The sequence below is a fragment of the Ectopseudomonas khazarica genome, assembly GCF_017915135.1.
GTDB lineage: Bacteria > Pseudomonadota > Gammaproteobacteria > Pseudomonadales > Pseudomonadaceae > Aquipseudomonas > Aquipseudomonas khazarica.
Genome location: NZ_CP068551.1, coordinates 2,763,860 through 2,820,974, shown reverse-complemented (window position 1 = coordinate 2,820,974; position 57,115 = coordinate 2,763,860). Strand labels below are relative to the sequence as shown.

Here is a 57,115-nt window from a genome sequence, read left to right as displayed (position 1 = left end):
CCAATACTGCAGGCCATTGGCAAGTTGCCATCGTGGCAATTATGAAAACTCTGCAATAACCAGCGGGAACAACCCATATAGAGAAATGATCCATGGAGCGTCAAAGTTCTTGCTAGCGTTACAGTTGTGAGCGCCAAATCGTTGTTTTTTATGGGATTACAAAATAATGGCGCCAAGGATGGAGTATGTTGGAGGCTGTTTCCGGCACATCCCGGCAATTACTGGTGCTTGAGCCGATCGGTGCATGCGAAGCACTGCTTCCGCTGTTGCAGGATGCTGGTTGGTCGTTGCGCCGCTGCACAACGGAAACGCTCGTCACCGCGACTAGCCATGTGCTGCTGCTCGATCTGCATGAACAGCCGTTACCCAGCTTGCTTGCACACTTGCGGCGAACGGGGCTCTGCTGCGTCGCGCTCGCGGCCAGCCAGCCGGCAGCTTCCAGCGAGCTGGATGAGCTGGCCCATGAATGGCTGTTCGCGGTGCTGTCGTTGCCGGTGGACGTGCCAGGCCTGCTCGAGACCCTGCAGCAGGCCCAGGCAGGCGCTCGCTTGCTGCGCTCGAAAAGCAAGAAACCACGGCAGTTCCTGGGCAACAGCGGCCAGGCCCGTAGCCTGCGCAAGCAGCTGGATGAACAGGGCAGGAGAGACGGGCCACTGCTGATTCGAGGTCCGCGTGGCAGTGGCAAGCACCTTCTGGCGCAACTGCTGCACGAGCGCACCGCCTCTGCGCAGCGGCGGATGCTGCAGGTCGATGTCACGCAGTTGCCTGGAGGGCTGTTCGATCAGGCCGGACACTCAGCGACTCTGGCTGCGGCAGCCAGCACGACGATTCTGCTCGAAGGCATCACGACCCTTTCGAGCGCTGACCAGCAGCACCTGCTGCACCACCTGCAGGGCCACCCCGGCCTGCGTTTACTGGTCATCAGTGGCGATGAACTGGAGGTGGCGCTGCAGGCGAAGCACTTTCGCGAGGACCTCTATCGGCTGCTGAGCGCCCGGCAACTGCATACGCCGGCCCTGAGCGAACATCCCGGCGATCTGCTGATGCTCGCAGAGCACTTCGCCAGGCGTCACGGCGTGGCTATCGGGCGCCACCATCGGCGTTTCAGCGAGGAGGCGATCGAAGCCATGATGGCGCATGCCTGGCCGGGTAACGTGCGCGAACTGCGCAACCGCCTGCTGCGCGCCCTGGTCCTGTCACAAGGGCGCCAGATACTCGCCTCGGACCTTGGCTTGGAGGCACCGCAGGCAACGGATGATGACCCGGTGACCCTGGAGGACTACATCCTGCGCGCCGAGCGTCAGGCGTTGAACGATGTGCTGGGGCGCTACACCCACAACATGAGCCAGGCAGCCCGCACGCTCGGGGTTTCCCGGCCAACCTTCTATCGGTTGCTGCACAAACATCGACTGCGCTGAGGGGGCGTTACTGTTTCGCCGGGGAAACACTGCTAAGGTGCACGGCAAACGTATCGCGGGAGATCTTCATGCATCCGTTCGACGCCGAAAAGCCGCCGCAGCTGGCCGTCCTGCTGGGCTATGCCGGGCTGCTGCCCTTCGTCAGCGGCGCCGCCGGGATCTGGGTGATTCCGCTGGGCTGGCGGCCTTACGTACTGGACGCGCTGCTGGATTTCGCCGCAGTGATCCTGGCCTTCATGGGCGCGATCCACTGGGGCCTGGCGATGCGTGCCGAAGAGACCGACGAGAATGCCAAGCTGCAACTGGGCCTGTCGGTGGTTCCACCGCTGCTCGGCTGGGCGGCATTGGCCAGCGGCCTGCCCATCGCACTGACGCTGCCGATCTTCCTGTTGTCGTTCATCGGCCTGTACCTGGCCGACATGCATGCGGTACGCGTCGGCCTCGCACCGCAGTGGTATCCCGCATTGCGCACCCCCCTGACCCTGGTGGTGTGCACCAGCCTGCTACTGGCCTGGGCCAGCGTACTGATCCGCTGACCCAAGTAGTGTCGCCACCTGGGTCATTGCGGCTTCGCGGCGCTCGGCCCAGTCGCCGGACAGGGCGACGTAGCGCTGCCCGTTGTCCTGCAGCCAGTCGTGGCAGGCGCGGTGGAATGCCTGACGCTCGGCCAGCAATGGCTGGCAGCGTTGCCCGTCTTCGATCCAGGGCACGCCTGCGGGGTCGAGCAGCAGGTGCAGATCGTAGTGACGGGCCCGCAGCTCGGTTTCCAGCCAGCCCGGACAATCAGCGAACAGACAGCGACTCCAGAGCAGGTTGCTCAGCAGGTGCGTGTCGAGAATCAGCAGTGCAGGTCGCGCGGCACGCGCAGCATCTTCCCAGGCCAGCTGGCCACGGGCGATATCGTCGATGTCGGCATAGCAGGTGTCGCGCTGATGCAGGTCGATGAAGTGACGCACGTACTCGCCCACCACCACGCCGCCGAAGCGCGCCTGAATTTCCGCCGCCAGCCAGCTCTTGCCGCTGGACTCCGGCCCGGTCAGTACCAGGACCTTCATGGCGCGTAGCGCAGCGCGGGGTCACGCCGCCAGCTCAGCCAGCCGCTCATGGCCAGCGCGGTGAAGGCAGCATAGAGCCCGGCAGTGAGGTACAGCTGGCTATGGACGAAGAACGCCACGTAGCAGAGGTCGACGACCACCCAGAGGGCCCAGCACTGCAGGCGTTTCTGGGCCATCCACAGCTGGGCGACCAGGCTGAATGATGTCAGCGCGGCGTCGAGCCAGGGTGCGCTGGCATCCGTGTGATTGGCCATGAGATAGCCAAGCAGCCAGGCTCCGAGCGCCCCCATCGACAGGCCCGCTGCCAGGCTGGCGAGGCTCAGTCGACTGACCTTGCGCCCGTCGTGCTGGTCTCCGCCGCGTGTCCACTGCCACCAGCCGTAGAGCTGCGAGCCCGCGAACAGCAGCTGCAGAAGCAGGTTGGAGTACAGCCGCCAGTCATAGAACAGCCACGCGTACAGCAGCACCATCAGCAGGCCGATGGGCCAGCACCAGGGGTTCTGCCTGACCGTCAGCCATACCGCGACGATGCCGAGCCCGGCAGCAATGAGTTCAAGCCAGGACATCCGGCATCCTCGGAGCGATGAAAGGGTAGCGATTGTACTGGTCTGGCCGGCCTCAGCACACCAGGCTGTCGGCCTGCCGATAGAGCGTCAGCAGTTTGCGGGTGATGGTCTGCTGGATGTCGTCGCGCTCGAAGCTCGACAGGCGCTCCAGACGCGCCAGCTGCAGACGGTGCAGGTGGATGTAGGGCATCTGCTGGTCGAACTCGCGCAAGTCGCCCTTCATCAGTACCGGCAGGAACAGGTCGCCCACCTTCTTCTGGTTGCTGATGATCTGTGCCAGCGCCGGTTTGAAGGCCATGGTCTTGGGTGTCGGGCCGCCGTCGACGATCTGCGTGCTGAGCAGCAGCCCCGGCTTGCCGAGGACCTTGCCGGGCAGCACGCAGAGCCCGGTCTTGCGGATGGCGTGGCTGTCGATGCCATGCAGGGTGTCGTGAAAGGCGTAGGGGTTGGGCAGCACCACCATCTTGCGCCCGAGGTCGGTGGGGAAGTGCAGGCTGTAGTTGGTATACAGCTGCCCCACCGATTCGGAGTACACGCACAGGCGATTCTCGAACAGCTTGATGAAGCGCTCGGCCAGCTCGCGCCGGGCCATGCTGTCCAGGTCCCAGATCAGGTCCTGGTTCTGTGGCCGACTGAAGTCGACCTCCTGATGTTGCATGTTGCTCATGAACGTCTCATACGCGGAACTGCCCCAGCAGGCGATTGAGCTGGTCAGCCAGTTGTTTCAGGTGCTGGCTGGCAGCACTCGACTGTTCGGCGGCCTCGGCCGTGTTGTGGGCCAGTGCCGCCGTCTGGGTGACGTTCTGGTTGATGTCTTCAACCACATGCGATTGTTGCAAGGTGGCGCTGGCGATGGAAGCGTTGAGTCCGGCCAGATTGCGCAGCGACTGCGCAATCTGGGCAAGGCTTTCGCCGGCCTGGCTGGCCTGTTCCACGGTCAGCTGAGAGGCACGGCTGCTGTCGTTGATCACCTTGACGGCAGCTTCCGAGTTGCCCTGCAGGCGCTCGATCATGCCCTGGATCTCGGCAGTGGACTGCTGGGTGCGCTGCGCGAGCAGACGCACTTCGTCCGCGACCACGGCGAAGCCACGCCCCTGTTCGCCGGCACGGGCCGCCTCGATGGCGGCATTGAGGGCGAGCAGGTTGGTCTGCTCGGCAATCGAGCGGATCACTTCCAGGACACTGCCGATCTGCGTGCTTTCGCTGGCCAGCGACTGGATCACCTCGACGGCCTTGTCGATGGTGCCGGACAGCTGGTCGATCTGGCGCAGGCTGGCGTCGATGTTCTGCTGGCCCTGGCCGGCCTGGTCCTCGGCGTTCTGCATCTCGCTGGAGGCATGCTCGGCGTTCTTCGCCACGTCCTGCACACCGTAAGTCACCTGGTTCACGGCGGTTGCCACCAGTTCCATCTGCTGCGCCTGCTGCTGGCTGTGGCGCTGCGCCTCGCTGGAAATGTCGCCAAGCGAGGCGGCGGCCCGATCCAGCGAGCCGGCCGAGTCGAGCATCTGCCGGATGACCTGGCGCAGCTTTTCGGTGAAGGCGTTGAAATAGGTGGCCAGCGCGGTCAGTTCGTCGCGTCCGTGGCTGTCGAGGTTACGCGTCAGGTCGCCTTCGCCGCTGGCAATGCTGGCCATCGCGTCCACGGCGGCCTGCAGCGGCTGGACGATGCTGCGGGTGATGAGCACCACCAGCACCACCAGCAGCACGGCAATCAGCAGGCCGATGCTCATCGCGCTCAGCGCCTGGGTCCTGAACTCGGCCTGTACGTCGTCGACATAGACGCCGGAGCCGATGATCCAGCCCCAGGGTTCGAACAGCTCGACGTAGGAAATCTTCGGCACCGGGTCACTGGCACCCGGCTTGGGCCAGCGGTAGTCGACCTGGCCGGCCCCCTTGCTGCGGCTGATGGCGACCATTTCGTTGAACAGTTCCTTGCCATCCGGGTCCTTGAACGCGGAGAGGTTCTGGCCTTCGAGCTTGGGGTTGGTCGGGTGCATGATCATGACCGGGGTCTGGTCATTGATCCAGAAGTACTCCTGGCCGTCGTAGCGCAGGCCGCGCACGACTTCCATGGCCTGCTTCTGCGCCTCCTCGCGACTCAGGGTGCCGGCGCTCTCCAGGCCATGGAAGTACTTGAGGATGCCGGCGGCGCTCTGTACCACATGCTGGGTCTTTTCCGACTTGCCGAGATACAGATCGGTATGGATCTGCCGCAGCATGTAGGCGCCCTGCAGGATCAGCGTCAGGATGGCCAGCACCAGGATCAGCCATAGACGCCGGCTGATGGGAAGACTACGTAAGCTGTTCATGGACGTATTCCTGATTGTTGTAATTGTCGGGATCAGGGCCACCTCGATGGAGGGCAAGGCAATACTGTCACATCAAGGCATTATTCACTCTAGTTGTCTGATAGCATTTCGGCCGCCCTTCGCCAAACCTGAGTGCTGGCCGGGCCAAGCCGCGTCAGGGAACTTCCGCGATCGATTTGTGTCCCAGGGCCGGGGCCGTGCTCCACGTTTAGTCTTGCGCATAAGGCACCTGCCGCGTTTTGGGAGATTCAATGGATATCTGGATGGCTTTTCAGGCCCTGATGCTGGGCGTTGTCGAAGGGCTGACCGAGTTTTTGCCTATCTCCAGCACGGGGCACCTGATCGTGGTCGGTGACCTGCTGGGTTTCAACGGCGAAAAGGCCACCGCCTTCAAGATCATCATCCAGCTGGGCGCGATTCTGGCGGTGATGTGGGAGTTCCGTGCGAAGGTCGTCGGCGTCCTCGTCGGCTTGCCCAGCGATCCGAAAGCCAGGCGTTTCAGCTTCAACCTGTTTCTCGCATTCATTCCGGCGGTGATCTTCGGGCTGGCCTTCGCGGACCTGATCGAACACTGGCTGTTCAACCCCATCACAGTGGCCACGGCGCTCATCCTGGGTGGCATCGTCATGCTCTGGGCGGAGCGCCGGGAGCACCCGATCCAGGCGGAGTCGGTGGACGACATGACCTGGCAGCTCGCGCTCAAGGTCGGATTCGCGCAGTGCCTGGCGCTGATCCCGGGGACGTCCCGTTCCGGGGCCACGATCATCGGTGGCCTGGTCTGCGGCCTGTCGCGCAAGGCCGCGACCGAGTTTTCCTTCTTCCTGGCCATGCCGACCATGGTGGCGGCCACGGTCTATTCCCTGGTCAAGTACCGTGACATCCTGCAGACGAGTGATCTGCCGATCTTCGCCATTGGCTTCGTCAGTACCTTCATCGTCGCCATGATCACCGTGCGTGCGCTGCTCAGATTCATCACCAACCACAGCTATGCGGTGTTCGCCTGGTACCGGATCGCCTTTGGCCTGCTCATTCTCGCGACCTGGCAACTGCACCTGATCGACTGGAGCACGGCGCAACCGTGAGTGGCGCCGAACGCAGGGGGCGCCTGAGAAGCTGGAACGACGACAAGGGCTTCGGTTTCATCCAGCCCGAAGGCGGCGGGGCGGACGTCTTCGCCCATATATCGGCGATGCGCGGTGACCGTCGCCCGCAGAGCGGTGACCAGGTGCTGTATGTCGAGGGGCGAGACGAGCGCGGGCGCCTGCGCGCCGACCATCTGCGCCTGGCTGGGGAGCTGAGTCTCGATCGCCAGGCAATCCGGCGCAAACCGCAGAACCCCGCTGCGAAAGGATCAGCGCCGCGTACGGCGCGCAAGGCCGTGGGCCAGGGCTCCATCCGCCATCTTCCGGCCAAGGTCACGGTCTTCCTTCTGCTCTGTGCCTTGCCCCTGATCGCCGCGCTGAAACTCTTCGACCAGGGCCTGTGGTGGCTGTTGCCGCTCTACCTGTCAGCCAGCCTGCTGAGCGTCCTGCAGTATTGGCTGGACAAGCGCAGCGCACAGGACGGCAGCCGGCGCATCGCCGAGAAGACCCTGCATCTGGTCGAGCTGCTGGGCGGCTGGCCAGGGGCGCTGATCGCCCAGCAACTGCTGCGCCACAAGACGCGCAAAGTCTCCTACCAGATAGTGTTCTGGATGATCGTCGCTGCGCATCAGGTGCTCTGGCTCGACCTGCTCTGGCTCGACGGCACTCATATTGCCCGCTACGTCCCGTTACTCGTCCAGTAACAAACCGGGCTGCAGCCGCTTGGGTAGCCGGCGCACCACCAGCTGATGCGAGCGCGTGAGCAGCTGGGTCAGTTCCTGACCGGCAAGCGGCAATTGCCTGGCGCTCATGCTGATCCAGTGAGCGCGGGCGAGGTACGGGGCAGGGCGGATGCCCGGCCGGTCGACGTAACCGAGGAACAGGTCGCTGTCGACCTTGAACGCCAGGTCTTCGCCGAGAAAGTCGAGAATGGCGAACATCTTGTTGCCGGCGACGGAGAACACCCGGTTGCTGCCCCACTTGAAGTCCTCGCGAGCACCGGGCAGGTTCAGGCAGAAAGTGGCAATCTGTTCGGGTGTCATGGTGGGTTCCGCTGGATTGTCCGAGAACAGTCTAACGAGCGCAGCTACGCCTGCGTATCCCGATTTACCTAGCAGCAGCCGTTGCCACTGATCGATGCTCCTGGCGAACGTCAGCCTCAGGGGAACGATCAGCCCTGGTTATTTTGGTGGCGCTTTACCGGCCCCTGAGCTTGTCTTGTAGACTTTCGCCAACCAAGCCCCTGAGCGAACTTTGTCTCGTTCGAGTTCAAACCGATACTTTTCATGACCGTTGATCACCATTTTCGGCTCTTCTTCCTATTGCTAGGCCTGTTGCTGCATGCGCTGCCAACCTGGGCCGGGGCGCGTGTCGTGGATGCCGTCGAGATGGCGCAGGAGCCGCTGTCGCTCACGGCGCAGGTTGGCGTGCTGCAAGACCCTTCGCGGGCCTTGACGGTGCAGGCGGTCAGCACCGCCGAAATGGCGCGGCAGTTCCAGCACGGCCTGGCCAGTGGTGCATCCTTCGCGCTGGGGTTTACCCGCTCGGCCTACTGGTTTCGTCTCGATATCGGCAACAGCGGCGATGAGCCCGTGCAGCGACTGCTGGTGGTCAGCAATCCGCGCATTTCCCTGGTGGATGCCTATGTGCCGGACGGGCAGGGTGGCTATGCCGTCTGGCGCACCGGGGCCGATCGTCCGCAGACCAGCAAGGCCTATGACAACCGCAACTTCGTCTTCCCGCTGCAACTGGCGGCGCATTCGCAGCAGGCGGTCTATCTGCGGGTCGAATCGAGCATCGGCTTGCTGGTACCGTTGCAGCTCTGGTCGGTCGAGGCATTCCACGCTCACGAGCGCAACGACTACATGGCGCGCAGCGTCTACGTGGGCATCGCGGTGGCGATGATCCTGTTCAACCTCATGCTGTTCATCGCGTTGCGGGAGCGGATCTACCTGCTCTACGTCTGCTTCGTGCTCGGTGCGGTGGGCTGCGTGACCATCAAGAACGGCATGGCGCCGGACTGGCTGCTGTTCGGCCTGCCGCTCAACTCCAACGTCGCCTATTACGCCAGTGCGTCCCTGGCCCTGAGTGCGCTGATGCTGTTCATGCGGCGCATGTTGCAGACCGAGGTGACGCTGCCCTGGGGCGACCGCCTGTTGCGCGGCATGATCCTGTTCTTTCTGGCCAGTCCTGTCGTGTTCGCCCTGGCGCTGCCCCAGGTGTCGCGCTATGCCATCCTGCTGTTCCTGCTCGCCGCCGTGGTGATGATCGGCGTGGGCGTGGCCTGTGCGTTGCAGCGTCAGCGCAGCGCCTATTTCTTTCTGGCCGCCTTCGGCCTGCTGATTCTCGGTGGTGCGAGTACCACCCTGCGTGCCCTTGGCGTGTTGCCGACCAATGTGTTCACCGAGGATGGCCTGCAGCTCGGTTCATCGCTGGAGATGTTGCTGCTGGCATTCGCCCTGGCCGATCGCATCAACGTGATGCGCCAGGAGAAGCTCCAGGCCCAGGCGCAGCTGTTGCAGGCGCAGAACCAGCTGGTGGAGAGCCTGCAGCGCTCCGAGCGCGAGCTGGAGCGACGTGTCGCCCAGCGTACCGAGGAGCTGCAGGTACTCAATCAGCGCCTGGAAACCCTGAGCATGACCGATGCCCTGACCGGCATCGCCAACCGCCGCCAGTTCGACGAGCTGCTGGCTCTGGAGTGCAAGCGTGCCGCGCGCCATGCAGCGCCTCTGGGCCTGGCGATCATGGACGTGGACTGGTTCAAAGCCTACAACGACCGCTACGGCCATCCTGCAGGCGATGCCTGCCTGCGGCAGATCGCCCAGGCGCTCGCCACGGCCCTGGGCAGGCCCACCGATGTCATCGCCCGCTACGGTGGCGAGGAATTCGTCCTGCTTGCACCGATGAGCGATCTGGATGGCACCAGCGCGATTGCGCAGCGCCTGCTCGAAGCCGTCAGGTCATTGCAGCTGGCGCATGCCGACTCACCCTTCGGCGAGGTCACGCTCAGCATCGGGGTCGCCGCGTTGCTCGCAGGCGAGCAGCAGGCGCAGGCGCTCATGCAGCGCGCGGATGCGGCGCTCTACCGGGCCAAGCAGTCAGGGCGCAACCGCGTCGAGGGATAAAAAAAGCCCCAGGGCATCATCCCTGGGGCTGAGGAGGATCGGCAGGGCAGCCGATCCGGGGGAGAGCGGGTTCAGGCCTGAGGTTGCCAGCCGCCACCGAGCGCCTTGTAGATCGCGACGATGCCGCTGTACAGCTCGACCTCGGCCGAAGCCTGGGCGTCTTCGGCAGCCAGGCGTTCACGCTCGGCATCCAGCAACACCAGGAAGTCCACCGTACCTTCGCGGTAACGGATCGCCGCCTGCTCGGCGGCTGCACGGCTGGCTTCCGCCTGACGCACCAGCGAGATCAGGCGCTGCTGACGCTTGGCGTAGTCACTGAAGGCGTTCTCCGATTCTTCCAGCGCCAGCAGCACCTGTTGCTCGTACTGCGACAGCGCGCCGTCCGCTTCGGCCTCGGCGCCGCGCAGGCGGGCACGCACGCTGCCAAGGTCGAACGCCGCCCAGGTGATGCTGGGCGCCACGCCCCAGGCGCGTGCTGCAGATGCACCGAGTTGCGAGCCACGGCCAGCGGTGAAACCGAGGAAGCCTGACAGGCTGACCCGTGGGAACAGGTCCGCAGTGGCCACGCCGACCTCGGCGGTAGCCGCCGCCAACTGGCGCTCGGCCGCACGGATGTCCGGGCGGCGACGCAGCAGATCGGCCGGGTTGCCAATCGGCAGGGCCTTGGCGATCACCGGCAAGGGTTTCGCCGTCAGGTCGATTTCCAACTGCTCCGGCCGCTGGCCGAGCAGGGTGGCGATACGGTTCTGCGCACGCACCTGTTGGGCCTGTAACTGCGGCAGGCTGGCCTCGGTCGCGGCCAGTCGTGCATCGGCGCGCAGCACGTCCAGTTCGTTGCCGACGCCGGCGTCGCGCAGCTGCTCGGTGATGGCGCGCGAGTCCTGCTGGTTCTTCAGGTTCTTGCGGGCGATGCTCTCGCGCAGTTGCGCGCCGCGCAGCGTGCCGTAGGCATCGACCAGTTCGGCGATCAGGCTGACCTGCAGTTGGTAGTAGTCGGCCTCGGCCAGCTCGATGCGCGCTTCACTGGCTTCCAGCTGACGCTGAATGCGTCCGAACAGGTCCACTTCCCAGGCCATGTCCAGGCCCAGGTCGTAGCGTTCCTGACGGATACGGTCTTCACTGGTCGGTGGCTGCTGCGCCTTGCCGAACTCACCGCTGGCGCGGCTGGTGACCGTCGGGAAACGGTCATTGGCCACATCGTCGCGGATCGCCCTGGCTGCACGCAGGCGGCTGAAGGCCACGCGCAGCTCGCGGTTGTCCTGCAGCGAACGCTGCACCAGCTGATTCAGCGTCGGGTCATCGAATTGCTGCCACCAGGTCGCTTCGAAGCGCGAACGGTCGTAGTCGGCGCTCTCCAGCGCGTCGATGCGCGCCGGGTCGGTAGCGGGTGCCCGGTAGTCCGGGCCTACGGCACAGGCCGACAGCGCCAGGGTCAGGAGGGCGGGGGCAAAGGCTTTCATGCATGCGACTCCTGCAGGCGAACGGCTTTCTTGGCTTCGCGCTTCTCCACGAACCCACGGATCAGGACATAGAACACCGGGGTGAGCAGCAGACCGAAGAAGGTCACGCCGATCATGCCGGAGAACACGGCCACACCCATGGCATGGCGCATCTCGGCACCGGCACCGCTCGACAGCACCAGCGGTACCACACCCATGATGAAGGCGATGGAGGTCATCAGGATCGGGCGCAGACGCAGGCGGCAGGCTTCCAGCACGGCGGCGATGCGATCGAGGCCTTCTTCCTGTTTCTCCTTGGCGAACTCGACGATCAGAATCGCGTTCTTGCACGCCAGGCCCACCAGTACGATCAAGCCGATCTGGGTGAAGATGTTGTTGTCGATGCCGGCGATGATCACCCCGGTAATGGCGGCGAACAGCACGGTCGGCACGATCAGGATCACCGCCAGCGGCAGGCTCCAGCTTTCGTACTGGGCAGCCAGCACGAGGAAGGCCAGCAGCACGCAGAGCGGGAAGATGAAGATCGCCGTGTTGCCCGCGAGGATCTGCTGATAGGTCAGGTCCGTCCATTCGAAGGTCATGCCGATGGGCAGTTCTTCGTTGAGCAGCTTGGCGATCGCCGCTTCGGCCTGGCCCGAGCTATAGCCTGGCGCCGCAGCACCGTTGATCTCAGCGGTGAGGAAGCCGTTGTAGTGCATCACGCGGTCGGGACCGGCACTGTCGTCGACCTTGACGAAGGTCGACAGCGGCACCATTTCCCCACGGTTGTTGCGCACCTTGAGCTGGCCGATCTGCTCCGGCTCCAGGCGGAACTGCTGGTCGGCCTGGACGTTGACCTGGTAGGTCCGACCGAAGCGGTTGAAGTCGTTGGCATACAGCGAGCCCAGGTACACCTGCAGGGTGTCGAAGATATCGCTGATGGCGACGCCGTGGGTCTTGGCCTTCTCGCGGTCGATGGCAGCATCCACCTGCGGCACGTTGACCTGGTAGCTGGTGAACACCGACATGGGGTTCAGCTCGGGCAACTGGCGCGCCTTGTTGAGGATGTTCTGGGTCTGCAGGTACAGCTCTTCGTAGCCCAGGTTGCCGCGATCCTGGATCTGCAGGCGGAAACCACCGATGGTGCCGAGCCCCTGTACCGGCGGTGGCGGGAAGATCGCGATGTAGGCGTCCTGGATGTCGGCGAACTGGGCGTTGAGTTCGGCCGCGATGGCGTTTGCGCTCATCGACGGGTCTTTGCGCTCATCGAATGGCTTGAGCGGGGTGAACACGATGCCGCTGTTCGGGCTGTTGGTGAAACCGTTGATCGACAGCCCCGGGAACGCCACCGTGTTCTCGATGCCCGGATGCTTGGCCGCGATCTCGGACATGCGCTTGATCACCGCCTCGGTGCGGTCCAGCGTGGCCGCGTCGGGCAGTTGGGCGAACGCCACCAGGTATTGCTTGTCCTGCTGCGGCACGAAGCCGGTCGGGGTGCTGGAGAAGCCCATGTAGCCGAGCACCAGCAGGCCACCATAGACCAGCAGGGCAATGCTGCTGCCACGCAGTACGCGCCGCACGGTGCCGACATAACGGTTGCTGGCGCGGTCGAACAGGCGGTTGAACGGGCCGAACAGCCAGCCACCGAAGAGCTTGTCGAGGATGCGCGAGAAGCGGTCTTTCGGCGCGTGGTGATCCTTCAGCAGAATGGCGGCGAGGGCCGGCGACAGCGTCAGCGAGTTGACCGCCGAGATCACGGTGGAAATGGCGATGGTCAGCGCGAACTGCTGGTAGAACTGCCCGGTGAGGCCGGAGATGAACGCGGTCGGAATGAACACCGCGCACAGCACCAGGGCCGTGGCGACGATCGGGCCGGTCACTTCCTTCATCGCCTGGCGCGTGGCTTCGACGGGCGACTTGCCCAGGGCGATGTTGCGCTCGACGTTCTCCACCACGACGATGGCGTCGTCCACCACGATGCCGATGGCCAGCACCAGGCCGAACAGCGACAGGGCGTTGAGCGAGAAACCGAACAGGTGCATCACCGCGAAGGTACCGATCAGCGAGACCGGCACGGCGGCCAGCGGGATGATCGAGGCGCGCCAGGTCTGCAGGAACAGGATGACCACCAGCACCACCAGCACGATGGCCTCGAGCAGGGTGTGCACCACCGCTTCGATGGAGCCACGGACGAAGATGGTCGGGTCATAGACGATCTCGTAGTCCATGCCCTGCGGGAAGCTCTGCTTCAGCTCGGCCATGCGCTCACGCACCGCATCGGAGATGGCGATGGCGTTGGAACCCGGACGCTGGAACACCGGGATGGCCACGGCCGGCTGGTTGTTCAGCAGCGAGCGCAGGGCGTACTGGTTGGAGCCGAGTTCGACGCGGGCGATATCACGCAGACGGGTGATCTCACCGTTCTCTCCGACACGGATGATGATGTCTTCGAACTCTTCCTCGGTGACCAGGCGGCCTTGCGTGTTGATCGACAGCTGGAAGCTGTTGCCGGCGTCCGATGGCGGCGCGCCCAGCGCACCGGCAGCGACCTGACGGTTCTGCTCACGGATCGCGGTGACCACGTCGGTGGCGGTCAGGCCGCGCGAGGCGACTTTGTTCGGGTCAAGCCAGACACGCAGCGAGTAGTTGCCCATGCCGAACAGCTGCACGTCACCCACACCGTCCAGGCGTGCCAGCTCGTCCTTGACGTTGAGCGCGGCGTAGTTGGACAGGTAGAGCATGTCGTAGCGCTGATCCGGCGAGGTCAGGTGCACCACCATGGTCAGGTCAGGCGAGGCCTTGTCCACGGTCACGCCGAGACGCTGTACCTCGGTGGGCAGCGTCGGCATGGTGCGGGTGACCCGGTTCTGCACCTGCACCTGGGCGTTGTCCAGGTCGGTACCCAGGGCGAAGGTGACGGTGAGGGTCAGCTTGCCGTCGTTGGTCGATTGCGACGACATGTAGAGCATGCCCTCGACACCGACGATGGCCTGCTCCAGTGGCGAGGCCACGGTTTCGCCGATCACCTTGGGGTTGGCGCCGGGGAAGTTGGCGCGAACCACGACGGTGGGCGGCACCACTTCCGGGTATTCGCTGATCGGTAGCTGGAACAGCGAGATGGCACCGCCGATCAGGATCAGCAGTGACAGCACAGCGGCGAAGATCGGCCGCTGAATGAAGAATTGCGAGAAATTCATGGATCTTTCCTCAAGTCACGCTGGCGTGATCAGCCGCGCGGAGAGTGAGCATCGATTTTTTCGGCGGCGACACGCGGAGCCTGGCTGCCATCGACGGCCTGGCGCATGCGAGCCAGTTGCTCGAGCGTGCCTTCATCGGCCATCGACACCGGCTGCGGGTCGACGGTGGCGCCCGGCATGGCACGTTGCAGGCCGTTGACGACGATCTTCTCGCCCTTGCTCAGACCGCTGCGCACGATACGCAGGCCTTCCAGCTTCGGCCCCAGCTCGATGGCGCGATAGGCCACGGCATTGTCGGCGCCCAGCACCAGGACATACTTCTTGCCCAGGTCGGTGCCGACGGCCTCGTCCTTGATCAGCGTCGCGGCATAGGGCTTGCTGCCGACCAGCTTCAGACGCGCATACAGGCCGGGGGTGAAGCGGCCATCCTCGTTGTCGAAGACGGCGCGGCCACGGATGGTGCCGGTGCGCGGGTTGACCTGGTTGTCGAGGAAGTCCAGCTGACCCAGGTGCGGGTGGTCGGCTTCATCGGACAGGCCGAGGTAGACCGGGCTGGCGCCACGGGCATCGGAACCGGATTCACGAGCCAGTTCCACATACTTGAGGAAGGCGCGCTCGTCCGCATCGAAGTAGGCGTAGACCTTGTCGGTGGACACCACCGAGGTCAGCAGGCTTTCGCCGGCACCGACCAGGTTGCCTTCGGTGATCTCGGCGCGGCTGACGCGACCGTCGATGGGCGAGGTGATGCGGGTGAAACCGAGGTTGAGGCGAGCGTTCTCCAGTTCGGCGGCGATGGCGGCGACCTCGGCCTTGGCTTCGGTCGCGGCGCTGGCCCGGGCGTCGGCCAGTTCGGCGGAGATGGCGTTGCTCTGGCGCAGGCGCTCGCCACGGCGGGCCTCGCTGGCTGCACGTGCCTGGTTGGCACGCGCCTGTTGCAGCTGGGCCTCGAGGCGTTTGACTTCGGCCTGGAATGGACGCGGGTCGATCTGGAACAACAGATCGCCTTTCTTCACCAGCGAACCTTCGTCGAAGGCCACGCGATCGATGTAGCCCGAAACGCGCGGGCGAATCTCGACCGACTGCGGTGCCTCCAGGCGACCAGTGAACTCATCCCACTCGTTGATCGGTTGTTCGATGACTTCGGCGACGCTGACCTTGGGGGCCGGCATCTGCGCCTGAGTCTGAGGCGCCTGATCGCAGCCGCTCAGGGCGATGACGCTGGCGAGCGCCAGGGGGAATATCCAGATGTTCTTGTGATGCTGTTCCATAGATGACTCCGCCAGTCGGATTTGTGGATGGGCGGAGTCTGCGGCGAGTCAGAGGGTGCTACGAATCGAACACCATGAAGTTGAATATCATCAGGAATGATGAAAGACAGAGTTCTATCAATTTTGAGTCATGATAGTGCGAGAAAGTTCCTGCCGGCACCTGCATGGTGCGTTTTCAGAGGCTGTCGGGGTCACCGCAGAACATCTGGATGCGCGAACGCAGCCAGCGTTCTGCCGGGTCGTTGTCCTGCGCGCCGCGCCAAGCCATGTGCAGCTCGAATGTCTGCGCCGGCAGCGGCAGGTCCTCTGCGCGCAGGCCACCGGCCGCGGTCAGGGCCGCGGCGGTGTAGTCCGGCACGCTGGCGACGATGTCGGTTTCCGCCAGCAGGGTGGCTAGGCCGTTGAACTGCGGCACGGCCAGTACCACATGGCGTTCGCGCCCGACCTTGGCCAGCTCGTCGTCGATGAAGCCGGTGAGGTCTCCAGCGAAGGACACCAGGGCATGAGGGCGCGCGCAGTAGTCATCGAGGCTCAGCGCGCCGGGCACGGTGTCTGCACGCAACAGCTTGGCCTTGCTGCGCCGCAGGACCTTGCGCTTGGCGTTGGCCGGCAACTCCTCGGTGTAGGCCACGCCCACGGAGATCTCCCCGGAGGCCAGCAGCCCCGGCATCATCAGGTAGTTGGTACGGCGAATCACCAGCACCACGCCTGGTGCCTCGGCGCGCAGGCGGCGGAGCAGGGCGGGGAGCAGGGCGAACTCGACGTCATCGGAGAGGCCGATGCGAAACACCGCCTTGCTGGTAGCCGGATCGAAGTCGGCAGCGCGGCTGACTGCGGTGGAGATGGAGTCCAGCGCGGGCGAGAGCAGGGCGAAGATCTCCTGTGCCCGTGGCGTCGGCTCCATGCTGCGCCCGGTACGCACGAACAGCGGGTCATCGAACAGCGTGCGCAAGCGTGCCAGCGCCGCGCTGATGGCTGGCTGGCCGAGAAACAGCTTCTCCGCAGCCCGGGTCACACTGCGTTCGTGCATCAGCGTCTCGAAGACGATCAGCAGGTTCAGATCGAGGCGACGCAGGTCGTTGCGGTTCATCCAGGTACCATCCGAGGGGACACGGGCCTTGTCAGCACCGCGTTGCAAATGAGAGCCTTGCCGGCACAAATAGTACGGGCAGTGCGCAGCGGATTGAAAGTCGCTGAATCACTGACAGGCATGAAGACTATCGATAGAGTCTGATAGTGTCGCCGTCGCACAGCGGATAGAGTCCACAATCATTGAAGTGTTAATCCGCGATCAAGCTCGAGGTAAGCGATGTCCCGCATGATCCGTTTTCATAAGTTCGGCGATGCCGATGTGCTCCAGTACGAAGAGGTTCCGACGCCTGTGCCCGGCCCTGGTGAGGTGCTGGTGCGCGTTCAGGCAGTCGGCCTGGGCTGGAAAGACGTATTGTGGCGTCAGAACCTGGCGGCCGAGCAGGCCAAGCTTCCGGCAGGCACCGGCTTCGAACTGGCCGGCACCATCGCCGCCCTGGGCGAAGGCGTCAGCGATTTCGAGATCGGCACCGCCGTCGCCGGCTTCCCGGCCAGCACGCCGAACCGCTATCCGACCTGGGGCGATCTGGTGCTGATGCCCAGCCATGCCCTGACCCGCTATCCCGAGGTGCTCAGTCCGCTGGAAGCCAGCGTGCACTACACCAGCCTGCTGTTCGGCTACCTGGCGCTGGTCGACCTGGCGCACCTGAAACCGGGGCAGCATGTGCTGATCACCGAGGCCAGCCACTGCATGGCGCCGCAGACCGTGCAGCTGGCCAAGGCGCTGGGGGCGAAGGTGATCGTTTCCACCAGCTCGGCGGATGATCGCGAGTTCCTGCGTGGTCTCGGTGCCGACAAGGTGATCGCGACCGAGGAGCAGGACCTGGTGCTCGAAGTCGAACGCTACACCGAGGGCAAGGGCGTCGAGGTGATTCTCGACCAGTGCGCCGGGCCGCAGATGAAGCTGCTGGGTGACATCGCCGCGCCGCGTGGCAAGTTGATCCTGTACGGCATCAACGGCGGCAACGATACCGCGTTCCCGGCCTGCGCCGCCTTCAAGAAGCACCTGCAGTTCTTCCGCCACTGCGTGCTGGACTTCACCGGCTGCCCGGAACTGGGCATCGAGCCCAACAACGAGGCGGTGCAGCGCGCGCTCACCCACATCAACCAGATGACGGCCGACCGCCTGCTGACGCCGGTGATCGACAAGGTGTTCGACTTCGAGGACTTCGTCGAGGCGCATCGCTACATGGAAACCTGCCCCAACCGCGGGCGAGTCGCCTTGAAACTGGCTGCGGATTAAAGTCCGCAGCCAGCTGGTCGCTATACCCGGTAGGCCTACCGTTCGTTCAAGGATCGTTTCATGAGTCTCATCACCGGCGATGCGCTGTCTCTGCTGTTGTTTCGTTTGCATAGCGGCCGACTGCTGGGAATCAACCTGCTCAAGGTCAACGAGATCATTCCCTGTCCGCCGCTGACCAAACTGCCCAACCGTGGGCCGAACGTGCGCGGCATCGCCACGTTGCGTGGCTCCGCGCTGACGGTCATCGACCTGTCGCGTGCCACGGGCGAGGCCGGGGCCGCCGACGAGGACGACGGCTGCCTGATCGTCACCGAGCTGAGCCGCTCGCGTCAGGGGCTGCACGTGAAGAGCGTCGAGCGCATCGTGCAGTGCTCCACGCGCGACGTGCGCCCGCCGCCCGCAGGCTCCGGCAACCGGGCCTTCATCACCGGGGTGACCCAGATCGACGGCGCCATCGTGCAGATTCTCGATATCGAGAAGGTGCTGCACGACATCACGCCAGCCCTGGAAGAGGCGCCGGTCGGGCAATTGCTCGATGGCCAGGACGGACAGATCCTGCAGGGACGACGTGTGCTGCTGGTCGACGATTCGCAGGTCGCGCTGCAGCAGACGCTCAACGTCCTGCGCCAGCTGGGCCTGGACTGCACGGCGGTACGCAGTGCCCAGGCGGCGCTGCAGCAACTGCATGAATATCGCCAGGCGGGCATGCCCTTCGAGCTACTGGTGTCCGACATCGAGATGCCCGAGATGGACGGCTACAGCCTGGTGAGGGAAATCCGCCGCAGCGCCGACATCGCCGATACCTACGTGTTGCTGCACACCTCACTGGACAGCACCATGAATACCGAAAAGGCCCGCTCGGTCGGTGCCAACGCGATGCTGACCAAGTTCTCCTCGGTCGACCTCACCCGGGCACTGCTGGACGCCTTCCGGCAGATCAGCGACTCGCACTGACGTCGTTGCCACCTTGCCGCCCAGCGGCAAGGTCTTGCCTCCCATTGCCGCTGCTGGAAACGAACAAGCCCTGTGTTTTCAGTGGCTTGCGTCATTCTTTCATGTTGGCACGCGCCTTGATTCCAAGCCCCTGGCAACTGCAACTCAGTCAAGGAGCGAGGCATGAGTATCATTGGAGGTGTAGGCAACTACAGCGGCGTGTCGCTGAGCGGTTTCCGCGGCAAGCAGAACGAGCAGCAGGATGAACAAGCGCTCGTTACACGCGAGGTCGGGAAAACCGTGCGCACGGCGAATGCCGAGTCGGAGCGCGAATTCCAGGCCAGACAAGCCACGGAAGAGGGGTTTGCCCGCCTGCGGGTAGCCCTGCAGAACGGCGCCGATGAGCAGACCGAAACCAGCGTCGGCTCGGGACAGGTGGAGAAGAAGGAGGAAGACGACGGCAAGGCCGCACTCGAGGCGTTCAAGGCCTACATGGCGATGACGCCGGCGGAAAAGATGCGCGACCGCATACTCAAGGAAATGGGCCTGACCGAGGAAGATATCGAGTCCATGCCGCCTGAGCAGCAGAAGGCAGTGGAGGAGACGATTGCCCAGCGCATGCAGGAACGCGCCGAGATTCAGGCTGCTTCGGACGAGGATAGCCACTCGTACGGGCTGGTCTGAGGACTCTCAGTCCTCGCGCTGAACGATGAGATCGGTCAGTCGCCGGACATAGGGTGCAGCCAGCAGTACCACCGGGATCATGCTCAGCCAGGTCAGTAACCAGGTCGTGCTCCAGCTGAGCATGAACGGACCCAGTGCCATCCCCTTGGGGTTGGCGATCAACGCCGCGATGGCGCTGGTGATGGCGGATTGCAGCAGCCCGAATACCTGCGGCCGGTACTGGCGATTGATGCGTGGCACGCGAACTCTCCTGCAGTCAAAGACCCGCGACAAGGCACTTCGACCCGGATTCGCCAGAGGGTGGCGGTGTGGCAGGGCCTTGCCCGTATGACCAGGCGACTGTCGCCAGGGGCTGCAATCAGGTCTGGCCTCGAGCATATACCGCTTGGGGGGTGTGATGTCAGGTGGTTGCGCTGTCGAGCGGCACGCGTCGCCGTGGCCGACAACGCAACTCGCAACGGCGCAGCCCCGGACGCACAGGGCGTCCGGGGCTGGCAGCGGGTCAGGCAACGACGGGGATCAGCGGGTCGGCCGCCGCCAGCGCGACATCGCGCTTGGCCTCCGGCGGGTAGATCCACTTGGTGTTGATCTCGGTCTTGATGGCCTTGCCTTCCTGGCCGGTCAGCAGCACCTTGCGCTCCCAGCCTTCGGTGAAGACAGCGCCCCAGGCGCCGAGATCGAGGCAGGTCACGTACTTGGGCTGACTGTAGGGGATCGCTTCGACACCCAGCAGATCGGCCGCCGCGTTGTTCCCCGACGAGCGCCCCAAGGCGATGGCGTGCTGGCAGGTCATCAGCGCATGATTGCCCAGCTCATCCACGGCGGCATAGGCCGTATCGCCGGTGGCATAGATGCTGTCCTGGCCCAGTACCTTCAGGTTGCGGTCGACATGCAGGCGTCCGAAGGCATCGCGCTCGCCATCGATCTGCTGGGTCAGTGGCGAGGCTTTCACCCCCACGGTCCAGACCACGGTGCTGGCCTCGATGCGCTCGCCATCGTCGAGTTGCACGCCCTGTTCGTCGACCATCGATACCGGGCTGCCGAGCTTCCAGGTGACCCCCAGCGCATCGCTGGCTTCGGCGATCACCGAGGCGATCTGCTCGCCCATCGCGCTCCCCACCTGCTTGCCCATGTCGACGACGATCACCCGCACATCCGCCTCGTCGCCGAGGATGGCGCGCAAGCGCGCCGGCATTTCTGTTGCCGTTTCGATGCCGGTGAAGCCGCCTCCGACCACCACCACGGTGTTTCGCGCCTGGCTGGCCGGCTTGTCACGCAGGCTCTGCAGATGAGCCTCGAGCTTTTGCGCCGATTCGAAGCTGTCGACATCGAAGGCGAAGCGGTCGATACCGGCCAGAGGAGGGCGGGCGACCTGGCTGCCGGAGGCCAGGATCAGCCGGTCGTAGCTCAGTTCGGCCTGGGCGCCGCCCGTTTCGCGGTAGATGACGCGCTTGCCGGCGGCATCGATGCGCGTCGCACAGCCTTGCACGAAATTCACGCCGACCGCATCGAACAGCGGGCTGAGCGGGGCAACGGTGGTAGCCAGGTCGGTTTCGTAGAAACGCGGGCGCACGCGGAGTTCGGCTTGCGGGGCGAGGAGGGTGACGCTCACATCCAGACGCTGGTGCTGGTCCAGCAGGCGAATGGCGCTCAGCGCGCTCCACATGCCGGCAAAACCGGCGCCGATGATCAGGATTCGTTGTTTCATGTCGTTGTTCCCGTAGCGAAGAAGAAAGGTGCTGGCTGACTACGGGATGAATTGTGCGGTTGCATTGGATCAGTGTATTGATCCAATATTTGCAAGAATTACTGATCCACTTCGGAGCGCACATGGCTGCCGACAAAACACCGCCAGAGGTAGTCTTTCTGCCGCTGGGAACGCCGGAAGAGGGTGTCAGCCTGCAGAGCTGGCTGTATGAGTCGCTGCGCGCCGCGATTCTCCTCGGGCGTCTTCCCGCAGGCAGTAAGCTGCCCAGCACGCGCGCCATGGCCGAGTACTACAAGCTGGCCCGTGGCACGGTGCAGGCGGCCTATCAGCAGCTGCTTTCCGAGGGCTACCTGCAGGCCCGAACCGGCAGCGGGACACGCGTCAGCGATGTACTGCCGGACCCGACGCTGAACGCGGGATACGTCCGACGCAAGGTGGTGGCCGAGGTGAAGGAAAGCCGCAGCGCCCCCGACACGCCCTGGTTGAATCGCCTGGCGGAGATCGATCCGATCTTCTCCCGACGCACGCTGCCCAGTGGACTGCGTCCTTTCTTCCCTCATCGCGGCGACATCAAGGCCTTCCCCATCGACCTGTGGCGCAAGCTGCATACCCAGCAGTTGCGCAGCTCGCGCCTGTCCATGCTGCTGGACTCCGATCCGGCGGGCTTGCCCGCGTTGCGCGAGGCGGTCGCGGGCTACCTGGCCATTGCCCGTGGGGTGCAGGTCTCAGCGTCGCGCATTCTCCTGCTCAGCACCGTGCAGCAAGGGTTGGACCTGTGCCTGCGGCTGCTGGCACCGGGCGAATCGCAGGTGTGGATGGAGGACCCGGGATACCCGGGCGCACGCCAGCTGATGGAGGTATCCGGTGTGAGGCGTGTGGACGTGCCGGTGGATCAGGCCGGCCTCAGGGTCGATGAAGGCGTGCGCCTGGCGCGTGATGCGCGGCTGGCGTACGTCACGCCTTCGCGCCAGGCGCCTCTGGGTGGCGAGCTGTCGCCCGCACGGCGTCTGGCCCTGCTGCAATGGGCGCAGGAGCAGGGTAGTCATATCTTCGAGGATGACTATGACAGCGAGTACCGCTTCATCGCCAAACCCATCCCGGCACTGCGCTCCATGCCGGGCGCCGAGCACTCGGTGATCATGGCCGGCACGTTCAGCAAGCTGCTGTTTCCTGCGATCCGCCTGGCCTACCTGGTGCTGCCCGAGCATCTGGTCGAACCGTTCACCCGCGCTTCGGCGCTGTTGTCGCGGCATGCCAACGGCCTGGCGCAGGCGGTGCTGGCCGATTTCATTCACGAAGGGCACTTCGACCGCCATGTGCGGCGCATGCGCAAGATCTACGCTTCCCGGGCCGATGCCTTTGCCGAAGCCGCGCACAGGCATTGGCGCGGATTGATCGATGTGCCGGAGATTCGCGCGGGGATGGACATCGCCTGCCGCTTGCACGTCGAGGATGAACAGCTGGCGTTCGAGCGTTTGCAGGAGGCCGGCATCGGCTCGATACCGCTGTCGCGCTACTGGGTCGCCAATACGCAGGCACCCGGCCTGATGATGGGGTTCGCCGCCTACGACGAAGCGGCGATCGAGGATTCGGCCAAGGCTCTCGTACAGGCCTTGCGGGCATGAAGGGTTGCCCCGACCAGGGTCGGGGCAGGGGGCATCACAGGATGCTCAGCGGGTACTCGACGAACGCACGAATCTCGTTGAGGTCCGGACCGACATCGGTGCTCGAACGATAGATCGAGTTGCGCAGGCGCAGGTGCAGGTCCTTGGCCGCGCCACTCTGGACGGTGTAGCTGACCTGGTTGAAGATCTCGCGCTCGGTACCCTCGTTGTCGTTACCGGTGTCGATGTTGTCGCCACGGACGTAGGCGAACTTGTAGCGCAGGCCCGGCACGCCGTACTCGGCGAAGTCCAGCTCGTAGCTGGCCTGCCAGGACCGCTCATCCTTCAGGTTGAAGTCCGAGTAGTAGGAGTTGGCCAGGTAGATGCTGCTGCCGCCATCACCGTAGTCGTAGGCGAAGCCGGCATCGCCGCTGTTACGCTGATGCGCCAGGATGAACGCGTGGGCGCCGACGCTGTACTTGGCGGCTAGGCTCCAGATGGTGTTGCGGTCGCCTTCGCCGTCGCCACCAAAGTCCAGCGCGGCGCTGGAGCCGGTGTCGTACTTCGTGCGGTAGATGTTGAAGTCGAAGTTCAGCGCCTGATCGGCCGCCAGTGCCAGGTTGTAATTGACGTTGGCGTAGTAACGCTTGTACATGTCCTCGAGGTCGGCGTGGTAGACCGCCAGACTCAGGTCATCGCTGACGGCGTAGCTGCCGCCGAGCACATCGATGCTCTTCAGGCGGTTGGGGTCGCGCGCCGAGTCGCCCATCGGGCTGTCAGCGGTGAAGCGCCCGGCATTCAGCTCCAGGCCTTCGATCTCGTTGCTGGTTACCAGCGTACCGGTGAAGGACTGCGGCAGCAGGCGGCTGTCGTCATGCGCCAGAACGGGCAGGGAAGGGAACTGATTGCCGTACTTGATCACGGTGTTGGAGACGCGCAGTTTCACTGCACCGCCGGCCTGGGAAAGCTCATCGACCGGACGACCGTCGCCGTCGGTGTCGAAGAAGGCGCGGTAGTTGCGTCCACGACCGCTGTCGAGCTTGATGCCCAGCAGGCCGAAGGCGTCGACGCCGAAGCCGACCGTGCCCTGGGTGAAGCCGGACTCGAAGGTGGTGATGAAACCCTGGCCCCAGGTCTTGGCATCGTTGGTGCGGTCTTTGTAGTCGCGGTTGAAATAGGCGTTGCGCAGCAACAGGTTGAGGCTGGCATCCTCGACGAAACCGTTGGCTTCGGACTGGCTGCTGGCGTGCGCCAACTGGCCACCAAGCGCGAGGCTGCAGGCCAGCGCGAGACCGTGTTTTCTGTACATGAGTGCTCCCGGTGTTTGTGTGCTGTTCTAAACGTGCCCCACATCGAGGTAAGGCCCGGCCCAGAGGGCGCGCTTAGAGTTATCACCATGCTGCCGGCGGCACTATTTGAGCTGATTGATGATCACTATCGATGACTTCGATGGGGTGTTTGCGGATGCACCCGGTAGGCTTCGTCCCGATGAAGATTCCTGGGCAGCGACAGTTGACTCCGTGACAAGGTCGTTGCTCTGGCTCCACTTCATCTCCTTTGGTTAAGACGACTTGTGACCGCCTGGGTCTTCCAGTGCGGTCTTTTTTTGTCCGGGAGACAGGGACCAGGCCACCGCCAGCTTCAGCAACCGGCGGTGGCCAAGGCCGCGAATGACTACTCGCGTTACGGTTGCTTAGCGAAACAACCCGGCATTCGCTGCCAGAACCTCATCGGCGCACTGTGCATCCAGGTGGCCACCCGGAGCACCTGCGACACCGATGGCGCCGATGACGGTGTCGCCGGCCTTGACCGGAACCCCGCCACCCAGCAACAGGAAACCCGGAATATCGGTGAGATTGGCTGCGCCGGGGTTCTTCTGTGCGTTCTCCATGATTGCCAGCGTAGGGGCCTTGGCCGACGCCGAGGTGAAGGCCTTGGCCCTGCTGGCCTCGATCGTGTGTGGGCCGGCGTTGTCCGCGCGGGCAAAGGCCTTCAGCAGGCCGGCACGATCCACCACCGAAGCGCTGACGTTGTAGCCTTTGGCGGAGCAGGCCGCGACGGTCGCACTGGCGAGCTTCTGCGCGTCGGCCGTCGACAGATTGCCTTCATTGAGAACCGCGCCGTTGGCGACGTTGACGAGGGCGAACGAGCAGAGCAGGGCAGCTAGGGACGAACGAGTCATGGGACTTTCCTTTTAGTCGGATCAGGAGTCGCCAGTCTGGTCGCATGCCCCTCGCCGCGGTATTCGCCCGACTACTCGTCGTTCTCCGTAGCGCTACGGAGACGGTTCATCCAGCAGGCTGGCGTACTGGCGGATCAGCTGTGCCAGCGAGTCGGCCTCGAGCTTGTCGAAGACGTTGGCCCGGTAGGTTTCCACGGTTCGCGGCGAGAGCTCCAGCTCCCGCGCGATCTCCTTGTTGCTCATGCCTGTGACAATGCGCACCAGCACGTCATGCTCGCGCCCGGACAAGCGCGCCAGGCGCTCGCTGGCCGCCAGGCTGACGGCCTGACGCTCCCGGCTGGCGATATGCAGACGTACAGCGGCTTGCACCGCATCCAGGAACACATCGTCATCCACGGGCTTCTGCAAGAACTCCATGGCACCGCCCTTGAAGGCGCGGCGACACAGATCGACGTTGCCATGCCCGGTCAGCATCACCACCGGCAGATCGGAACATTCGGCGAGCCGTTCCAGTACCTCCAGCCCACCCATGCCCGGCATGCGAATGTCCAGCACGACGCAGCCGATCGACTGCGCCGACAGCGTGGCGAGAAACGCCTGCGGATCGCCATGGCTTTCGCTGCGCAAGCCGACGCTGCGCAGCAGCAGGGCCAGGCCATCACGCACGGCGTCATCATCGTCGACCAGGTAAACCAGCGGGGAATGGGAGAGGGCGTTCATGCATCGGCTCCGGCAAGCGGTAGGCGCAGGGTGAAGCAGGCGCCGCCCGTGTCCAGGTTGCGCGCGCTGAGGCGGCCGTCCATGGCGCCGGCCAGCGTCTCGCACAGTGTCAGGCCCAGCCCCATGCCGTGCTGGCGTGACGTATAGAACGGCTCGAACAGGCGTGGTAGCGCTTCGTCTGCGATGCCCGGACCGTCGTCGCTGACATGGAACACATACGCATCGTCCTCGACGCCGCCACTGACCTGGATGTTGCGGGTGCCACTCATGTCAGCTGCGTTCTGCACCAGGTTGTGCACTATCTGCTCGAGCGCGACCCGATCGCCCAGCGGGCATTCGCCCGGGCTGGCATTGGACCAGCTCAGGCGAATGCCCTGGCGGGCCAGCTCCTCGGCGCGTAGAAACAGTAGCGAGGCCATCAGCTGCTCGGCATCCACCGCTGCACGCGTCGACGGCGAGCTGGACTGCACCAGATCGCGCAATCGGCGGATGATGTCCGCCGCACGGCGTGCCTGGGCAGCGCTGGCAAGCAGCGCCTGGCGCACGGCAGGGCGCTCGTCCTCTTCGTCGAGCAGGCGCTCGGCTGCACGCACCTGGGCGAGAATCGCCGTCAGTGGCTGGTTCAGCTCATGGGCGATGCCTGCGGCCATTTCACCCAGCGAACCCAGGCGGGCCATCTGCGCCAGGCGGGCTTGCTCCTGCTGTCGCCGAGCCTCGGCGCGCGTGCGCTGCCAGGCCGTGCCGGCAACGGCCAGCAGAGCGCTGGCGAACGCCCATGTCAGCCATGCCGGCCAGGGCCAGTCGGCTGGCGTCAGGGTCCGCCAGCTGTGCAAGGCAAAGGGCTGGCTGACGGCTCCCAGCGGTTTGCGCAGGTCGAACGTCCAACCCAAGGAAAGGTCCCCAGGCTGACGGGCCAACAGCGTGAGCGGCCCGTTGCCCAAGTCCAGGGTCAACACGCCCAGTGATGGCGGGAATTCATCGGCGGAGAGCAATTGCCGTGCATCCAGCAACAGGCTCCAGCCTGACGGCGCGACCAGCCAGTAGCGCGACTGTTCCTGAGGCAAGGTGACAGGCCGCTGCAGTTGGCGCGCTCGTTCGAGTATTCTCGCCAGTTCAGCAGGCGCTGCCTGAGTTGCCATCCAGGTGCCGTTGCGAAACAGCCCGAGACCCTGCAACTGCGGCATGCTTGGTTGCAGGCTGGGCAACAGGCGTTCGGGCGCCGGCGGATTCGCCAACGCCGCCAGCGTTGCCAGGACGGCCTCATGCTGCACGGTCTTCTGACTGAGCATGCGCTGGGCGATGCTGGTGTCCTGGAAGAAGCGTTCGTAGTTGGCAACGCCGTCCTGCCAGCCAATCCAGGCTGCACCGGGGCAGAACAGGATCAGCCAGAGAAAGGGAACGCTGAATCTGGGCGATGATTTCATGGGCCTCATCATGCCTGTCGCATTGGCCGTCCACCATCCGTAGTGCTGCGGAGGTTTCAGGCCGGTAGCGGTATCTGTTTTCATGTGTTGGTTGCATGCGTGCGCAGAGTGTTTTGTCTGGCGCCCCTGGTGGTTTCTTCCAACCCAATACTTCGCATAATGTATATTATGTTAAATCATGTATATCGATGACCACCTCCCGGCTTGCTGTGGCTCCTGTGTCGTACGTCAGCTAACTGGAGAATTCCGTCAAGGATGAGAATTCAAAAAAGCCCTTCTGGATCATATGCCTACGATTGGGCTCTGGTGTGCCAATCAGCGAGTCGCGCATTTTTCTCCTAACCCGCGCTGCTGCGCGCTGGTGGGACATGGCGATCTGATTGCTGAAATTGACGTTACGCATGGGCTCATGCAAAGCAGCGAGCAACCTAGAACTCAACCAGCACCGATCCGTTCAGCTCCTCACGCAGCGTCCGCCACGGTGGCAAGTGCTGGTCAAGCAGCCCAGTAAAGTGTTCGTTGTGATGGCTCTCCAGCAGATGCGTCAGCTCGTGAACCACGGGTGTACTCCAGGCACTGCACGGGCTTTTCGCCAGTTCTAAATTCAGCCAGATGCGCTGAGTTTCGATGTTGCACGTACCCCATTTGGTTTTCATGCGTTTGATGCCCCAAGCGCTGACCGTAACGCCCAAGGATGGCCTGCCACTTCTCCAACAGCTCCGGAACGAGTTTTTTCAGCTCTGCACGGTAGAACGCATGGAGAAATTCCTGTTTTTCTCTGGCGTCGTATCCGGGCGCACAGTCAAAAGCATCGAATCCTCCCCTCCGAGGCTCAGCCAGGGTGTGCCGCCCTCTTCTATTACCCTGAGCCGATACCGCGGCTGCCCAGGATTTGGGAGGCTGTTCAATTTCACAGTCTCCAGCCGTCAATGTTCCAGAATGTTGACGGTGTAGTAGCCGGGCTGATCAGCGATTTCCTCGTAGCGCACGAGCCCCTTGAGATCTCCCTTGAACGCTTCTAGAGCCTCGGCCCCAAGCAACAACTTGCGCATGGGCTGGAGGATTAGGCGAGCGACGTCGTCGAGTGTGTTCACCTGTGCCAGCTCTACTGAGTAGGCCCATGAGCGCGGAGCGCCAGGCCGGTCTTCGAAGACAAAGAGCAACCCAGAGTCCAACAACTGCTCGCCCGGCTCAAGCGGGAAAATCATTGCGCAGCCAGGGAACTCCGCCGGGCCATAGGCCCAGCAAAATACATGGATTAACGGTAAGCGGTTTCCACCCGTCGCGATGCCGTCGCCCGCCAGACTGATCTGGAACCCCAAGTACATCGATGCGCTGCGCTTCGGCTTTATGATCAACGGGATATCATAGATGACATCGGTGCTGACCCACTGGTTATCGGAGTTTCGAGTATCGTTACTCCAGTGCTCGGAGGCAAAGAGCCTGGCCAGATCCGGCTCCGACAGCATCCGGTTGATCTCCTCCGTAACCAACGTGCTGAGGTTATCAACCTCCTGGCCGACCTTGGTGACGTACTCAAAGGATGCTGAAATCTGATTGCCCAGCATGGATCACTCCTTGACTTGATTCGTGAAGAAAACCGGCCTATCGCCAAACTCAGAGATGTCTGGCGGGACGAGCCCGGCGATGCCGTTACTACCCTTCCAGAACACTCGTTTATTGAGGTCAGGGGCTTCAGGCGCCACAATCCACTTGAAGCCAAGGAATGGGGTTATCCCCATAAGCCCAAGCAAGTGTGCACTGTGCTTGGCCCAGGTCTGAAATTGACGACTCCCGCCTTTCGCGGAGTAAGTGGCGCAGTACAAGACATGGTGCCAGTTGAGAAGGCGACGTCTCCCCCGATTTGAGTAGCGCCAAGCTTTAGAGTCCAATCCCAGTACCCAGGAGATTGGACATGAAGAAGCGCTTCACTGAAGAGCAAATCATTGGCTTCCTGCGCGAAGCCGAGGCCGGACTGCCGATCAAGGAGCTGTGTCGTCGGCACGGCTTTTCAGAGGCCAGCTACTACCTTTGGCGCAGCAAGTTCGGCGGGATGAGCGTGTCGGATGCCAAGCGCCTGAAGGAGTTGGAAAGCGAAAACGCCCGACTGAAGAAAATGCTCGCCGAATCGATGCTGGAAATCGAAGTTACCCGCGAGGCGTTGCGAAAAAAGTGGTGAGCGCACCCTCCCGTCGAGAGCTGGTGCGCCACATGACGGCACGTGGCTTGAGTGAGCGTCGGGCGCTTCAGGTGATCCGCATGAGCGCCAGTGCATTGCGCTACCAGCCGAGACCGGATCGCAACCAGAGCCTACGTGAGCGCATTGTGGCCCTAGCGCATCGGCATCGTCGCTATGGCGCCGCGATGATCTATTTAAAGCTGCGCCAGGCTGGCGAAGTGGTTAACCACAAGCGGGTGGAGCGGCTGTATGCCGAAGCCCGCTTGCAGGTGAAACGACGTAAGCGCAAGAAGATCCCGATTGCGGATCGACAACCGCTGGGACGGCCACGTGCAGCTAACCAGGTCTGGTCGATGGACTTTGTGTTTGACCGCACGGCTGAAGGGCGTGTCATCAAGAGCCTGACTGTAGTGGATGACGCCACCCATGAGGCTGTTGCCATCGTGCCGGAGCGAGCCATAGGCGGGCACTCGTTGACGCGCATTTTGGATCGCCTGGCCATGTCACGCGGGCTGCCCAAAGCCATCCGCACGAACAATGGCAAGGAGTTCTGTGGTCGCGCCATGCTGACCTGGGCTTATCAGCGTGGTGTGAAGTTGTTCCTGATTGAGCCAGGAAAACCCAATCAAAACGCCTACATCGAATCGTTTAATGGACGCTTTCGTGATGAGTGCTTGAACGAGCACTGGTTCACCAGCCTGCCGCACGCCAAGGTAGTGATTGAGTCCTGGCGACGGGAATACAACGAAGAGCGACCGAAGAAAGGACTTGGAGGATTAACCCCATCCGCCTATGCCGAGCAACTGGCCTCAAAAGCCATTACATTGATTCAGGACTCTAACGCCAGCTGCTACTGAAGACGGGGAGACGTCGACGTCGCAGTACGTTGTTACTTTTCTGCAGACACGGACCACCCAAGCTGTCGAGTTTCGCTTCACGTTCCTGGTCGGCAAATAGGCTTAGCATGGGCTGGCAGCCCTGTGAGTTGGGGCTGCACGGATTTTAAAGGAGATGGTAGGTTTTTGGAGGTTCCCTTGAGCTTGACAGCTTAATTACCTCGAGAATTTTATTTCTTGCTTTTCCATTAAAAGTGTCAGCTTATTAAGCTTGTAAGTGACGCTTTTGCCCCCTCCCCCCCCTCACACCTTGCTCTAGATTAGACTCAAAAAAAGTCACCACATAAAACTCTGAGTCTTCGGCAAGTAGTAAAGAGTAGCCTTCGTGATCAATGTTTTGAATTTCATTGAAATCACTCAAGGCTAGAGAAATTGCAAGCCCATGATTGTAATCAATGATAGTGTGAATTTTTTCCATTGAGCGCACTGCACTTGAATTGATTAATAATAAAAATACAATTAAAAATCCTGCTCTCACTTAGTTTGCCCCTGTGCCTATAGTGGATATTACTCCAGATCCGGCGTCTAGCTTTGCCGAGCTGGTCACGGTGGCCACCTACTATGGCCCTGCCTACCAGATCACTGACATGACCGGTTCTATGGCCGGGCAGGCCATCCATTCGATCCTGCTCAACTGCCATGTGCCGATAAACCAGCACAGTTTCACCCTGCGCTACGGTGTGCTGGTGAAGAAAATCCCCGGCCTCAGCGAGGAGCAGAACCGCGCCATGGCCATGGCCTACGTCGAGCAGGCGCGCGCCGCCTTCTACGAGGATGTGGCGATCTGGCAGAGCAAGACCCGAGTCGACAATCCGCTGCTGTGTGACGGCGACGGCCCGGTCTACCAGCTGCGCAAGTGGTACGAGCAGTTCTATGTCGATGCCGCCGAAGTCCCGCACGAGAACGCCGAACGCCATGAATATGTGGTGAAAGGCTGAAGACGGCGCCCGTTGGCGCGGCGGATTGCTCGAGGAAGCTCCGACAGCTCGGCTGCGCGTGACGGCCAGGGTCTCGCCAACTCCCCCGGCGGGATCTTCTGGCCCCTCCCTCTCATCGTACTCGAACAGCAACCTTGTTCCGCGCCGAGCGCTGGAGCACCGCTGCATTCGCGCGCCGCAGGCGGCAAGTGCCTGCGCGCACAGGCACGGAGGCGATCTAGTTCACTCGGACGAGGACGCTCTTTCCGAGGCGCCCTAAGGTGAAGGCACAACAACAACCGCGCTGGCCTGCCCCGCAGGTGAAGCGCCCAGCCTGAGGTGCGCCATGAAGACCTCCACCTGCTGCACGCTGCTCGCCGTTACCGTGATTGTCGGCCTGGCCGGCACATTGATCATGTCGCGTCCCCAGCCCCAGATGACCCTGCTCGTCTGTCCTGCGCCCCAGGGCGGATGCTACCTGCCACCGCCGAGTATCGGGCGCCTGATCCCATGAGCGGCAGCGCGTCGAGCAGCACGACGCGCTTTCGCCCGATGGAGACGCAACCGCTCGCTCAGGCCGATACCGCCTTCAGGCGTGCGTTCGCCGCACTCACCGGGTGCGTCCTGTGGCGGTTCTCGAAACAGAAATTGGTCGCCTGCACGTAGCCCTCGGCCGAACCGCAGTCGAAACGCTGGCCCTTGAACTTGTATGCCAGCACGCAGCCTTGTTGCGCCTGCTTCATCAAGGCGTCGGTGATCTGGATCTCGCCGCTCTTGCCGGGCTCGGTCTGCTCGATCAGCGAGAAGATGTCCGGCGTCAGGATGTAACGGCCAATAATCGCCAGGTTCGACGGCGCGTCTTCCGGCCGAGGCTTCTCCACCATGCGCTCGATGCGGAAGATATCGTCACGCAGCGCCTCGCCGGCGATCACACCGTAGCGCGACACCTCCTCCATCGGTACTTCCTGGATGGCCACGATCGAGCATCGGAACTGTTCGTAGAGCTTGACCATCTGGCTCAGTACGCCGTCGCCTTCCAGGTTCAGGCACAGGTCGTCGGCCAGGACCACGGCGAACGCTTCGTCACCGATCAGCGGACGGCCAGTGAGGATGGCATGCCCCAGGCCTTTCATCTCCACCTGGCGGGTGTAGGAAAAGGTGCATTCATCGATCAGCTGGCGAACACCGCTCAAGGACTTCTCCTTGCCGGTGTTGGAGATTTCGTGTTCCAGCTCGTAGCTGATGTCGAAGTGATCTTCCAGCGCGCGCTTGCCACGCCCCGTGACGATGGCGATTTCCGACAGGCCGGCCTCGAGCGCTTCTTCGACGCCGTACTGGATCAGCGGCGTGTCGACCACCGGCAGCATTTCCTTGGGCATCGACTTGGTCGCGGGAAGAAAGCGTGTGCCGTAGCCGGCCGCGGGAAAGAGACATTTCTTGATCATGGATTCCATACCAAATTCAGAGACTGGGTACAGAACCTGACCAGCCTGGCGGCCGATCGGTTCAAGAAATTTCATCCGCGCCTGCGAAGCAGGCGTCGGTTTCAGCCGTTGTCGGGATAACGACTGACTTCGATCAGGTTGCTGTCCGGATCGCGGAAATACACCGACTCGATAGGCCCGACGGCGCCCGTGCGCGCAACGGGGCCCTCCTCCACGGACACCCCCTGCCCGGCCAGGTGTTCCAGCACCTGCGCCATCGACCACTGGGTGATCAGGCAAAGGTCGATGGCACCCGGCGTCGGCCTGGCCGCCTTGGGCTCGAACTCGCGCCCTGCCTGGTGCAGGTTGAATTTCTGCCGGCCGAAGACCAGTGCGCTGCGCCCGGCGCCGAAACGCTCGTGGCGCATGCCCAGAACGCGCTCGTAGAAGTCGACGGTGACGTCGATATCCGCCACCGTCAGTACCAGGTGATCCAGTCGTTCGATCATGCTCAATGCCTGTCCAGTAGATGAAAACGCGGCAACCCGAGGTGCCAGTGAATTGCAGCCAGACGCGAGGCCAGCACGACCAGCATCGCTGCGGCCGTGTCCACCCAGTGCGGCGTACCCAGCATGCGCAGGGCGATGAAGGTCAGCGCGCCGGCGATGCAGGCGGTCGCGTAGATTTCCTTCTGGAAAATCAGCGGAATCTCGTTGCACAGAACGTCGCGAATGACGCCTCCGACCACCCCGGTCATCACGCCCATGATCACCGCCGTGCTGATTGGCGTACCGTGCTGCAACGCCAGCTCGGTACCGTACACAGTGAACACGGCGAGGCCGAAGGCGTCGGCGATCAGCAGGCCCTTCTCGTGAATCGGTCGCGTCATGCGTACCCAGGCGACCGTGCCCAGGGCCGCCAGCGATGCGACCAGGATGTAGGTGTCGTCACGAATCCAGCTGACCGGATGGTTGTCCAGGATCAGGTCACGCAAGGTGCCACCGCCCAGCGCGGTGACGATGGCCATCACCAGCACGCCGAACAGGTCCATGGACTTGCGCCCGGCCATCAGCGCGCCGGTGATGGCGAATACCGCTACGCCGAACAGGTCGGCGATGTAGAAAAGTCGCTCCATGCTGCGCTCAGCGGCTGACCGGCGTGCGCAGGGTGACGAACTCCTCGGCCGAACTCGGGTGCACCCCGATGGTCTCGTCGAAGATCTGCTTGGTCGCACCGGCCTTCAGCGCGATGGCCAGGCCCTGGACGATCTCGCCCGCCTCCGGGCCGACCATGTGGCAGCCGAGCACGCGATCGCTGTCGGCGTCGACCACCAGTTTCATCAGGGTGCGCTCCGGGTTGTCGGTCAGGGTCAGCTTCATCGGCCGGAAACGGCTCTCGAAGATCTTCACCTTGTACCCGTCCTCGATGGCCTGTTCCTCGCTGAGCCCGACGGTGCCGATATTCGGCAGGCTGAACACGGCGGTCGGAATCATGCGGTAGTCCAGCGGGCGGTATTCCTCGGGCTTGAACAGGCGACGGGCCACCGCCATGCCCTCGGCCAGCGCCACGGGGGTCAGCTGGACGCGACCGATGACGTCGCCCAGGGCGAGGATCGAGGGCGTGGATGTCTGGAACTGCTCGTCCACGGCGATGTAGCCGCGCTCGTCCAGCTTCACCTCGACATTCTCCAGGCCGAGGTTGTCCAGCATCGGCCGGCGGCCGGTGGCGTAGAACACACAATCGGTGTCCAGCACGCGACCATCCTTGAGCGTCGCCGCCAGGCTGCCATCGGCCTTGCGTTCGATGCTGGCGATATCGGCGTTGAACTGCAGGTCCAGCCCCTTCTTGCTCAGTTCCTCTTTCAGGTGCTCACGTACTGCGCCGTCGAAGCCGCGCAGGAACAGGTCGCCGCGATACAGCAACGTGGCCTGCGCGCCGAGGCCGTGGAAGATGGAGGCAAATTCGACCGCGATATAACCACCACCCACCACCAGCACACGCTTGGGCAGCGTTTTCAGGAAGAAGGCTTCGTTGGAGCTGATGGCGTGCTCGCGGCCGGGAATATCCGGAATCTTCGGCCAGCCACCGGTGGCGATGAGAATGCGTTCGGCACTGTGGCGCTCGCCATCGACTTCGACGGTGTGGGCGTCGACGATGCGCGCATGGCCCTCGAACAGGCTGACCCCGCTGTTGACCAGCAGGTTGCGGTAGATCCCGTTGAGGCGCTCGATCTCGCGGTTCTTGTTGGCGATCAGCGTTGCCCAGTCGAAGTTCGCGGCGCCCAGCGACCAGCCGAAGCCCTCGGCCTGCTCGAAATCCTCGGCGAAGTGCGCGCCGAAGACCAGCAACTTCTTCGGCACGCAGCCGACGTTCACGCAGGTGCCGCCCAGGTAGCGGCTTTCGGCAACGGCCACGCGCGCCCCGAAGCCAGCGGCGAAACGCGCCGCACGCACACCGCCGGACCCGGCACCGATAACGAAGAGATCGAAGTCGTAACTCATTGCGGCCTCCTTGAACAGGTCGCCAGCATACCCGAAAGCCAACGGCTAAGCTGAGTCCAGGAGGTGTACGCCATGCGCCCTGCCCTGACCCACATTGCCCTCCATGTACCGGACCTGGACGCCTGCATCGATTTCTATCGCCGCTACTGCGGCATGCAGGTGATCCACCAGCGTCCGGGCAAGGGCACGCGCATCGTCTGGATGGCCGAACCCGGCAAGGAACACCAGTTCATCTTCGTCATCATGCCCGGTGGCCAGGACAGGCATCTGGCCGCGGATGACTACAGCCACTTCGGTTTCGCGCTGGAAAGCCGCGCCGATGTCGAGCGCATTGCCGCCATGGCCGCCGCCGACGGCTGCCTGATCTGGCCGCCGCGCGACGAGCCCTACCCGGTCGGCTTCTACTGCGGCCTGCGCGATCCCGCAGGCAACTACGTGGAGTTCAGCTACGGCCAGCCTCTGGGGCCGGGTTCGGAGCAGATGCCGATCCCCTGAAAGCAAGACGCCACCCGAAGGTGGCGTCGTGTCGATCAGCCTGCGGATCAGAACGCCTTGCCGGTCTTGTACAGATTCTCGAAGCAGAAGTTGGTCGCCTCGATGTAGCCTTCGGCGCTACCGCAGTCGAAACGCTGGCCCTTGAACTTGTAGGCCATCACGCAGCCCTGCTGGGCCTGGCGCATCAGTGCATCGGTGATCTGGATTTCACCGCCCTTGCCAGGCGGGGTGCTGCGAATCAGGTCGAAGATATCCGGCGTGAGGATGTAGCGGCCGATGATCGCCAGGTTCGACGGCGCGTCTTCCGGCTTGGGCTTCTCCACCATGTTGCTGACGCGGTAGATGTCGTCACGGATCATCTCGCCGTCGATCACACCGTACTTGTAGGTTTCGTCACGCGGGACTTCCTGGATCGCGACGATGGAGCAGCGGAACTGGTTGTACAGCTTGACCATCTGCGCCAGCACGCTGTCGCCTTCCAGGTTCAGGCACAGGTCGTCGGCCAGGACCACGGCGAACGGCTCGTCGCCGATCAGCGGCTGGCCGCACAGAATGGCGTGCCCCAGGCCTTTCATCTCGACCTGGCGGGTGTAGGAAAAGCTGCACTCGTCGATCAGGCGGCGAATGCCGACCAGGTATTTTTCCTTGTCGGTGCCCTTGATCTGGTGCTCGAGTTCATAGCTGACGTCGAAATGGTCTTCCAGAGCGCGCTTGCCGCGACCGGTAACGATGGAGATCTGGCTGAGGCCAGCCTCGAGTGCCTCTTCGACCCCATACTGAATCAGTGGCTTGTTCACCACCGGCAACATTTCTTTCGGCATGGCCTTGGTGGCGGGCAGAAAGCGGGTACCGTAACCGGCAGCGGGGAACAGGCATTTCTTGATCATGGGACTCCCTGATGGAGGATGAATGGCGCGCCCAGTCTATCAAGCCGCGCTGGCCTTACAACTGCCGACTGCTGGCCGACCGATGCCGCGGTACAAAAATCCCTGCTCGGCCAGCTGAGCCGCGTCGTAGATGTTGCGCCCATCGAACAGCACCGGCATGCGCATCGCCCCGCGTATGCGTGGAAAGTCCGGCTGACGGAACTGCTTCCACTCGGTCACCAGCACCAGCGCGTCGGCTCCCTGGGTCGCCGCATAGGGCGAATCGCTCAGCAGCAACTGCCCCGACTCGACCGCAGCGGCGTAGCGCGCAGCCACGCCGGCAGTGGCTACCGGGTCGCAGGCCTGGACCCGCGCACCCGCCGTGAGCAGCGCCTCCAGCAGTACCAGGCTCGGCGCTTCGCGCAGGTCGTCGGTGCCAGGCTTGAACGCCAGGCCCCAGAGCGCGATGACCCGCCCCTGGAAATGACCGTTGAAGTGCTCGCGCAAGGCCTGGAACAGCAGGGTCTTCTGCAGCGCGTTGCGCGCTTCGACCGCGCGCAGGATGCCCGGCTCGATGCCTTCATGCTCGGCGGTGCGGATCAGCGCCTTCACGTCCTTGGGGAAGCAAGAGCCGCCGTAACCGCAGCCGGCGTAGATGAAGTGGGTGCCGATGCGCCGGTCGCTGCCGATACCACGGCGGACCTCCTCGACATCCACACCCAGGCGCGCACAGATGCCGGCCATCTCGTTGATGAAGGAGATCTTGGTGGCGAGAAAGGCATTGGCCGCGTACTTGCTGAACTCGGCGGCACGCACGCCCATGCAGAGCAGGCGGTCGTGGTTGCGCAGGAACGGCGCGTACAGCCGGCGCAACAGCTCGCGGCCACGCTCGTCGTTACAACCCACGATGACCCGGTCCGGGCGCATGAAGTCCTCGACGGCAGAGCCCTCCTTGAGGAACTCGGGATTGCTCGCCACCACCACGCGCGCGCGCAGCCCACGCCGCACCAGCCCCGCGTTGACACGCTGCTCCACCCGGCCAGCGGTGCCGACCGGCACGGTGGACTTGTCCACGACCAGGCAGTTGTGATCGAGCTGTTCCCCCAGTTCGTCGGCAACCGCCAGCACATGCGTCAGGTCCGCCGAGCCATCCTCGCCGCTTGGCGTGCCCACGGCGATGAACACCACCTCGGCGCGCCGGATGCCGGCGCGCAGCTGGGAGGTGAAGCTGAGCTGGCCGCTGGCGAGCTGCGCCTTGAGCATCGCCTCAAGCCCCGGTTCGTAGATCGGCACCTCACCGCGGGAGAGCATCGCGACCCGCTGCGGATCACGCTCGACGCAGATCACCCGGTTGCCCATCTCGGCAAAGCAGGTCGCCGTCACCAAGCCCACGTAGCCTGCTCCAATCACGCCTATCTGCATCGCAGCATCCTCCAGAGGTTTGCTGCGATTGCAACCAATCGCGGTGGCAGCGATGTGACGGAGCGGAGAAGGAAAGATGACAATGGCCGCGCTCGGGCAACGCCCTCAAGCGTGATGCCTGACGGTCACGGGGCTTGGCGCAGGTCAGACGCCTACGACGGGTTCCGGGATGAAGCCTTCGTCCCGTAGTGCCTTGACGACGCCACGGATCAGGTAGTTGTTGGAGAAACCGATCGTGTACTGCCTGGAACCCTCGGCGACCGGGCGAAGCATGCCCTGGTCGACCAGCTTCTTCAGCTGGTAGGTCCGCTGATTGGCGGTCAACCCAGGCAGCGCAGGCGCCAGGTCCGCAGACTTCACCACGCCTTGCCTGATGGCGAGCTTGAGCACGCCCTCCTCGGTCGCCGTGATCAGGCTGCGATTGCGCGCGATATCCACGGCGGGATTGAGGATATGCCGGGTCAGGTACTCGAAATCCGTCAGGCGATCCACCTTGTCCAGCTCTTCGCGCACACCCTCCAGAACATAGATACACCAGTTTTCCAGGCCCTCCGCTGTGCCGCTGTCCGCGCCGGAAAGCATGGCGTAGTAACGCTCACGGTCATTGCAGAAGACCGCCGTAGGATTCAGCAACCGGCCACCGACGTTCACGTTGAAACCGTACTTGATCAGCAACGCGTAGGTCAGCAGCCTCACCACGCGCCCGTTGCCGTTACCGAACGGGTGGACCCAGCCAAAGCGGTGATGAGCCAGCGCCACCTTCATCAGGTCGTACTTGGATGGATCAGGCCGGTTCACGAAATCGACCAGTTCGCTCATGTAACCGGGGACGGAAACCGCATCCGGTGGAACATGGGGCGACTGGGAAATACGGACGCCCCCCGACCGATAGGCTCCGGGTGTGCGGTCACCCTCTCTTTCCAGATCGTCGACAGCAAGCTGATGCAGCTCGCGGATGAAATGCTCGGACAGCGCATCTCCGGGGCTCATCGAGCTCTCGATGTACTCCATCGCCCGTTCGATGTTCGCGACCTCCCGCAACTGGTCGCTCTCCTGCTGCCGCCCCTCGACCTTGCTTTCGACGTAATCCGCCAGTGTCGTGTGGTTACCTTCGATCCGAGCCGAACCCAGGCTCTCCAGCATGTGGAAGATGCCTTTCAACTGGTAGAACACCGGCAACGGCGTACTGCCCTGTAGCTGCAGGCGCCGCAGGTGCTCGAGCTCGTTGAGCACATCCACCAGAGGCGAAGCGAAGGAAGGGTTCAGAAGCTGGAGTTCATGATGAGCAAATGGCGACATACGCAGGATTATCTCAAAAAACAATCTCTACTATCTTGAAAAAAGACCATGAAAGCCTTGATTACAGAGGGCTTCGCGACCAATCACTCATGAAGCTATCTTGAATCAGTGGCCGTATCAAATGAAAAATGACCCTGCGCGGAACTGGAAAGGCAGCCAGTGCGGCATCTGACACGAACCTGCCGACTCTCGTGCCGTGCAGCATGGAGTAAGGACTACGAGACGCTGGTGCGTGAGCGCGGAGGCCAGGTCGGTTCTGGGGCAGGAAAGCCATGGAGATTCGAGAGGCTGGCGCGTCACTAGCTATCCTGAGCGAGGCACAAGATAGCTGTTTGGATAGTCGGCTGCCTGCCTCTGCGGCGATGGCGGGAGAAGAGACCCCAGGGGGACCTTGGGGATCGCCAGAGCTCGTGTTTCGCTAGATGGTGCCGAAGCCGGACTCGAACCGGCACGCCATTGCTGGCGAGAGATTTTAAGTCTCCAATTAATGCTCTTAAAAACAATAACTTACCTCATTATTTGTTCCGCAATCGACCGGCATCAGGCTTGCTGCAGCCCCCAGATTTCGGGGGGGGGCAGCAAATTGCGGAACGTTCCCTATGGTACTGTTCGTGAGATCCCTTGATGCGGCCGGACTAAAACATCGACTGATGGAGTGCCAGACGCCTCCGCTTTGCGATGAACTCGAACCGAAGAGATATCCAGCTCCTCCACAAGCGCTTCTTGATCCCGCTGGCCGGTTAGCTGGCCGACCAACTCCCACTGCTGATCCAGCTCTTCATTGATAGCCTGCATGCGCCCGATCATGCGCTTGGCCGAACTCTGCAGTGCTGCATCCTGGCTTCGCAGCTGTTCGAAGGCCATAGCGGTTACGGATGCGGTCATGTGGGTCATGCTGCGAGCCATGAGGCCCAGCAACTGTATCAACTGCTCTTCCTTGGCAGACATGGCGTACTCCTCCAGAGGCTGATTACCAGCGTAGCTGATGGGCTCGCTGATTACGGAAGCAAAGCTGTAAGCCATTAGCCATACCTGGAGTGAGATCTCTACCCAACGGCCCCACAGGCCGCAAGATTGAGGGCTCGACACCTCACCAACTACGCCACAGTAGGTTGCCATCCTGAAACCCTCGGGCTAGAGTGCGCCCGTCGTGGTAAGTCCCATGACCGGGTGTAGCAACCTAGGAAACCAAGATGCGGCAGCGTCATAGCGCATAGCCAGTGCCTCGGCACTGCGTTATCGCGTCTCTATGGCGGGCCGTACGGGGCAGGCTTTTGCCTGGCCGGTTCCCTTGGTTCCCGGTTTGCTACCCCCGTGCGGTCCGCCTCCATATTGTGTAGCAACGATTGGTGGCGGCTCCTTAATCGAACCAAGGAGCATAAGGAAAATGCGCTACCCCTTTTTTACCAGAGAGCTCCGCCTTGGGCTTCAGTTCTTGCTGTCCACCTCTGATCGGGAGGTGCGCCATGGCTGAGTTCGAATCCTGCGTTGTACCTTTTCCGCTGCAGCGAAGCCCGCTGCATGAATCCGAACGCTCTCCCCTACCCTCTGAAGCTGCCGCTGAACTGCGTGGCGTGATGCTCGGCAATCTGCTTGATCAGCTGGCTGAACCCGAAGGCTTGCAGCCGGCGGATCTGCGCGTGCGTATCGCTGCTTATTCAGCGCTGGCTCTGCTCGATGAAATGGTCGTGCTCTACCGCCGCGCCCTCTCTGACGTTCGAGGAAGTGCCAGATGAGCAAGAGCGTGATGACCTACCTTCCGCCTCATGATGGCCATCCAGGTATGGAGATCGCCTGGGCTGCCGACTGCAGAGAGGCGTTCAACCAGGGCGTGAAACTGGCCCAGACCTGGCTCGACAATGCCCGCAGCGGATGGCTCTGGGCAGTAATGATCGCCGAACGCGATCTGCTGCCCTGCGCTATTGAGAGGCGAGCTTTTGAGGTAGGTTTCCTGAGTCGTATCCACCAGCGTATGTGCTCACATATTCGCTGCGGTGAGCAGGCCGAGATCTATACCGCGGGTGATTGTTTTGGCCACAGAAAGACCCTGACGCTCGCCGGAGCGAGCTGTCAGGGCTGACCTGAGCCATGGCAAATGCCAATGAAGTGACCTGTTTACACAGACCAGGAAGGAAGGTTCTGAGCTAACGGAGTGCAGGGTCAGCGTACTGACTGTTTGCACTTCGTTAGCCCAGAGACCGGAGAATATTTCGGTAGCGGCCGTCTGCCAATCGTTTTGATGGAGCACTGGCTATAGGTGGCGACCAGCCTCGTTCCTTTCTCGTTGTTGGTGCAGGCCACATCTGCAGTTCTACTGCTCGCCAACAACGCCTCTAGGCGTTTTACGCCGTGTCGGCAGAGCCTGCGCGCTGCGCTTGCTGGTGGCGTCTATAAGATTGGTGGAATGGCGGTCTTGCTTTTTCCTCTCACCCTATCACGGCGTTCTCGCCGTCAAGGGCTGCATGCGCTTCGCGCATATGCGGCTGGGCCGGCTATCGCCCCCTGACTGCTGCGCTGCGCCGTGCTTGACCGGTTCCGGGCAATTCCGCCCGAGCAACTGGAGCATGATCATGTCGCAGCTTTCTCTCGCCCTTGACGCTTCTCTGATGATTCGCGACGAGCAAGGTCGCTATCTGCCTGCCACTGCAGAACAGATCCTGGATGCTGCTCGCAAGGTGATCGATCAGAAGGTTCAGCGAGGTGCAGCCTTCACATCTTCGGAGCTCGTCAAGGAGTACCTGATCGCGAAGCTGGGTGGCTTTGAGCACGAGGTTTTCTCAGCGCTGTTTCTGGATGCCAAGCATCGCCTGATCCAGTACGTCGAGATGTTCCGCGGCAGCATCGACAGTGCCTCTGTGTACCCGCGCGAGGTGGTGAAGGAAGCGCTGCGTCTGAATGCAGCTGCAGTGATCTTTGCGCATAACCATCCAAGCGGAAATCCAGAGCCAAGCCAGGCTGACAAGGTGCTCACACAGCGCTTGAAAGAAGCCTTGGCGCTGGTCGATGTCCGCTCGCTGGATCACATCATCGTGGCAGGCCAGCGCACCGTATCTTTCGCTGAGCTTGGGTTGCTATGAACCAAGGGGGGCAGAGCCCCCTTTTTGCTGCGCCCTTTCAGGCATGTGCGGCATGTACCAGAGCCTGCTTTATTTCCCGGCCGACAACAGCTCGCGAATAGAGATCAGCGCACGGCCAGATACAGCCAGCCTTGGACCGTCCATACGGCGGCCATATCCGAAACTCAATGATGGTTGGCACGATCAAAAGCAAAAACTTGTTAGTGAACAGGAACTGATTGCGCAGAGTTTGGAGTTCCGCCTGGCGAGTCAGGGAGTTATGTGCGATAGCGGACAGACGCCTCACCTGTTTCAGAGCCTGATGACTATTCACGCATCTGGATCCGCGAAACGGCATGCTAGCAACCCTGGAGTGACTACTCTTCGCTGGCCTGTCCGAACGCTGACGCCGCACGCCAGGAAGCAAATGGATACTCCGTGGTCTAGCCTCATCCGGCGGTTATGGCGCTCTACGCCTCGTACATTTGAATACGAGACTGTCCTGCGCTCCGAACTGTTCAGTGCCGAACAAATGGCCAACCATGGTGCCGAGCTCGCTCATCAGCATCGCCTCAGCCCGCACACGACCTCCGACGCCTTGCTGGAGCGACTGACCGAGAACGCCAGGGTACTAGCCAGCAGTTGCCAGGCCATGACGGCAGCGACGCTTTCCAGCCAACGGGCTACGCCCGCCGCTGAGTGGTTGCTGGATAATTTCTATCTGATCGAAGAGCAGATACAAACCGCGCAGAAGCACCTTCCGAGAGGCTATTGCCGCGAGCTTCCCGGGCTGTCCAATGGCCCCTCGTCGACCCTGCCCCGCGTGTACGACATCGCCCTGGAAACCATCTCCCACGGGGATGGACGGGTCGACAGCGAAAGCCTGGGGCGCTTCATCATGGCCTACCAATCCAGCACTGCGCTGACCCTGGGCGAACTGTGGGCCGTGCCCATCATGCTGCGCCTGGCGTTGATCGAGAATCTGCGCCGAGTGGCGTCACGGGTCATGGCCAGTTGGAATGATCGCAACCTGGCCAACCATTGGGCAGACCGTTTGAGCGAAACCGCAGAGCGTGATGCCAAGAGCATCGTCCTGGCGGTAGCGGACATGGCGCGCTCACCACTGCCCATGACCAGCTCCTTCGTTGCCGAACTGACGCGCCGGCTGCAGGGGCAGAATACCGCGCTGATCCTGCCGCTGACCTGGATCGAGCAGACACTGGCGGAATCCGACCTGAACATCGAGCGTCTGGTGCAGTTGGACGCGCAATCACAGGCAGCCGAACAGGTTTCCATCAGCAACTGCATCAACAGCCTGCGCATGCTCTCGGCCACCGATTGGCGCAAGTTCGTCGAGCACATGAGTGGCGTGGAACAGGTGCTGCGCGAGGACCCTGCCGGCATCTACGCGCGCATGGACTTCGCCACCCGCGATCACTATCGGCATGCGGTGGAGCGCTTGTCCCGAGCGTGCCAGCACGACGAGACAGCAGTCGCGCACGCGGCGCTCGAACTGGCCACCGGCGCGCCGCCCGATACACCACGCACGGCCCATGTCGGTTTCTACCTGGTCGATAAAGGCGTACCGGCACTGGAGCGACAGCTCGGCGTGCGGCTGTCGCTCATCGAGCGGGGGCAACGCCTGCTCAGACGTGCGCCTCTGTATTTCTTCCTGACCCCGGCACTGCTGCTCAGCGCCATATTGGCCTGGCCCCTGCTGGCCCTGGCGCATGCCGATCATTGGTCGCCGCTTTACCTGGCCATGCTCAGCGTACCGATTCTGCTGATGACCAGTCGCCTGGCCATCGGCCTGGTGAACTGGCTGGTGACCCTGACGATGCCGGCGAACATGTTGCCGCGCCTCGATTACAGCGAGGGCATTCCCACAGATGCCTGCACCCTTGTGGTCGTACCGACCCTCATTGGCAGCACGCAGGATGTCGATGAACTGGTGGAAGGCATGGAGGTGCGCTACCTGGCCAACCGCGACAGCAATCTGCATTTTGCCCTGCTCACCGACTTCCTCGACGCGCAGCAGGAGACGCAGGATGAGGATGCCGAGCTGCTGGAGCGAGCCAGCCAGGCAACCGAAGCGTTGAATGACAAGTACCCGGCCATGGCAGGCAGCCGGTTCAACCTGCTGCACCGGCCCAGACGCTGGAACCCGACCGAACGACGCTGGATGGGGCATGAACGCAAACGCGGCAAGCTGAGCGAGCTCAATGCCCTGTTGCGCGGCCAAGGGCAAGAACGCTTCGCCTTGATTGTCGGCGACCTGGCGAGGCTGCAGCAGACTGTCTACGTGATCACCCTGGACACTGACACGCAGCTACCGCGTGATGTCGCGCGCCAGCTCATCGGGACCCTCGCTCACCCGCTGAACGTGGCACAGTTCGACGCCAGCCAGCGACGCATCATCAGCGGTTACGCCATCCTGCAGCCACGGGTCGGCATCAGCCTGTCGAGCATCGCGCGCTCGACCTACGCCCACCTGTTCGGCAGTGATGCAGGGATCGACCCTTACACGCGCGCAGTTTCCGACGTTTACCAGGATCTGTTCAGCAATGGCTCGTTCATCGGCAAGGGCATCTATGCCGTGGATGCCTTCGAGCGGGCGCTGGTGGATTGCCTGCCGGCAAACCGCATCCTCAGTCATGACCTCATCGAGGGGTGCTATGCGCGCTCCGGCTTGATCAGCGACATCCAGGTCTATGAGGAATACCCCGCCTGCTACAGCGCCGATGCCAAGCGGCACCACCGCTGGATTCGCGGCGACTGGCAGTTGCTGCCCTGGTTGCTCTCATGCCCGCCCTCGGCTGGTTGTAAGCAGGCTATCCGCCTGGATGCCCTGGGCCGCTGGAAGATCCTCGACAACCTGCGCCGCAGCCTTGAGCCGACGGCTTTTCTGTGCGCGCTCCTATGGGCCTGGTTCGCCAGCTCGCAGCCGCTGCTGTGGGTACTGGCGATCATGGCCCTGGTGCTCACGCAACCCTTGCTGGGTCTGTTGCTTGAATTGCTGCACAAGCCGCCCGAGGTGCCTCTACGCCTGCATCTGAGCACAACCATTGGCAGCAGCGCATCGAGCTTTCAGCGTGCCCTCTTGCCACTGGTCTGGCTGCCGTTCGAGACGCTCAACAGCCTGGATGCGATTGGCCGAACGCTCTGGAGAGTGCTGGTCAGTCATCGCAACCTGCTGCAGTGGAACCCTTCTCGGCAAGTCGAGCGCTGCAGTCGTAACGATCTATCCGGGCTGTACCGCCTCATGTGGGTATGCCCAGCGCTGGCCGCTGGCCTGTTCATTCTGCTGCTCATGCAACCGCTGACATTGGCCGTCGCAGCCCCTTTTCTGCTCGCCTGGTCGGTAGCCCCCGCACTCGCCTGGTGGCTGAGCCAGCCATCGGCCTCACCGGCGTTCGAGCCCACTGCGCACGAGCGACGCTTCCTGCACCAGCAGGCACGGCGGAACTGGGCATTCTTCGAGGATCTGGTCGGGCCTGCGGACAACTGGCTGCCGCCGGACAACATCCAGGAACAGCCAGTGGCCGTCACCGCGCATCGCACCTCGCCCACCAACATGGGGATGGCCCTGCTGTCCCACCTGGCCGCCCATGATTTCGCCTATATCGGTGGCGGGCGCTTGCTTGCCCGCCTGGAACACATGCTGACCAGCATGGCGCTGCTGCCGCGCTATCGCCGGCATTTTTACAACTGGTACGACACGCTCACCCTCAAACCACTGGCACCGCATTACATCTCGACGGTGGACAGCGGCAACCTCGCTGGCCTGCTCATGACACTTCGCCAGGGGCTGCTGGAGCTGCCTGATACGCAGCCGGATGACGCACGCACGCTGCAAGGCCTGAGAGATTGCCTTGATGTCCTGCAGGAATCCGTGCTGGATGCCGGCCTGGACGAACAGCTTCTCGACGAGTTGCTCAAGGCGTTGGCAGAGCCTGCGCTCACCGACTTGCTGCCTACCCTACAGCGCTTGCTCGAGCAAGCCGAGAAGCTGACCATGCCCCTGGCTCAGCAAGAAGAGCCCAGCTACTGGCTACAGGTGCTGAGTGCGCAATGCCGAGACCTGAGTGCTGAAATGTCCAGCCTGCTCCTGCCAGGCGAACGCTCGCGACGCTTCACCTGGCGGCGATTGGCAACGCTCGATACCAACGACTGGCCGGCAGACGAGCAGGTGCCGACGCGCAAAGCCAAAGCCTGCGCAATGGAGCGAATCGCGCTGGTAGAACGCCTGGCCAAATTGGCAGGCGACCTGGCAGACATGGATTTCACCTTTCTCTATGACCCGCAGAGAGACCTGCTGGCCATCGGTTACAACGCCGATGAGCAGCGTCTCGATGGCGCCTACTACGACCTGCTGGCCTCGGAAGCACGACTGACCAACTTCGTCGTGATTGCCCAGGGTCAGTTACCACAGGAGGGCTGGTTCGCCCTCGGCCGACTATTGACCAGCAGCGGTAGCGTCCCGGTGCTGCTGTCGTGGACCGGCTCGATGTTCGAGTACCTCATGCCACTGCTGGTCATGCCCAGTTACCCGAACACCTTGCTGGATCAGACCTGCAAGGCCGCCGTGGCGCTCCAGATCGATTATGCCGGCAAGCTCGGCCTGCCCTGGGGCGTATCCGAGTCAGGCTACAACGCCCTCGACACGCAGTTGAACTATCAGTACCGCGCGTTCGGCGTTCCAGGCCTTGGCTTAAAGCGCGGACTCGGTGACGACATCGTCGTCGCCCCCTATGCATCGGCTCTGGCGCTGCTGGTGGCGCCTGCTGAAGCCTGCCGCAATCTGCAGGCGCTGGCAGACATGGGCATGGCCGGTCGCTATGGTTTGTACGAAGCGCTGGACTTCACCAGCGCGCGCTTGCCCCTGGGGCGCAGCTCGGCGGTGATCCAGTCGTTCATGGCCCACCACCAGGGCATGAGCTTCCTGGCGCTGGCTGCCGTGCTACTCAAGCGCCCCATGCACCGGCGCTTCGAGGCCGATCCACAGTTCCAGGCCACCGCCTTGCTCCTCCAGGAGCGCATGCCCAAAAGTGCGCCCCAATACCTGCACGCGCCCCAGATGCAGCAGGAGGAAGTGGCCACTCGCGCCGATGAGAGCAAGTTGCGCGTCTATACCCACCCCGATCGCGCTCATCCTGCCGTGCAGTTGCTCTCCAACGGCCATTATCACGTAATGATCAGCCATGCCGGCGGCGGCTACAGCCGTTGCGACGAGCTCGCCGTCACCCGCTGGCAGGAGGACGTGACCTGTGACGCCGCCGGCACGTTCTGCTACCTGCGCGACACCGCCAGCGGTGCATTTTGGTCAAACGCATTCCAACCAACGCTGCAGCGTACGGAGAGTTTCGAGGCGATATTCACCGATGCCAGGGCCGAGTTCCGTTTACGCGAACGGGATATCGATACGCATACGGAGATCGTCGTGTCCCCCGAGGACAATGCCGAGCTGCGGCGTCTGCATATCAGCAATCGTGGCACCACGCGTCGCTCCATCGAACTAACCAGCTACGCCGAAGTGGTGCTGGCACCGCAGCGCAGTGACTTGGCCCATCCGGCCTTCAGCAAACTGTTCATAGAAACCGAGCTGCACGCGGATCTACAAGCGATTCTGTGCACCCGCCGGCCACGCTCGAAAACGGAACGCAGCACCTGGCTCTGCCATTTGCTGGCCGCCCATGGCGTTGACATCGAGGCGATCTCCTACGAAACCGACCGAGCCCGCTTCATCGGTCGCGGGCGCAACCTGGCGCAGCCGGCGGCCATGGATGTCGATGAGCTCTCCGGTACGGTCGGCGCCGTGCTCGATCCCATCGTGGCGATACGCTGTCGATTCATCCTGGAGGCCGGTCAAGGCGCCATCCTCGATCTGGTAAGCGGTGTCAGCGACAGCCGTAGTGGGTGTCTGCACCTGATCAACAAATACCGCGACCGCCATCTCGCCGATCGCGTCTTTGATCTGGCCTGGACACATAGCCAAGTGCTGCTGCGGCAACTGAACATCAGCCACGCTGATGCACGCCTGTTCGAGCAGATGGCCGCGTCGATCATTTACAGTACACCCTCACTGCGTGCGCCCCCTCAGATCCTGGCGGCCAACCAGCGTAATCAGAGTGGGCTCTGGGGCCAGGCCATCTCGGGCGATCTGCCGATCGTACTGCTGCAAATTTCCAGCGCCGGTAACATCGAACTGGTGCGGCAACTGGTACAAGCCCATGCCTACTGGCGCCAAAAGGGGCTGGTAGTCGATCTTGTGATCTGGAACGAAGACCAGGCCGGTTACCGGCAAAACCTACAAGACCTCATACTGGGCCTGGCGACCTCCGGCAGCGAGGCGAATCTGCTAGATAGACCCGGCGGCATTTTCGTCCGCCCGGTGCAGCAGCTGTCCAGCGAGGATCGGATTCTGATGCAGGCCGTGGCGCACCTGGTGCTCAACGACAGGCATGGCCGTCTGTCCGAGCAGATCCGTCATCGCAAGGCAGGCCCGGCCTTGCCGATGTTCGATGCGCGCTTGCTGCACAAGCCCGCGCGCAGCTCAACACTTCCGGCGCCAGACCCAAGCCTGTTACTGAGCAACCCCTATGGAGGATTCAGCGCCGATGGCAACGAATACGTCATTCGTCTGATGCCTGGTCAGCCGACTCCGGCGCCCTGGGTCAACGTGATCGCCAACCCCCAGTTCGGCACGGTGATATCGGAAAGCGGCAGCGCCTACACCTGGCATGAAAATGCTCACGAATTCCGCCTCACGCCGTGGTGCAACGACCCCGTCACCGACGCCAGCGAAGAGGCCATCTACCTGCGCGACGAGGACAATGGCCACTACTGGTCACCGACTGCCCTGCCCTGTCCGGGAAACGGTCGTTACCTCACCCGCCACGGGTTCGGCTACAGCCTGTTCGAGCACACTGAGGACGGCATCCAGACCAAGCTGCGCATCTACGTGGCACTGGAGGCACCGATAAAGTTCTCGCAGTTGCTGGTGCGCAACACCTCGGATCGTCCACGGCGACTCTCTATCACCGGCTATGTGGCCTGGGTTCTGGGCGAACTGCGCAGTCAATCGACCATGCATATCGTCACTTATGCAGACGTGGACACTGGCGCTCTGTTCGCACGCAACGCCTACTCGATCGAGTTCCCTGGCCGAGTGGCGTTCTTCGATGTCGACATGCCGCTCATGAGCATTACGGCCGACCGCGGCGAATTCATCGGCCGCAATGGCAACCTCAAGGCACCGGCAGCCATGGCTCAGGAACAGCTGTCAGGGCGCAGAGGCACTGGGCTCGACCCCTGCGCCGCGCTGCGCGTGGGGATCGAACTGGCGCCCGGGGAGAGCCGTAAGGTGATCTTTCGCCTCGGCGCCGAGCAGAACGCAAAGAGCGCATCTCACCTGGTTCAACGCATGCGCGGTAGCGCGACGGCAGCGATCGAGCTAGAAATCGTTCGCACCCACTGGCGCTCGACGCTGGCAGCGGTGCAGATTGAAACACCCGAGCCGGCGCTCGATGTCCTGGTGAACGGCTGGCTGATGTATCAGGTCATCGCCAGCCGCTTCTGGGCACGCAGTGGTTACTACCAGTCTGGCGGAGCCATCGGCTTTCGCGATCAATTGCAGGACGGCATGGCGATGCTGCACACCGAGCCGGCAGCGGTGCGTCGACATTTGCTGCTGTGCGCAGCCCACCAGTTCATCGAGGGCGACGTGCAACACTGGTGGCACCCGCCGATGAACCGTGGCGTGCGCACCGGCTGCTCCGATGACTATCTCTGGCTGGCCCTGGCGACGAGCCGCTACGTGCAGGTCACGGGTGACCACAGCGTGCTCTCGGAAAGCGTCGGTTACCTGGAAGGCCGCACACTCAATGACGGCGAGGAGTCCTACTACGATCTGCCCGGCCAGTCGGCTCTACGAGAAACGCTTTACCAGCATTGCGTGCGCGCCATCGAGCACAGCCTGCCACGCGGCGTTCACGGCCTGCCGCTGATGGGCCATGGCGACTGGAATGACGGAATGAACCGTGTCGGTGAACAGGGCAAGGGGGAGAGTGTCTGGCTCGGTTTCTTCGGCCATGAAGTGTTACGCCAGTTCGCGACCACCGCCGAACTCAATGGCGATCCGGACTGTGCACGCCGCTGTCGGCAGGAGGCAACGCTCCTAGGTGAAAACCTGGAAAGCTACGCCTGGGATGGTGCCTGGTATCGCCGCGCCTACTTCGACGATGGCACGCCACTGGGCTCTGCCAGCAACGACGAGTGCCGTATCGACTCCATCACCCAGAGCTGGTGCGTACTCTCCGGTACGGCACCCGAGCAGCGCCAGCGGATGGCCATGGAGTCGCTCGACCGTCACCTGTTTCGTCGCGACATAGGTCTGATCAAGCTGCTCACCCCGCCCTTCGATAGCGATGCCATGGAACCTGGCTATATCAAGGGCTATCTACCCGGCATCCGCGAGAACGGCGGCCAGTACACCCACGCAGCGGTCTGGGCAAGCATGGCCTTTGCCGCGCTCGGCGACAGCACGCGAGCCTGGGAACTCCTGCACGCCATCAACCCGATCGCCCATGGAGACAGTGCCGCTGCGATTGCGACCTACAAGATCGAGCCCTACGTGCTGGCTGCCGATGTCTACGGCATGCCGCCGCATGAGGGGCGTGGCGGCTGGAGTTGGTACACCGGCTCCGCCGGGTGGATGTACCGCTTGATCGTCGAGTCCTTGCTCGGTGTGCAGCGTAGCGGCGCCTTCCTGCATATGCGTCCGCTATTGCCGGCACACTGGCCCGGTTTCACCTTGCACTACCGTTATGGCGCCACGCCTTACCGAATCACGGTGCGGCGCACAAATCAGGATGAGCAGACGATCGACCTCGATGACATCCGTCTTGAAGGCGATAGGCTGCCGTTGCGTGATGATGATCGGGAACACCATGTGGACATCAAGCTGCCGCTGAATCTCATCGGCAGCCCTGACCCCGTCATGCCGCCCACTCAGCCTTTTGGCATCATGGAGTAACCTCAAATGAGCAGACTACTTAGCGACATCATCAAAGGAAAATGGCGGCAGCTGGCTGGTCCGGCCATGATCAACTGGGATGAGTTGACCCTTAATGAACTGATCAAATCCGAAGGGGATCAAGATAAATTGACCCACCTCGTAGAGGCACGCTACGGCATGACCCACGAAGAAGCAGAAAAACAGGTGCTGAGCTTCTTCGAGCGCAATCGCACCACCTGATACCTACACACGTCTTGAAGACGCAGCCTGCTGGAATGACCGAACAGACGAGCAAAAGCCTTCAGCCGAGCTAGCTATCCATCAAGTCATCTTGCAAGTCTCGTGTCGATTGTTCGCGCCTATCGCGCCTGAGAAGTCGACGTTCACGCTGCTCAACCTCTTGCTGGTGACTGCTCGAATCAGAGCTCCCGGGCAAGTACTGGTCAGCAGGTTTACTTGGTTGGTCAGTTTTTTTGGGCTTGTGCATATCGTTCACCAATCGGAATTATCCGACGCGAAGCAGACGCGCCATCCATTTGGATACTGCCACCCCGTATTCACTCGATCCGTACGCTGGCACGCATACACTGCGGTCTTCACCGATAGACTGCACTGCACCGAAACGAGGGATGGCCTCGCATTCATCGGTGATGCCATGGCTGGCTGCAGAATGGATGAAAGATCAGGACGCAATGGCACAAGTAGCACCGCTGGTTTGACTGTCTGCGGGCTAGCCCAAGGACTTGATGCAACATGTCAGTTAGTAAGCAAATTATCGACCGGAGGCCCTGAAAACCATGATCGACTCCCTGATGTTGAGCGTGGCACGTATCACAACTATTGCGGGTACACAGGTGCTGACGAATGCCAGCGGCTTCTTCTTCGCCCGCGATGAGCGCTTGTTCCTGGTCACCAGCCGTCACGTGTTGATCGATGAGCCCACTGGTCATCACCCGGACTGCCTGGAGATAGAGGTCCACACCGATTCGAGCAACATGGCCAGCTCCACAGGCTTTTCAATCCCTCTTTACCGCAACGGCGGAAGTCTATGGCGCCAAGGTTTGGATAGTGCCGGCGAGATCGATGTGGCCGTGATCGAAATCGAACGCCTAGCACTGCCTACTGCCATCGCCTACCACGCCTTCAGACCAGAACATTTGCTGGAGCCTCAGGAGCACATCGAGATCGGCAGTCAGTTGCTAGTGGTCGGTTTTCCGCTTGGTTTCCATGACAGCGTTCATCACATGCCGGTGGTACGCCACGCAATTCTCGCCTCCTCTTTCGGCCTACGCTTTCAGGGCCTCGGTTATTTTCTCACCGATGCCCGCACTCACCGCGGCACCAGTGGTGCACCAGTGGTGATGCGGGCCCTCGATCCAGCCGTCGGGCGGCAAGCCCTGCCGTGGCGTCTGCTGGGTATTCACTCGTCTCGAGTCGACCTAGGCAGCCGTGACTTGTTGCTGGACGAGGCGCTGGGCCTTAACTGCACCTGGTATGCTGATATCTTGATGACGCTGACCGAGCACTAATTTCCAGCTTAAGCTCGGCAGCGCACCGACCAGCCCCCACCCGCCTGTCACAGTCCTCTCCCCGGCACCCCGCACCTTTGCAGTTGCCGTTTTAGCAAGAGGTCATTATGCACAAGCCCACCCACAAACAACCGGTCAAGAATTCGGATAAAACCGAAGGCCAAGCCCAGAAACCGGCAAACGCCAGCCCCGTCCAGCCGTTCTATAAGGCGGATCGCGATCCGGTCATCAGCAAAGACAGCTTTGAGGGCCCCGCCAAGTCGCCTCAACAACCCAAGGAAGCGGCCAACCAAACCAAGCCGCAGGCCACTCAGGACAAGCGCAACGCGCAGAACCAAGAGCCGAAAAAGTCATGAGCCTGCCCAGTACAGATGCCCTCAAAGGCAAATGGCAGCAACAGGTCGGCGCCGCAAAGATTGCTTGGGGCAAACTGACCGAAGACGAGTTGCTGAAAACCGAAGGCCAGGAGCAGAAACTGGCTGGTCTGCTCAAGGAGCGTTACGCCCTCACGCGTGACGAGGCCGACAAACAGGTCAAGAGTTTCCTGCAGAAATGCAAAAGCTGATCTAACCCCACACCCCATCGCTCCGCGTCATGCGGAGCGCTTGGCTGCCTGGTGTTCAGCGCCAAAGCCCCCTCTACTACCTGCCTCACTGTCGCAAGCGTACATGTGCTCACGTGCGCAGCCTTACAGATTGGCAGCCCTGCCTACGCCATGCTGAGCGCCACCCCACCTCTCAGACCTGCTAAACCCACCCCATCATCAACGCTGCAAAGAGCCCGTCATGAGCCTGGGCACCATTCTGCTGGTCGTGCTGATCCTGCTGTTGGGCGGCGCCATTCCCACCAGGCCCATAGCCGCCGCTGGGGCTGCATGCCCAGCGGCGGCCTGAGCCTGATCGTCAATTCTGGTGCTGCTCGGCCGGATATGAATCTGGGCCTGCCCTCGGTGCGTCAACGCACCGACCGCCAGCCCACGCGCTGCCAAGCTGCATCACCGGTATTCGCCACAGCCGATGCCGGTGCAACGCCCTCTCTCCACTTCAGCCAGGCGACAGCTAAACACGTAGCGCCGCCGGCTTTCTCGCAAAGGATTATCACCATGCATACGCAACCCCGTACCCTTCTACTGGCGTCTTCACTCGCTTTGGCCATCGCCACGGCGAGTGGTGGTGCGTTAGCGGAAAACATGTCCAAGGACATTACCGAGGCACGTCAGGAAAGCCAGATCTGGACCGCCTACTCCATCAGCCCCTACCTGCGCGCCAGCGCTCTCAAGGTTTCGGTGGAAAACGGCAAGGCGACCCTGAGTGGCCGAGTGACCGAAGAAGCCAACAAGGAGCTGGCCAATGAGATCGCGCTCGGCGTCAGCGGAATAGATTCTGTGACCAACAACATCGTCGTCGATGCGAAGTTCACCCCGAGCAAATCCAGCGATGCACTCAGCTTCGGCGACACCATCGACGACGCCAATACCACGGCAGCAATCAAGTCCAAGCTGCTTTGGAGCCGACATGCCGAAGGCATGGATACCAAGGTGGTTACACGCGATGGCAAGGTCACCCTCAGCGGCACCGTGGGCAGTAGCGAAGCCCGCGAGTATGCGGTTAGCCTGGCGATGAGCACCAATGGCGTGACTTCGGTCGACAATCATCTCAGGATCAAGGCAGATAAGCCGGATATGGTTGAAAGTGGCAAGCAGGCAGCCAGCGAAGTCGGTGACGACATCGTCGATAGCTGGATCACCACCAAGGTAAAATCCACTCTGCTCTATTCGCGCAATGTCGGCGGCACGGGGATCGATGTCAGCACCGAGAACGGTATCGTCACCCTCAGCGGCAAGGTTCTCGATGGCGCCGAAAGAGCCCTGGCGGTGAAACTCACGGAAAACGTACGCGGGGTGAAAAGCGTGCAATCGAAGGCGCTAACCTTCTAAATTGAGGGAACTGCGCCAGGTCAGCCTCGGCAGGCTGACCTTTCTTCGCTATTGCAAACCGTAGCGTGCTAACAGCCATGTCCCAGGCAAACCAAGCAACGCTGATGTCGGAAATGGCCCGCAACGCAGCGGCTATACTGCTCGCACAAGGCAGTTGCTAGCAGGTACTGAATGTATCCGTCAGCCCTGCATGAACCGTTTAGCTCGACCAGCCGCCATGCCCACGCTGGATCATATCCACATCCGTGCAGGCACCACCGGAGGCCGTCAGCACTTCAAGGACCGTAGTGGTTTCCTCGGCGCTGCTGGTACTGACCAACAGCACAGTGCTGCCCGCTTCTATTTTACGATGAGTCAGCGGCGAGCGCCGGCCCGCGAGGGTGCCAGGAGACACTGAGGCGACCCCAGCCATGGCACCGAGGAAGGCCCCGAGGAAAGCGCCCCAGCCAATGAGCTTGATCGGTGCGAGCAGCAAGCCCATGTCCGTGATCGTCAGAGCAGCCTGGATCAGGGCGCCGAGACCAGCACCGATCAAGGCACCGATAGAACCATCCATCAACATCGCATCGCGCACCGCCCGACTCTTGACCCGAGTCGGCAAGTTCAACGGCACGAGCTCACCGGCGATCAGGATCTTCATCTGCTCGCGTGACAAGCCGCGCTGTATCAGTTGCAACAGAGCGTGTTCGGCCTTTTCACGCAAGGCAAAACTGGCGGATAGGTTGTGACTGTAGGTGTCCACTGTACTACTCCCGATTGGTTCCGCACGCAGGGTGCGCACAGCTTCAAGCTAAGGCCCGGACGCGGTGACGTCTGTGCGCTCGCATACCTTGGCATCGCAATACGACCGAAACATAGTGCGCTAGCGCACGGTGGACCTGCGGCACATGGCGCAACCTGATCAGTGATCGTGTCCGGCAACCCCGGACGTTGCGCTACCACTACCATATTCAATAGCGAGGTTCACCATGACCAGACCACACCTGCTGCTGCTTCCAGGATTACTCTGCGATGCGCGCCTCTGGCAACACCAGGCCGCAGCTCTCGCCGCCAGCGCGCACGTTTCGGTCGCCGACGTCAGCGATGAAGACTCCATTTCCGCCATGGCCCGCGCGGTACTTGCCAAAGCACCGGCCGATGAGTTCGCCCTGGCCGGTTTTTCTCTGGGCGGCTATGTCGCCTTGGAAATTTTCCGCCAGGCAACGCAGCGTGTGCAGGCCTTAGCCTTGCTGAATACCAGCGCCAGGCCCGACACTGACGAAGATAGCGAAGCCCGAATGCAGTCGATACGTCTGGCGGCGATAGATTTTCCCGCCGTCACCGAAGGGCTGTTACCAAAACTGGTGCACCCGGCGCACCTGGATGATCTGGGCTTGCTAGAGGTGATCCGTGCCATGGCCAACAGCCAAGGCGCACAAGTCTGCATCAACCAGCAGCGAGCCATGATCGGCCGTGTCGATAGCCGACCGGATCTGTACCGGATCGCCTGTCCGACCCTAGTGCTGTGCGGCAGCGCCGATGCCATTACCCCACCGAAAGTGCACCGGGAAATGGCCGACGCCATCACCGGCGCGCAGCTGACCATCATCGAAACCTGTGGTCACCTGTCTCCGCTGGAGAAACCGGACACCGTCTCCAAGGAGCTGAAAAACTGGTTAGCGCGGCTGTAGCCGCAAACGGAGCCAGGCATCAGGCCCCAGAGGGCTCAAATTCAACCGTTAAGGCGCGAAATTTGCCATCCAGGGTACCGAACAACCCCGCGCCGGTGAGCATGCCACACACGAACTGGCTATGGCCCGGCAAGCGCCGAAGCAGCAGTTCAGGACTAGGACATGCTGATGGCCATGCGCTTGGCCGAACAGCCGGTATGCCGTTCAGACAGCGCCTGCGTTAGGCCAAATCACGCAGCGGCAGGCTGAACTGACGACTGTATTCGTCTTGCATCTCGGCATAACACTCGCAGGCCGCCGCTTCCAGCCTCGCCCGGTCGATTATACCAATCTCGCCACGACAGTAGTGAATCAGGCCGCGTAACTGCAGAGCCCCAGCGGCAATAGTCACCCCACTGCGGCGCACCCCGAGCATGTTGGCCAGGTATTGATGGGTCAGATGGAAATGGTCGGTATGGGCGCGGTCGTGTGTCATCAGTAACAAACGCGCGAGGCGCGGTTCCAGGGCATGGAAGTGGCCGCAGGCGACGTTCTGCGACAACTGCACCTGCAATACGTAGAGATAGCACTTGAGCCGACGCATTAGCCGCGGTCGGGCCAGCAGTTCCTCGTGCAACGCTTCGATGCTGATACGCAGGGCGCTGCCTGCACCCTGCACCACAGCCCGACTGGGCGCCGTTTCGATCCCCAGTATAAGGGTGACACCAAGCATGCCTTCATTGCCGATCAACCCTAATTCCAGCGGCTTATGGCCGCGTAGGGTGATCACCTGCGAGATAGAGGCTGTGAGCGGAAAGTACAGGTAGTGCATCGGCTGGTTCACCTCGCATAGGAGACACCCAAACTGTAATTGCACTGCTTCA

General features: G+C 62.4%; 50 protein-coding genes, 1 tRNA gene and 1 pseudogene (1 of these 52 only partly in view). 23 read left to right on the top strand and 29 right to left on the bottom strand.

Features of this window, described 5'->3' with window-relative positions:
• Positions 1-371 precede the first annotated feature (371 nt).
• On the top strand, positions 372-1,418 hold the full coding sequence (locus tag JLK41_RS13485) for a sigma-54-dependent transcriptional regulator (protein WP_244976420.1): 1,047 nt from the start codon (positions 372-374) through the stop codon (positions 1,416-1,418).
• A gap of 68 nt (positions 1,419-1,486) precedes the next feature.
• Positions 1,487-1,954: a DUF3429 domain-containing protein gene (locus tag JLK41_RS13480; protein WP_037047509.1), complete on the top strand. Its 468-nt coding sequence runs from the start codon at positions 1,487-1,489 to the stop codon at positions 1,952-1,954.
• Here JLK41_RS13480 and JLK41_RS13475 read toward each other — a convergent pair.
• From JLK41_RS13475 to JLK41_RS13460, 4 genes are read right to left on the bottom strand one after another with little or no spacing between them, the layout of a single operon-like run.
• Entirely contained in the window at positions 1,922-2,473 is a 552-nt protein-coding gene (locus JLK41_RS13475; protein WP_210389120.1) for an AAA family ATPase, read from the bottom strand. The two genes, JLK41_RS13480 and JLK41_RS13475, sit on opposite strands and share 33 nt — an antisense overlap.
• Positions 2,470-3,039, bottom strand: a complete 570-nt coding sequence (gene pnuC, locus JLK41_RS13470; protein WP_210389119.1) for a nicotinamide riboside transporter PnuC — start codon at positions 3,037-3,039, stop codon at positions 2,470-2,472. Before pnuC ends, JLK41_RS13475 begins: the two co-directional genes overlap by 4 nt.
• 52 nt (positions 3,040-3,091) lie before the next feature.
• Positions 3,092-3,706, bottom strand: a complete 615-nt coding sequence (locus JLK41_RS13465) for a hypothetical protein (protein ID WP_037047499.1) — start codon at positions 3,704-3,706, stop codon at positions 3,092-3,094.
• A 7-nt stretch (positions 3,707-3,713) separates the two neighbouring features.
• The gene (locus JLK41_RS13460) at positions 3,714-5,348 is read right to left on the bottom strand and encodes a methyl-accepting chemotaxis protein (RefSeq protein ID WP_037047498.1); all 1,635 of its coding nucleotides are present in this window, start codon (positions 5,346-5,348) and stop codon (positions 3,714-3,716) included.
• A 251-nt stretch (positions 5,349-5,599) separates the two neighbouring features.
• Between JLK41_RS13460 and JLK41_RS13455 the strand changes: the two genes are divergently transcribed.
• Together JLK41_RS13455 and JLK41_RS13450 are read left to right on the top strand one after the other, a co-directional pair.
• Positions 5,600-6,430, top strand: a complete 831-nt coding sequence (locus tag JLK41_RS13455) for an undecaprenyl-diphosphate phosphatase (RefSeq protein WP_134675829.1) — start codon at positions 5,600-5,602, stop codon at positions 6,428-6,430.
• Positions 6,427-7,134, top strand: coding sequence for a cold shock and DUF1294 domain-containing protein (locus JLK41_RS13450; protein ID WP_210389118.1), 708 nt, complete (start codon positions 6,427-6,429; stop codon positions 7,132-7,134). The genes JLK41_RS13455 and JLK41_RS13450 overlap by 4 nt, the downstream gene beginning before the upstream one ends.
• On the opposite strand, the gene JLK41_RS13445 is transcribed toward JLK41_RS13450, so the two are convergent.
• Positions 7,120-7,473, bottom strand: a complete 354-nt coding sequence (locus JLK41_RS13445; protein ID WP_134675831.1) for an MmcQ/YjbR family DNA-binding protein — start codon at positions 7,471-7,473, stop codon at positions 7,120-7,122. The genes JLK41_RS13450 and JLK41_RS13445 overlap by 15 nt on opposite strands.
• A gap of 243 nt (positions 7,474-7,716) precedes the next feature.
• Here JLK41_RS13445 and JLK41_RS13440 point away from each other — a divergent pair, with 243 nt between their 5' ends.
• Complete coding sequence (locus JLK41_RS13440; protein WP_210389117.1) at positions 7,717-9,555, top strand: sensor domain-containing diguanylate cyclase; 1,839 nt, start codon at positions 7,717-7,719, stop codon at positions 9,553-9,555.
• Positions 9,556-9,626: 71 nt separating this feature from the next.
• Here JLK41_RS13440 and JLK41_RS13435 read toward each other — a convergent pair whose 3' ends face one another.
• The 4 genes from JLK41_RS13435 to JLK41_RS13420 form a co-directional block, all read right to left on the bottom strand.
• Positions 9,627-11,015 carry an efflux transporter outer membrane subunit gene (locus JLK41_RS13435; protein ID WP_152488724.1) on the bottom strand — a complete coding sequence of 463 codons (1,389 nt, stop codon included), beginning with the start codon at positions 11,013-11,015 and terminating at the stop codon, positions 9,627-9,629.
• On the bottom strand, positions 11,012-14,191 hold the full coding sequence (locus JLK41_RS13430) for an efflux RND transporter permease subunit (RefSeq protein WP_037047484.1): 3,180 nt from the start codon (positions 14,189-14,191) through the stop codon (positions 11,012-11,014). The genes JLK41_RS13435 and JLK41_RS13430 overlap by 4 nt, the downstream gene beginning before the upstream one ends.
• Positions 14,192-14,220: 29 nt before the next feature.
• Positions 14,221-15,459, bottom strand: coding sequence for a multidrug efflux RND transporter periplasmic adaptor subunit MexE (mexE, locus tag JLK41_RS13425; protein ID WP_037047482.1), 1,239 nt, complete (start codon positions 15,457-15,459; stop codon positions 14,221-14,223).
• Positions 15,460-15,634: 175 nt separating this feature from the next.
• Positions 15,635-16,549, bottom strand: coding sequence for a LysR substrate-binding domain-containing protein (locus tag JLK41_RS13420; protein WP_037047481.1), 915 nt, complete (start codon positions 16,547-16,549; stop codon positions 15,635-15,637).
• Positions 16,550-16,768: 219 nt separating this feature from the next.
• Between JLK41_RS13420 and JLK41_RS13415 the strand changes: the two genes are divergently transcribed.
• The 3 genes from JLK41_RS13415 to JLK41_RS13405 all read left to right on the top strand — a co-directional run bounded on the left by JLK41_RS13415 (position 16,769) and on the right by JLK41_RS13405 (position 19,408).
• The gene (locus JLK41_RS13415) at positions 16,769-17,791 is read left to right on the top strand and encodes a zinc-dependent alcohol dehydrogenase family protein (protein ID WP_037047479.1); all 1,023 of its coding nucleotides are present in this window, start codon (positions 16,769-16,771) and stop codon (positions 17,789-17,791) included.
• A gap of 60 nt (positions 17,792-17,851) precedes the next feature.
• Entirely contained in the window at positions 17,852-18,745 is an 894-nt protein-coding gene (locus JLK41_RS13410; protein WP_037047478.1) for a chemotaxis protein CheV, read from the top strand.
• 162 nt (positions 18,746-18,907) lie between these two features.
• A complete protein-coding gene (locus JLK41_RS13405) occupies positions 18,908-19,408 on the top strand; it encodes a hypothetical protein (protein WP_210389116.1) in 501 nt (166 codons plus the stop codon).
• Positions 19,409-19,414: 6 nt separating this feature from the next.
• On the opposite strand, the gene JLK41_RS25365 is transcribed toward JLK41_RS13405, so the two are convergent.
• Positions 19,415-19,648, bottom strand: a complete 234-nt coding sequence (locus JLK41_RS25365) for a DUF2798 domain-containing protein (protein ID WP_037047473.1) — start codon at positions 19,646-19,648, stop codon at positions 19,415-19,417.
• A 262-nt stretch (positions 19,649-19,910) separates the two neighbouring features.
• Positions 19,911-21,116 carry an NAD(P)/FAD-dependent oxidoreductase gene (locus JLK41_RS13395; RefSeq protein WP_210389115.1) on the bottom strand — a complete coding sequence of 402 codons (1,206 nt, stop codon included), beginning with the start codon at positions 21,114-21,116 and terminating at the stop codon, positions 19,911-19,913.
• 122 nt (positions 21,117-21,238) lie between these two features.
• On the opposite strand from JLK41_RS13395, the gene pdxR reads away from it, so the two are divergent.
• Positions 21,239-22,741: a MocR-like pyridoxine biosynthesis transcription factor PdxR gene (gene pdxR, locus JLK41_RS13390; RefSeq protein ID WP_037047470.1), complete on the top strand. Its 1,503-nt coding sequence runs from the start codon at positions 21,239-21,241 to the stop codon at positions 22,739-22,741.
• Positions 22,742-22,775: 34 nt separating this feature from the next.
• Here the strand turns inward: pdxR and JLK41_RS13385 are convergent, their stop codons facing one another.
• The 6 genes and pseudogenes from JLK41_RS13385 to JLK41_RS13360 all read right to left on the bottom strand — a co-directional run bounded on the left by JLK41_RS13385 (position 22,776) and on the right by JLK41_RS13360 (position 28,614).
• Positions 22,776-24,029 carry an OprD family porin gene (locus tag JLK41_RS13385; protein ID WP_175254049.1) on the bottom strand — a complete coding sequence of 418 codons (1,254 nt, stop codon included), beginning with the start codon at positions 24,027-24,029 and terminating at the stop codon, positions 22,776-22,778.
• 384 nt (positions 24,030-24,413) lie between these two features.
• On the bottom strand, positions 24,414-24,902 hold the full coding sequence (locus JLK41_RS13380) for a GlcG/HbpS family heme-binding protein (RefSeq protein WP_210389114.1): 489 nt from the start codon (positions 24,900-24,902) through the stop codon (positions 24,414-24,416).
• A gap of 93 nt (positions 24,903-24,995) precedes the next feature.
• A complete protein-coding gene (locus JLK41_RS13375) occupies positions 24,996-25,622 on the bottom strand; it encodes a response regulator transcription factor (protein WP_134675837.1) in 627 nt (208 codons plus the stop codon).
• Complete coding sequence (locus tag JLK41_RS13370; protein WP_210389113.1) at positions 25,619-27,046, bottom strand: sensor histidine kinase; 1,428 nt, start codon at positions 27,044-27,046, stop codon at positions 25,619-25,621. Before JLK41_RS13370 ends, JLK41_RS13375 begins: the two co-directional genes overlap by 4 nt.
• Before the next feature lie 428 nt (positions 27,047-27,474).
• Positions 27,475-27,753: pseudogene (locus JLK41_RS13365) on the bottom strand (SprT-like domain-containing protein); the annotation flags it as partial.
• Positions 27,754-27,972: 219 nt separating this feature from the next.
• Positions 27,973-28,614 (bottom strand): hypothetical protein, encoded by a 642-nt coding sequence (locus JLK41_RS13360; protein WP_210389111.1) that lies wholly within the window; start codon positions 28,612-28,614, stop codon positions 27,973-27,975.
• A gap of 347 nt (positions 28,615-28,961) precedes the next feature.
• Here JLK41_RS13360 and JLK41_RS13355 point away from each other — a divergent pair.
• Positions 28,962-30,082 (top strand): IS3 family transposase gene (locus tag JLK41_RS13355; RefSeq protein ID WP_210389110.1). Its coding sequence is split into 2 segments (ribosomal slippage): positions 28,962-29,220 and positions 29,220-30,082, totalling 1,122 coding nucleotides; the frame shifts between segments, so codons are not numbered across the junction.
• 244 nt (positions 30,083-30,326) lie between these two features.
• On the opposite strand, the gene JLK41_RS13350 is transcribed toward JLK41_RS13355, so the two are convergent.
• Complete coding sequence (locus JLK41_RS13350) at positions 30,327-30,599, bottom strand: hypothetical protein (protein WP_210389109.1); 273 nt, start codon at positions 30,597-30,599, stop codon at positions 30,327-30,329.
• 13 nt (positions 30,600-30,612) lie between these two features.
• Between JLK41_RS13350 and JLK41_RS13345 the strand changes: the two genes are divergently transcribed.
• Positions 30,613-31,059 (top strand): hypothetical protein, encoded by a 447-nt coding sequence (locus JLK41_RS13345; protein WP_425321821.1) that lies wholly within the window; start codon positions 30,613-30,615, stop codon positions 31,057-31,059.
• A gap of 325 nt (positions 31,060-31,384) precedes the next feature.
• Positions 31,385-31,552 carry a hypothetical protein gene (locus JLK41_RS13340; protein WP_156049331.1) on the top strand — a complete coding sequence of 56 codons (168 nt, stop codon included), beginning with the start codon at positions 31,385-31,387 and terminating at the stop codon, positions 31,550-31,552.
• Positions 31,553-31,610: 58 nt separating this feature from the next.
• Here the strand turns inward: JLK41_RS13340 and galU (JLK41_RS13335) are convergent, their stop codons facing one another.
• The 4 genes from galU (JLK41_RS13335) to gorA form a co-directional block, all read right to left on the bottom strand.
• Positions 31,611-32,483: a UTP--glucose-1-phosphate uridylyltransferase GalU gene (gene galU / locus JLK41_RS13335; protein WP_175254054.1), complete on the bottom strand. Its 873-nt coding sequence runs from the start codon at positions 32,481-32,483 to the stop codon at positions 31,611-31,613.
• Between the two features lie 101 nt (positions 32,484-32,584).
• Positions 32,585-32,971, bottom strand: coding sequence for a VOC family protein (locus tag JLK41_RS13330; protein ID WP_037056652.1), 387 nt, complete (start codon positions 32,969-32,971; stop codon positions 32,585-32,587).
• Positions 32,972-32,973: 2 nt separating this feature from the next.
• A complete protein-coding gene (locus tag JLK41_RS13325) occupies positions 32,974-33,597 on the bottom strand; it encodes a trimeric intracellular cation channel family protein (RefSeq protein ID WP_037056654.1) in 624 nt (207 codons plus the stop codon).
• Between the two features lie 7 nt (positions 33,598-33,604).
• Positions 33,605-34,963 carry a glutathione-disulfide reductase gene (gorA, locus tag JLK41_RS13320; RefSeq protein ID WP_037056656.1) on the bottom strand — a complete coding sequence of 453 codons (1,359 nt, stop codon included), beginning with the start codon at positions 34,961-34,963 and terminating at the stop codon, positions 33,605-33,607.
• 72 nt (positions 34,964-35,035) lie between these two features.
• Between gorA and JLK41_RS13315 the strand changes: the two genes are divergently transcribed.
• Positions 35,036-35,458, top strand: a complete 423-nt coding sequence (locus JLK41_RS13315; protein WP_037056658.1) for a VOC family protein — start codon at positions 35,036-35,038, stop codon at positions 35,456-35,458.
• Between the two features lie 47 nt (positions 35,459-35,505).
• Here the strand turns inward: JLK41_RS13315 and galU (JLK41_RS13310) are convergent, their stop codons facing one another.
• The 5 genes from galU (JLK41_RS13310) to JLK41_RS13290 form a co-directional block, all read right to left on the bottom strand.
• Entirely contained in the window at positions 35,506-36,345 is an 840-nt protein-coding gene (gene galU, locus JLK41_RS13310) for a UTP--glucose-1-phosphate uridylyltransferase GalU (protein WP_037056659.1), read from the bottom strand.
• A 39-nt stretch (positions 36,346-36,384) separates the two neighbouring features.
• Positions 36,385-37,746, bottom strand: a complete 1,362-nt coding sequence (locus tag JLK41_RS13305; RefSeq protein ID WP_210389108.1) for a UDP-glucose dehydrogenase family protein — start codon at positions 37,744-37,746, stop codon at positions 36,385-36,387.
• Between the two features lie 144 nt (positions 37,747-37,890).
• On the bottom strand, positions 37,891-39,045 hold the full coding sequence (locus JLK41_RS13300) for a Fic family protein (protein ID WP_210391231.1): 1,155 nt from the start codon (positions 39,043-39,045) through the stop codon (positions 37,891-37,893).
• Between the two features lie 423 nt (positions 39,046-39,468).
• Positions 39,469-39,573, bottom strand: a tRNA-Leu gene (locus JLK41_RS13295).
• 69 nt (positions 39,574-39,642) lie between these two features.
• On the bottom strand, positions 39,643-39,993 hold the full coding sequence (locus JLK41_RS13290; RefSeq protein ID WP_210389107.1) for a hypothetical protein: 351 nt from the start codon (positions 39,991-39,993) through the stop codon (positions 39,643-39,645).
• Between the two features lie 518 nt (positions 39,994-40,511).
• Between JLK41_RS13290 and JLK41_RS13285 the strand changes: the two genes are divergently transcribed.
• From JLK41_RS13285 to JLK41_RS13240, 9 genes are all read left to right on the top strand, one after another.
• Positions 40,512-40,781: a hypothetical protein gene (locus JLK41_RS13285; RefSeq protein WP_210389106.1), complete on the top strand. Its 270-nt coding sequence runs from the start codon at positions 40,512-40,514 to the stop codon at positions 40,779-40,781.
• Complete coding sequence (locus JLK41_RS13280; RefSeq protein ID WP_210389105.1) at positions 40,778-41,125, top strand: LasR-specific antiactivator QslA; 348 nt, start codon at positions 40,778-40,780, stop codon at positions 41,123-41,125. The genes JLK41_RS13285 and JLK41_RS13280 overlap by 4 nt, the downstream gene beginning before the upstream one ends.
• A gap of 490 nt (positions 41,126-41,615) precedes the next feature.
• Positions 41,616-42,122 carry a RadC family protein gene (radC, locus tag JLK41_RS13275; RefSeq protein ID WP_210389104.1) on the top strand — a complete coding sequence of 169 codons (507 nt, stop codon included), beginning with the start codon at positions 41,616-41,618 and terminating at the stop codon, positions 42,120-42,122.
• Between the two features lie 406 nt (positions 42,123-42,528).
• On the top strand, positions 42,529-51,135 hold the full coding sequence (locus JLK41_RS13270; protein ID WP_210391230.1) for a glycoside hydrolase family 94 protein: 8,607 nt from the start codon (positions 42,529-42,531) through the stop codon (positions 51,133-51,135).
• Between the two features lie 6 nt (positions 51,136-51,141).
• Positions 51,142-51,357, top strand: coding sequence for a CsbD family protein (locus tag JLK41_RS13265; protein ID WP_037002018.1), 216 nt, complete (start codon positions 51,142-51,144; stop codon positions 51,355-51,357).
• A 557-nt stretch (positions 51,358-51,914) separates the two neighbouring features.
• Positions 51,915-52,646: a S1 family peptidase gene (locus JLK41_RS13260; protein WP_210389103.1), complete on the top strand. Its 732-nt coding sequence runs from the start codon at positions 51,915-51,917 to the stop codon at positions 52,644-52,646.
• A gap of 107 nt (positions 52,647-52,753) precedes the next feature.
• Positions 52,754-53,002 carry a hypothetical protein gene (locus JLK41_RS13255; protein WP_210389102.1) on the top strand — a complete coding sequence of 83 codons (249 nt, stop codon included), beginning with the start codon at positions 52,754-52,756 and terminating at the stop codon, positions 53,000-53,002.
• The gene (locus tag JLK41_RS13250; protein WP_210389101.1) at positions 52,999-53,211 is read left to right on the top strand and encodes a CsbD family protein; all 213 of its coding nucleotides are present in this window, start codon (positions 52,999-53,001) and stop codon (positions 53,209-53,211) included. Before JLK41_RS13255 ends, JLK41_RS13250 begins: the two co-directional genes overlap by 4 nt.
• A gap of 309 nt (positions 53,212-53,520) precedes the next feature.
• On the top strand, positions 53,521-54,582 hold the full coding sequence (locus JLK41_RS13240; RefSeq protein ID WP_244976417.1) for a BON domain-containing protein: 1,062 nt from the start codon (positions 53,521-53,523) through the stop codon (positions 54,580-54,582).
• Between the two features lie 199 nt (positions 54,583-54,781).
• On the opposite strand, the gene JLK41_RS13235 is transcribed toward JLK41_RS13240, so the two are convergent.
• Positions 54,782-55,324: a hypothetical protein gene (locus JLK41_RS13235; protein ID WP_210389099.1), complete on the bottom strand. Its 543-nt coding sequence runs from the start codon at positions 55,322-55,324 to the stop codon at positions 54,782-54,784.
• Positions 55,325-55,550: 226 nt separating this feature from the next.
• Here JLK41_RS13235 and JLK41_RS13230 point away from each other — a divergent pair, with 226 nt between their 5' ends.
• On the top strand, positions 55,551-56,252 hold the full coding sequence (locus JLK41_RS13230) for an alpha/beta fold hydrolase (protein ID WP_210389098.1): 702 nt from the start codon (positions 55,551-55,553) through the stop codon (positions 56,250-56,252).
• A gap of 220 nt (positions 56,253-56,472) precedes the next feature.
• On the opposite strand, the gene JLK41_RS13225 is transcribed toward JLK41_RS13230, so the two are convergent.
• Positions 56,473-57,115, bottom strand: partial view of a Crp/Fnr family transcriptional regulator gene (locus JLK41_RS13225; protein WP_210389097.1) — the 3' portion only. 74 nt of this gene lie beyond the right edge of the window; the window shows 643 of its 717 coding nt (coding positions 75-717); its start codon lies off the right edge, out of view; the stop codon is at positions 56,473-56,475.

Bases quoted from the DNA above. Each gene is read 5' to 3' on its own strand.
- JLK41_RS13480 (WP_037047509.1), top strand. From the start codon at position 1,487: ATGCATCCGTTCGACGCCGAAAAGCCGCCGCAGCTGGCCGTCCTGCTG.
- JLK41_RS13475 (WP_210389120.1), bottom strand. From the start codon at position 2,473: ATGAAGGTCCTGGTACTGACCGGGCCGGAGTCCAGCGGCAAGAGCTGG.
- pnuC (WP_210389119.1), bottom strand. From the start codon at position 3,039: ATGTCCTGGCTTGAACTCATTGCTGCCGGGCTCGGCATCGTCGCGGTA.
- JLK41_RS13465 (WP_037047499.1), bottom strand. From the start codon at position 3,706: ATGAGCAACATGCAACATCAGGAGGTCGACTTCAGTCGGCCACAGAAC.
- JLK41_RS13460 (WP_037047498.1), bottom strand. From the start codon at position 5,348: ATGAACAGCTTACGTAGTCTTCCCATCAGCCGGCGTCTATGGCTGATC.
- JLK41_RS13455 (WP_134675829.1), top strand. From the start codon at position 5,600: ATGGATATCTGGATGGCTTTTCAGGCCCTGATGCTGGGCGTTGTCGAA.
- JLK41_RS13445 (WP_134675831.1), bottom strand. From the start codon at position 7,473: ATGACACCCGAACAGATTGCCACTTTCTGCCTGAACCTGCCCGGTGCT.
- JLK41_RS13440 (WP_210389117.1), top strand. From the start codon at position 7,717: ATGACCGTTGATCACCATTTTCGGCTCTTCTTCCTATTGCTAGGCCTG.
- JLK41_RS13435 (WP_152488724.1), bottom strand. From the start codon at position 11,015: ATGAAAGCCTTTGCCCCCGCCCTCCTGACCCTGGCGCTGTCGGCCTGT.
- JLK41_RS13430 (WP_037047484.1), bottom strand. From the start codon at position 14,191: ATGAATTTCTCGCAATTCTTCATTCAGCGGCCGATCTTCGCCGCTGTG.
- mexE (WP_037047482.1), bottom strand. From the start codon at position 15,459: ATGGAACAGCATCACAAGAACATCTGGATATTCCCCCTGGCGCTCGCC.
- JLK41_RS13420 (WP_037047481.1), bottom strand. From the start codon at position 16,549: ATGAACCGCAACGACCTGCGTCGCCTCGATCTGAACCTGCTGATCGTC.
- JLK41_RS13415 (WP_037047479.1), top strand. From the start codon at position 16,769: ATGTCCCGCATGATCCGTTTTCATAAGTTCGGCGATGCCGATGTGCTC.
- JLK41_RS13410 (WP_037047478.1), top strand. From the start codon at position 17,852: ATGAGTCTCATCACCGGCGATGCGCTGTCTCTGCTGTTGTTTCGTTTG.
- JLK41_RS13405 (WP_210389116.1), top strand. From the start codon at position 18,908: ATGAGTATCATTGGAGGTGTAGGCAACTACAGCGGCGTGTCGCTGAGC.
- JLK41_RS13395 (WP_210389115.1), bottom strand. From the start codon at position 21,116: ATGAAACAACGAATCCTGATCATCGGCGCCGGTTTTGCCGGCATGTGG.
- pdxR (WP_037047470.1), top strand. From the start codon at position 21,239: ATGGCTGCCGACAAAACACCGCCAGAGGTAGTCTTTCTGCCGCTGGGA.
- JLK41_RS13385 (WP_175254049.1), bottom strand. From the start codon at position 24,029: ATGTACAGAAAACACGGTCTCGCGCTGGCCTGCAGCCTCGCGCTTGGT.
- JLK41_RS13380 (WP_210389114.1), bottom strand. From the start codon at position 24,902: ATGACTCGTTCGTCCCTAGCTGCCCTGCTCTGCTCGTTCGCCCTCGTC.
- JLK41_RS13375 (WP_134675837.1), bottom strand. From the start codon at position 25,622: ATGAACGCCCTCTCCCATTCCCCGCTGGTTTACCTGGTCGACGATGAT.
- JLK41_RS13370 (WP_210389113.1), bottom strand. From the start codon at position 27,046: ATGAAATCATCGCCCAGATTCAGCGTTCCCTTTCTCTGGCTGATCCTG.
- JLK41_RS13360 (WP_210389111.1), bottom strand. From the start codon at position 28,614: ATGCTGGGCAATCAGATTTCAGCATCCTTTGAGTACGTCACCAAGGTC.
- JLK41_RS13340 (WP_156049331.1), top strand. From the start codon at position 31,385: ATGAAGACCTCCACCTGCTGCACGCTGCTCGCCGTTACCGTGATTGTC.
- galU (WP_175254054.1), bottom strand. From the start codon at position 32,483: ATGATCAAGAAATGTCTCTTTCCCGCGGCCGGCTACGGCACACGCTTT.
- JLK41_RS13330 (WP_037056652.1), bottom strand. From the start codon at position 32,971: ATGATCGAACGACTGGATCACCTGGTACTGACGGTGGCGGATATCGAC.
- JLK41_RS13325 (WP_037056654.1), bottom strand. From the start codon at position 33,597: ATGGAGCGACTTTTCTACATCGCCGACCTGTTCGGCGTAGCGGTATTC.
- gorA (WP_037056656.1), bottom strand. From the start codon at position 34,963: ATGAGTTACGACTTCGATCTCTTCGTTATCGGTGCCGGGTCCGGCGGT.
- JLK41_RS13315 (WP_037056658.1), top strand. From the start codon at position 35,036: ATGCGCCCTGCCCTGACCCACATTGCCCTCCATGTACCGGACCTGGAC.
- galU (WP_037056659.1), bottom strand. From the start codon at position 36,345: ATGATCAAGAAATGCCTGTTCCCCGCTGCCGGTTACGGTACCCGCTTT.
- JLK41_RS13305 (WP_210389108.1), bottom strand. From the start codon at position 37,746: ATGCAGATAGGCGTGATTGGAGCAGGCTACGTGGGCTTGGTGACGGCG.
- JLK41_RS13300 (WP_210391231.1), bottom strand. From the start codon at position 39,045: ATGTCGCCATTTGCTCATCATGAACTCCAGCTTCTGAACCCTTCCTTC.
- JLK41_RS13290 (WP_210389107.1), bottom strand. From the start codon at position 39,993: ATGTCTGCCAAGGAAGAGCAGTTGATACAGTTGCTGGGCCTCATGGCT.
- JLK41_RS13285 (WP_210389106.1), top strand. From the start codon at position 40,512: ATGGCTGAGTTCGAATCCTGCGTTGTACCTTTTCCGCTGCAGCGAAGC.
- JLK41_RS13280 (WP_210389105.1), top strand. From the start codon at position 40,778: ATGAGCAAGAGCGTGATGACCTACCTTCCGCCTCATGATGGCCATCCA.
- radC (WP_210389104.1), top strand. From the start codon at position 41,616: ATGTCGCAGCTTTCTCTCGCCCTTGACGCTTCTCTGATGATTCGCGAC.
- JLK41_RS13270 (WP_210391230.1), top strand. From the start codon at position 42,529: ATGGATACTCCGTGGTCTAGCCTCATCCGGCGGTTATGGCGCTCTACG.
- JLK41_RS13265 (WP_037002018.1), top strand. From the start codon at position 51,142: ATGAGCAGACTACTTAGCGACATCATCAAAGGAAAATGGCGGCAGCTG.
- JLK41_RS13260 (WP_210389103.1), top strand. From the start codon at position 51,915: ATGATCGACTCCCTGATGTTGAGCGTGGCACGTATCACAACTATTGCG.
- JLK41_RS13255 (WP_210389102.1), top strand. From the start codon at position 52,754: ATGCACAAGCCCACCCACAAACAACCGGTCAAGAATTCGGATAAAACC.
- JLK41_RS13250 (WP_210389101.1), top strand. From the start codon at position 52,999: ATGAGCCTGCCCAGTACAGATGCCCTCAAAGGCAAATGGCAGCAACAG.
- JLK41_RS13240 (WP_244976417.1), top strand. From the start codon at position 53,521: ATGCCCAGCGGCGGCCTGAGCCTGATCGTCAATTCTGGTGCTGCTCGG.
- JLK41_RS13230 (WP_210389098.1), top strand. From the start codon at position 55,551: ATGACCAGACCACACCTGCTGCTGCTTCCAGGATTACTCTGCGATGCG.